This window comes from Actinoplanes sp. HUAS TT8 (assembly GCF_051380535.1).
Lineage (GTDB): Bacteria > Actinomycetota > Actinomycetes > Mycobacteriales > Micromonosporaceae > Actinoplanes.
Window position 1 is genome coordinate 11,192,545 of sequence record NZ_CP195646.1, and the last position, 57,505, is coordinate 11,250,049.

At 70.4% G+C, this 57,505-nt stretch carries 49 protein-coding genes and 1 pseudogene (2 of these 50 running past the window's edge); 25 read left to right on the plus strand and 25 right to left on the minus strand.

Annotated features, from left to right (window positions below):
• On the minus strand, positions 1–66 hold the 5' end (the start) of the coding sequence (locus tag ACSHV8_RS49955) for a DUF1540 domain-containing protein (protein WP_436527521.1). 222 nt of this gene lie to the left of the window's left edge; only the first 66 of its 288 coding nucleotides appear in the window; it begins with the start codon at positions 64–66; its stop codon lies beyond the left edge, outside the window.
• Positions 67–439: 373 nt separating this feature from the next.
• Here ACSHV8_RS49955 and ACSHV8_RS49960 point away from each other — a divergent pair, with 373 nt between their 5' ends.
• Both ACSHV8_RS49960 and ACSHV8_RS49965 read left to right on the plus strand, forming a co-directional pair.
• Entirely contained in the window at positions 440–2,131 is a 1,692-nt protein-coding gene (locus ACSHV8_RS49960; RefSeq protein WP_436527522.1) for an IPT/TIG domain-containing protein, read from the plus strand.
• A gap of 281 nt (positions 2,132–2,412) precedes the next feature.
• A complete protein-coding gene (locus ACSHV8_RS49965) occupies positions 2,413–3,612 on the plus strand; it encodes a hypothetical protein (protein WP_436527523.1) in 1,200 nt (399 codons plus the stop codon).
• A 69-nt stretch (positions 3,613–3,681) separates the two neighbouring features.
• Here ACSHV8_RS49965 and ACSHV8_RS49970 read toward each other — a convergent pair whose 3' ends face one another.
• Both ACSHV8_RS49970 and ACSHV8_RS49975 read right to left on the minus strand, forming a co-directional pair.
• On the minus strand, positions 3,682–4,326 hold the full coding sequence (locus ACSHV8_RS49970; RefSeq protein WP_436527524.1) for a hypothetical protein: 645 nt from the start codon (positions 4,324–4,326) through the stop codon (positions 3,682–3,684).
• 18 nt (positions 4,327–4,344) lie between these two features.
• On the minus strand, positions 4,345–5,016 hold the full coding sequence (locus ACSHV8_RS49975) for a hypothetical protein (RefSeq protein ID WP_436527525.1): 672 nt from the start codon (positions 5,014–5,016) through the stop codon (positions 4,345–4,347).
• Between the two features lie 145 nt (positions 5,017–5,161).
• Here ACSHV8_RS49975 and ACSHV8_RS49980 point away from each other — a divergent pair, with 145 nt between their 5' ends.
• From ACSHV8_RS49980 to ACSHV8_RS49995, 4 genes are all read left to right on the plus strand, one after another.
• The gene (locus ACSHV8_RS49980) at positions 5,162–6,385 is read left to right on the plus strand and encodes an IPT/TIG domain-containing protein (RefSeq protein WP_436527526.1); all 1,224 of its coding nucleotides are present in this window, start codon (positions 5,162–5,164) and stop codon (positions 6,383–6,385) included.
• A gap of 16 nt (positions 6,386–6,401) precedes the next feature.
• A complete protein-coding gene (locus ACSHV8_RS49985; RefSeq protein WP_436527527.1) occupies positions 6,402–7,646 on the plus strand; it encodes an IPT/TIG domain-containing protein in 1,245 nt (414 codons plus the stop codon).
• Between the two features lie 16 nt (positions 7,647–7,662).
• A complete protein-coding gene (locus tag ACSHV8_RS49990) occupies positions 7,663–8,874 on the plus strand; it encodes an IPT/TIG domain-containing protein (protein ID WP_436527528.1) in 1,212 nt (403 codons plus the stop codon).
• Between the two features lie 130 nt (positions 8,875–9,004).
• Positions 9,005–10,885 (plus strand): S8 family peptidase, encoded by a 1,881-nt coding sequence (locus ACSHV8_RS49995; RefSeq protein WP_436527529.1) that lies wholly within the window; start codon positions 9,005–9,007, stop codon positions 10,883–10,885.
• Between the two features lie 31 nt (positions 10,886–10,916).
• Here the strand turns inward: ACSHV8_RS49995 and ACSHV8_RS50000 are convergent, their stop codons facing one another.
• Positions 10,917–11,615 carry a hypothetical protein gene (locus ACSHV8_RS50000; RefSeq protein ID WP_436527530.1) on the minus strand — a complete coding sequence of 233 codons (699 nt, stop codon included), beginning with the start codon at positions 11,613–11,615 and terminating at the stop codon, positions 10,917–10,919.
• A gap of 276 nt (positions 11,616–11,891) precedes the next feature.
• Between ACSHV8_RS50000 and ACSHV8_RS50005 the strand changes: the two genes are divergently transcribed.
• Together ACSHV8_RS50005 and ACSHV8_RS50010 are read left to right on the plus strand one after the other, a co-directional pair.
• The gene (locus ACSHV8_RS50005; protein ID WP_436527531.1) at positions 11,892–12,113 is read left to right on the plus strand and encodes a hypothetical protein; all 222 of its coding nucleotides are present in this window, start codon (positions 11,892–11,894) and stop codon (positions 12,111–12,113) included.
• Between the two features lie 80 nt (positions 12,114–12,193).
• Positions 12,194–12,883 (plus strand): DUF4142 domain-containing protein, encoded by a 690-nt coding sequence (locus tag ACSHV8_RS50010; protein ID WP_436527532.1) that lies wholly within the window; start codon positions 12,194–12,196, stop codon positions 12,881–12,883.
• A gap of 169 nt (positions 12,884–13,052) precedes the next feature.
• On the opposite strand, the gene ACSHV8_RS50015 is transcribed toward ACSHV8_RS50010, so the two are convergent.
• Complete coding sequence (locus ACSHV8_RS50015) at positions 13,053–13,811, minus strand: class I SAM-dependent methyltransferase (protein ID WP_436527533.1); 759 nt, start codon at positions 13,809–13,811, stop codon at positions 13,053–13,055.
• Positions 13,812–14,038: 227 nt separating this feature from the next.
• On the opposite strand from ACSHV8_RS50015, the gene ACSHV8_RS50020 reads away from it, so the two are divergent.
• Complete coding sequence (locus tag ACSHV8_RS50020; protein WP_436527534.1) at positions 14,039–14,269, plus strand: TM2 domain-containing protein; 231 nt, start codon at positions 14,039–14,041, stop codon at positions 14,267–14,269.
• A gap of 144 nt (positions 14,270–14,413) precedes the next feature.
• Here ACSHV8_RS50020 and ACSHV8_RS50025 read toward each other — a convergent pair whose 3' ends face one another.
• The 4 genes from ACSHV8_RS50025 to ACSHV8_RS50040 all read right to left on the minus strand — a co-directional run bounded on the left by ACSHV8_RS50025 (position 14,414) and on the right by ACSHV8_RS50040 (position 22,454).
• The gene (locus ACSHV8_RS50025; RefSeq protein WP_436527535.1) at positions 14,414–15,733 is read right to left on the minus strand and encodes a VWA domain-containing protein; all 1,320 of its coding nucleotides are present in this window, start codon (positions 15,731–15,733) and stop codon (positions 14,414–14,416) included.
• Positions 15,734–16,063: 330 nt separating this feature from the next.
• Positions 16,064–18,424, minus strand: a complete 2,361-nt coding sequence (locus ACSHV8_RS50030; protein ID WP_436527536.1) for a DUF5682 family protein — start codon at positions 18,422–18,424, stop codon at positions 16,064–16,066.
• The gene (locus ACSHV8_RS50035) at positions 18,417–19,478 is read right to left on the minus strand and encodes an ATP-binding protein (RefSeq protein WP_436527537.1); all 1,062 of its coding nucleotides are present in this window, start codon (positions 19,476–19,478) and stop codon (positions 18,417–18,419) included. Before ACSHV8_RS50035 ends, ACSHV8_RS50030 begins: the two co-directional genes overlap by 8 nt.
• Positions 19,479–19,565: 87 nt before the next feature.
• Positions 19,566–22,454 (minus strand): DUF5691 domain-containing protein, encoded by a 2,889-nt coding sequence (locus ACSHV8_RS50040; RefSeq protein ID WP_436527538.1) that lies wholly within the window; start codon positions 22,452–22,454, stop codon positions 19,566–19,568.
• 128 nt (positions 22,455–22,582) lie between these two features.
• Between ACSHV8_RS50040 and ACSHV8_RS50045 the strand changes: the two genes are divergently transcribed.
• Positions 22,583–23,227 carry an NAD-dependent epimerase/dehydratase family protein gene (locus tag ACSHV8_RS50045; RefSeq protein WP_436527539.1) on the plus strand — a complete coding sequence of 215 codons (645 nt, stop codon included), beginning with the start codon at positions 22,583–22,585 and terminating at the stop codon, positions 23,225–23,227.
• Between the two features lie 222 nt (positions 23,228–23,449).
• On the opposite strand, the pseudogene ACSHV8_RS50050 reads toward ACSHV8_RS50045, so the two are convergent.
• A pseudogene (locus ACSHV8_RS50050) lies at positions 23,450–24,208 on the minus strand (EamA family transporter); the annotation flags it as partial.
• A gap of 92 nt (positions 24,209–24,300) precedes the next feature.
• Here ACSHV8_RS50050 and ACSHV8_RS50055 point away from each other — a divergent pair.
• From ACSHV8_RS50055 to ACSHV8_RS50065, 3 genes are all read left to right on the plus strand, one after another.
• Complete coding sequence (locus ACSHV8_RS50055) at positions 24,301–24,789, plus strand: MarR family winged helix-turn-helix transcriptional regulator (RefSeq protein ID WP_436527540.1); 489 nt, start codon at positions 24,301–24,303, stop codon at positions 24,787–24,789.
• A 62-nt stretch (positions 24,790–24,851) separates the two neighbouring features.
• On the plus strand, positions 24,852–26,174 hold the full coding sequence (locus ACSHV8_RS50060) for an AAA family ATPase (protein ID WP_436527541.1): 1,323 nt from the start codon (positions 24,852–24,854) through the stop codon (positions 26,172–26,174).
• 26 nt (positions 26,175–26,200) lie between these two features.
• Entirely contained in the window at positions 26,201–26,782 is a 582-nt protein-coding gene (locus tag ACSHV8_RS50065; protein WP_436527542.1) for an RloB family protein, read from the plus strand.
• Between the two features lie 9 nt (positions 26,783–26,791).
• Here the strand turns inward: ACSHV8_RS50065 and ACSHV8_RS50070 are convergent, their stop codons facing one another.
• Positions 26,792–27,739 carry a glutathione S-transferase family protein gene (locus tag ACSHV8_RS50070; protein WP_436527543.1) on the minus strand — a complete coding sequence of 316 codons (948 nt, stop codon included), beginning with the start codon at positions 27,737–27,739 and terminating at the stop codon, positions 26,792–26,794.
• 39 nt (positions 27,740–27,778) lie between these two features.
• Between ACSHV8_RS50070 and ACSHV8_RS50075 the strand changes: the two genes are divergently transcribed.
• From ACSHV8_RS50075 to ACSHV8_RS50095, 5 genes are all read left to right on the plus strand, one after another.
• Positions 27,779–28,411, plus strand: a complete 633-nt coding sequence (locus ACSHV8_RS50075) for a TMEM175 family protein (RefSeq protein WP_436527544.1) — start codon at positions 27,779–27,781, stop codon at positions 28,409–28,411.
• Positions 28,412–28,422: 11 nt separating this feature from the next.
• Complete coding sequence (locus ACSHV8_RS50080; RefSeq protein ID WP_436527545.1) at positions 28,423–29,628, plus strand: exonuclease domain-containing protein; 1,206 nt, start codon at positions 28,423–28,425, stop codon at positions 29,626–29,628.
• Between the two features lie 821 nt (positions 29,629–30,449).
• On the plus strand, positions 30,450–31,145 hold the full coding sequence (locus ACSHV8_RS50085; RefSeq protein WP_436527546.1) for a response regulator transcription factor: 696 nt from the start codon (positions 30,450–30,452) through the stop codon (positions 31,143–31,145).
• Positions 31,138–32,493, plus strand: coding sequence for a sensor histidine kinase (locus ACSHV8_RS50090; protein ID WP_436527547.1), 1,356 nt, complete (start codon positions 31,138–31,140; stop codon positions 32,491–32,493). Before ACSHV8_RS50085 ends, ACSHV8_RS50090 begins: the two co-directional genes overlap by 8 nt.
• Before the next feature lie 35 nt (positions 32,494–32,528).
• Entirely contained in the window at positions 32,529–33,017 is a 489-nt protein-coding gene (locus tag ACSHV8_RS50095; RefSeq protein ID WP_436527548.1) for a hypothetical protein, read from the plus strand.
• 9 nt (positions 33,018–33,026) lie between these two features.
• On the opposite strand, the gene ACSHV8_RS50100 is transcribed toward ACSHV8_RS50095, so the two are convergent.
• Positions 33,027–33,797, minus strand: coding sequence for a DUF5995 family protein (locus tag ACSHV8_RS50100; protein ID WP_436527549.1), 771 nt, complete (start codon positions 33,795–33,797; stop codon positions 33,027–33,029).
• A 173-nt stretch (positions 33,798–33,970) separates the two neighbouring features.
• A complete protein-coding gene (locus ACSHV8_RS50105; protein WP_436527550.1) occupies positions 33,971–36,778 on the minus strand; it encodes a helix-turn-helix transcriptional regulator in 2,808 nt (935 codons plus the stop codon).
• Between the two features lie 176 nt (positions 36,779–36,954).
• On the opposite strand from ACSHV8_RS50105, the gene ACSHV8_RS50110 reads away from it, so the two are divergent.
• The 3 genes from ACSHV8_RS50110 (at position 36,955) to ACSHV8_RS50120 (ending at position 42,300) form a co-directional block, all read left to right on the plus strand.
• Entirely contained in the window at positions 36,955–37,575 is a 621-nt protein-coding gene (locus tag ACSHV8_RS50110; protein ID WP_436527551.1) for an adenylate/guanylate cyclase domain-containing protein, read from the plus strand.
• Between the two features lie 136 nt (positions 37,576–37,711).
• The gene (locus tag ACSHV8_RS50115; RefSeq protein WP_436527552.1) at positions 37,712–39,766 is read left to right on the plus strand and encodes a DNA gyrase/topoisomerase IV subunit B; all 2,055 of its coding nucleotides are present in this window, start codon (positions 37,712–37,714) and stop codon (positions 39,764–39,766) included.
• A gap of 14 nt (positions 39,767–39,780) precedes the next feature.
• Positions 39,781–42,300 carry a DNA gyrase/topoisomerase IV subunit A gene (locus ACSHV8_RS50120; RefSeq protein ID WP_436527553.1) on the plus strand — a complete coding sequence of 840 codons (2,520 nt, stop codon included), beginning with the start codon at positions 39,781–39,783 and terminating at the stop codon, positions 42,298–42,300.
• A gap of 343 nt (positions 42,301–42,643) precedes the next feature.
• On the opposite strand, the gene ACSHV8_RS50125 is transcribed toward ACSHV8_RS50120, so the two are convergent.
• On the minus strand, positions 42,644–43,087 hold the full coding sequence (locus ACSHV8_RS50125; protein WP_436527554.1) for a MarR family winged helix-turn-helix transcriptional regulator: 444 nt from the start codon (positions 43,085–43,087) through the stop codon (positions 42,644–42,646).
• Between the two features lie 140 nt (positions 43,088–43,227).
• Between ACSHV8_RS50125 and ACSHV8_RS50130 the strand changes: the two genes are divergently transcribed.
• Positions 43,228–43,530, plus strand: a complete 303-nt coding sequence (locus tag ACSHV8_RS50130; protein WP_436527555.1) for a cupin domain-containing protein — start codon at positions 43,228–43,230, stop codon at positions 43,528–43,530.
• Here the strand turns inward: ACSHV8_RS50130 and ACSHV8_RS50135 are convergent.
• A complete protein-coding gene (locus ACSHV8_RS50135) occupies positions 43,508–44,485 on the minus strand; it encodes an aldo/keto reductase (protein WP_436527556.1) in 978 nt (325 codons plus the stop codon). The two genes, ACSHV8_RS50130 and ACSHV8_RS50135, sit on opposite strands and share 23 nt — an antisense overlap.
• Positions 44,486–44,570: 85 nt before the next feature.
• Positions 44,571–44,771, minus strand: coding sequence for a hypothetical protein (locus tag ACSHV8_RS50140; protein WP_436527557.1), 201 nt, complete (start codon positions 44,769–44,771; stop codon positions 44,571–44,573).
• 87 nt (positions 44,772–44,858) lie between these two features.
• On the opposite strand from ACSHV8_RS50140, the gene ACSHV8_RS50145 reads away from it, so the two are divergent.
• The gene (locus ACSHV8_RS50145) at positions 44,859–46,376 is read left to right on the plus strand and encodes a diguanylate cyclase (RefSeq protein ID WP_436537332.1); all 1,518 of its coding nucleotides are present in this window, start codon (positions 44,859–44,861) and stop codon (positions 46,374–46,376) included.
• A 48-nt stretch (positions 46,377–46,424) separates the two neighbouring features.
• On the opposite strand, the gene ACSHV8_RS50150 is transcribed toward ACSHV8_RS50145, so the two are convergent.
• The 9 genes from ACSHV8_RS50150 to ACSHV8_RS50190 form a co-directional block, all read right to left on the minus strand.
• Positions 46,425–47,249 (minus strand): class I SAM-dependent methyltransferase, encoded by an 825-nt coding sequence (locus ACSHV8_RS50150; protein ID WP_436527558.1) that lies wholly within the window; start codon positions 47,247–47,249, stop codon positions 46,425–46,427.
• Positions 47,246–48,562 (minus strand): GH1 family beta-glucosidase, encoded by a 1,317-nt coding sequence (locus ACSHV8_RS50155; protein WP_436527559.1) that lies wholly within the window; start codon positions 48,560–48,562, stop codon positions 47,246–47,248. The genes ACSHV8_RS50150 and ACSHV8_RS50155 overlap by 4 nt, the downstream gene beginning before the upstream one ends.
• Positions 48,563–48,629: 67 nt before the next feature.
• Positions 48,630–49,637 (minus strand): ABC transporter ATP-binding protein, encoded by a 1,008-nt coding sequence (locus tag ACSHV8_RS50160; protein ID WP_436527560.1) that lies wholly within the window; start codon positions 49,635–49,637, stop codon positions 48,630–48,632.
• Complete coding sequence (locus ACSHV8_RS50165) at positions 49,634–50,692, minus strand: ABC transporter permease (RefSeq protein ID WP_436527561.1); 1,059 nt, start codon at positions 50,690–50,692, stop codon at positions 49,634–49,636. Before ACSHV8_RS50165 ends, ACSHV8_RS50160 begins: the two co-directional genes overlap by 4 nt.
• 4 nt (positions 50,693–50,696) lie before the next feature.
• The gene (locus tag ACSHV8_RS50170) at positions 50,697–51,677 is read right to left on the minus strand and encodes an ABC transporter permease (protein ID WP_436527562.1); all 981 of its coding nucleotides are present in this window, start codon (positions 51,675–51,677) and stop codon (positions 50,697–50,699) included.
• Entirely contained in the window at positions 51,674–52,723 is a 1,050-nt protein-coding gene (locus ACSHV8_RS50175) for an ABC transporter ATP-binding protein (RefSeq protein ID WP_436527563.1), read from the minus strand. The genes ACSHV8_RS50170 and ACSHV8_RS50175 overlap by 4 nt, the downstream gene beginning before the upstream one ends.
• Positions 52,724–52,799: 76 nt before the next feature.
• Complete coding sequence (locus ACSHV8_RS50180; protein WP_436527564.1) at positions 52,800–54,485, minus strand: ABC transporter substrate-binding protein; 1,686 nt, start codon at positions 54,483–54,485, stop codon at positions 52,800–52,802.
• Positions 54,486–54,629: 144 nt separating this feature from the next.
• On the minus strand, positions 54,630–55,634 hold the full coding sequence (locus ACSHV8_RS50185) for a LacI family DNA-binding transcriptional regulator (protein ID WP_436527565.1): 1,005 nt from the start codon (positions 55,632–55,634) through the stop codon (positions 54,630–54,632).
• Between the two features lie 157 nt (positions 55,635–55,791).
• Complete coding sequence (locus ACSHV8_RS50190; protein WP_436527566.1) at positions 55,792–56,646, minus strand: NAD-dependent protein deacetylase; 855 nt, start codon at positions 56,644–56,646, stop codon at positions 55,792–55,794.
• Positions 56,647–56,751: 105 nt separating this feature from the next.
• Between ACSHV8_RS50190 and ACSHV8_RS50195 the strand changes: the two genes are divergently transcribed.
• A complete protein-coding gene (locus ACSHV8_RS50195) occupies positions 56,752–57,078 on the plus strand; it encodes a hypothetical protein (RefSeq protein WP_436527567.1) in 327 nt (108 codons plus the stop codon).
• A 57-nt stretch (positions 57,079–57,135) separates the two neighbouring features.
• Positions 57,136–57,505, plus strand: the 5' portion of a protein-coding gene (locus ACSHV8_RS50200) for a hypothetical protein (protein ID WP_436527568.1). Its footprint extends 326 nt past the window's final position; only the first 370 of its 696 coding nucleotides appear in the window; it begins with the start codon at positions 57,136–57,138; its stop codon lies off the right edge, out of view.

Consider the following 57,505-nt stretch of genomic DNA (forward strand, 5'->3'; position numbering starts at 1 on the left):
GTGGTTGTAGCCACAGTCCGTGACCGTGCAGGTCTGGACCATGGGCATGTTCATCATCTGAGTCATCGCGCGTCCCTCCCTCGAATCCCGGTTTGCTCGCCCCCGAATGTAACCATTGTTTGCCGTCATACACGTTTTTCGCGGTTAATTTTCGAAAAGCAGGAATTGTTAGGCGACCCTATTTAGGTAAGGCGTGCCTAAGTAATTCTTGCGCAGCATTGATCGCCGCAATGTATGTCGCTGATCGCATGTTTGAGGCGCCGAATCCTAGCCCCTGGGGCACCTGATGTCTGATCTATGCGGATGTTTCTGACTTTGTGGTACCAGGCCGTCACGAATAGTTACGCTTCCGGCGAGACGGCCCGCGACGGTTCTCCGGACGCAGGGCCCCATCCACATCCAGCGACGCGGTCCGACAGGACCCGTAGGAGGACCTCGCATGAGCAAGACCAAGTCCAGCACCATCCGGCGCCGGCTCCGCCGCGCCGGCCTTGCGACGGGAGCGAGCACCGCACTCCTCGCCGCGATGAGCGCGGCTCCGGCCTACGCGGCAGCCGGCACGCTCGCCCTGAGCTCGTCCGGTGGCCCGACCGCCGGTGGCAACACCATCGTGGCGACCATCGCGACCGCTCCGACCTCGCCGAACCCGACGTCGTTCACCTCGACGACCGCCGTGTACTTCGTTGCCGCGGCGGCCTCGACCGCCACTTCGGCGACTTGCCCGGCTACCTATCCGTCGACCGCCCCGGCCACCAACCTGGTGGCGACGGGTTCGCCGGCGGTGAAGGTGCTGGCGACCAACAAGATCGCTGTCACGGTGCCGGCCGGCGTCATCGTGACCGCCGGTGGCGTCTACCGGTACGCCGTCTGTGCCTTCGGTTCGAACACCTCGGGTGCGAACCTGATCGCCAGCGCTCAGTACACCGTCGGCGCCAAGCCCACGATCGCTTCCGTGAACGGCATCGCTCCTCTGAGCGGTCCGGCCCTGGGTAACACCAGCGTCACCGTCACCGGCACCGGTTTCGTCGCCAACACGGCGACCGCGACCAACACGATGGCGAGCATCGACGGCGTTCCCCTGGACAACATCACCGTCGCGGGCAACGGCAACAGCTTCACCGCCACCACGCCGGCGCACACCGCCGGTGGTCCATTCCTGCTGGCCGTCACTACGCCCGGCGGCACGGTGAACACGCTCGGCGCCACCACGACCAAGGCCAGCCTGTTCAACTACACGAACGGCATCGTGGCCTCGCCGAACACCGCGCCGAACTACAAGGGCAGCGTGGACCTGGACGTCCTGGGTGTCGGTTTCGCGAACTACACCTTCGACGCGACCACCGGTAACACCCCGAACGGCAGCACGGCTCACGTCTACCTGAGTCCGTCGACCGGTTACAACCCGTACGGCACCACCGGTAGCGGTCTCACCGGTAACAAGACCACGCCGCAGCTGAGTGAGTGCGTCAACGTCCTGGTGATCACCAACACCGAGCTGCTCTGCTCGCTGCCGCTCAACCACACCTACACCGGTGTGGCGGCAGCGGCGCTGACCACCTCGGCGGCTCGGGGCACGCTTCACGTCACCACCACCAACAATTCCACGACCATCACGTCGACCGACGCGGCCTTCACGCAGAACGACGTGGGGCTGCCGGTCAGCGGTACCGGTATCGGCGCCAGCGCGGTGGTCGCGTCGGTGCAGAGCGCCACGCAGGCAACCGTGTCCGTGGCCTCGACGGCTGACGGCACCGTCGCCGACTTCTCCGTCGGCGGTCCGAAGACGGCCCTCACCGGCACGCTGGCCTCGGACAAGAAGAGCCTGACCGGTCTGACCGGCTGGACGCAGGCCGACGTCGGCCGGGCGGTCAGCAGCGCGACCGCGACGTTCCCGAGCAACGCCACGATCGTCGCCGTCGGAGCTGACGGGACGACCGCGACGGTGAGCGACGCCGGCACGGGCTCCGCCGGTACTCTGAGTGACATCGTCGTCACCCCGTCGACCCCGGTGTCGAACGGAACCTACACGATCACCGTGGTCAACAACGGCGCCGTCGCCGCGCAGGCTGTCGCCGGCTACCAGCAGTCGATCATCTCCAGTGGCTCGGCCTTCACCGTCGCCGACTACTGATCGGTAAATGGAATGGTGGACCCGGAGTCGATTCCGGGTCCACCGCCATTTCCGGGCGATACTTCCGACCTTTATTCGGCCTGGCGAATCGTCTGATGCCCGGGGCTGTCCCTGAAAGAATTCTGATCGGCCCCGGTGGCAGCGGAATCATTCGCAGTCCCATCACGCCGGCGCGAAATCGGAGACGCCGATCTTCTGCGCACCCAATTCGGTCACTAAGTCGGGGCTGTGTGCCCTGCCTCAACGTGGAGGACTCAATGAAAGAAGGACGTAGGGCAGCCGTGCGTCGTCACGGCACCCGGGCGCTGGTCGTGGCCGCGGTCGCCACCTGCGGGACGGCTGCGCTGGCCAGTCCCGCCTACGCGGCGGTACCGACGATCACCAGCGTCTCCGTGGCTGGTTCGGCCACGAACAAGGTGGTCACCGCCGGATCCACCGTCGTGATCACCGGCACCGGCTTCAGCGGGATGGTCGACAACAAGGACACGGCCGGATCGTGCAGCACCACGGCGCCCGCCGTCTGGCCGGCTTCCCCGTCGAGCTGCTCCCAGGTGCGGTTCAACGGTGTGGGTGCGACCACGACCGCCGGTTTCACCCTTGCGACGCGATACAGCGTCATCAACGACACGACGATCTACGCCACGGTGCCGACGGTGACGCCGGTCGACGGGACCACCGGCTCGCCGGCCGCTGGTACCGGCTCGATGAAGGTCCAGGTGGTGAACACCACAGCCAACGGGACGTCCAGTGGTATCAGCGCGTCGGCAGCGAGTGAGGTCTTCTACCGTGGACCGCTGACCGCGGCCATCAGCCCGGCCGCCGTCAACGCCAACCCGAACGGTGGCGGCGCGATCACCGTCGGCGTTTCCGGTGTGGCGGCCCTGACCGCGACCACCTTCCCGCAAGAGAAGATCACCGCGTACGTCAGCAGTGTGGTCAGTGGTCAGACCTCGCCGCAGGTTTCCCAGGCCACGGTGGCCTTCAAGGATGCCACCAATGTCACCGTGACCGTGCCGCCCAGCGGCGCCTCCGGCGACTACGCCGGTGTGATGCTCGTCCACGACGGGATCACCGGCACTGCGGACGTCGATTCGCTGAAGTACCCGGCCGTGATCACTCAGATCAACAGCTGCTCCGCCGACATCAGCTCGTACATCTCCAGCCCGACCACGACGTTCCCCACCTGCACCGGCTCGGCCACCGCTCCGAGTGCGGCCGCCAGCACCGCTGATTACAAGATCACCGGTAAGGGTCTGTCCGGCGCCACCGCGTGGAGCTTCGACGGGGCTGGCGGTAACGTCGCCGAGACATGCGTGACCATCTCGGACACCACCGCCTACTGCCACATCGTTGTCACCGCCCCGCCCACGTCGGGTGTCGCACCGGTGACGTTCACGCCGGCGGCCGTGGGGTCGACCAGTAGCGCTCCGGCCCTGGTGCCGACGCCGGGTGGCATCGTGCTTTACACGACGCTCGTCTGATGTAAACAGCCTCTGTTCGCGTAGATGCCCGGTCCACGAGGACCGGGCATCTACCGTTTCCGGGCGAGGCTATGAGCCCATCCTTTTCCATTCCCTGTCCAGGGCGGTCACGCTCGCCTTCGCTGTCGGGTTCGTCCGTAGGTCGACGGCGACCGTGTAGACGCTCTTCTTCGGAGTGAGGCGCCAGCAGATCAACAGGGTCGGCTTCGCCTTCGGCGGTGAGTCACTGACCTGGATCATCCGTGAACAGTTCGCGTCCCCGTGCGGCTCGCCGTTGTCGGCGACCCAGGCCAGTTCGGCGTAGCCGGAGAGGTCCTGTTTGCTGGAGACGATCCGCATCAGGTGTTTGTCCTTCTGGACGCTCCCGATCTCGACGCGCCGGACCTTGGACGGGTCGACCGCGGTCGGAGCCTTCTCGCGGGGACGGCGGACGGTCGTGCCCAGGCGTTCGTTGGCGCCGCGGGCGTCGCTCAGCCGTTCGGACGTGCTCTTGGGCGCGACCGGGCCCATCGGCCGTTCGGGCGCCGACATGCCTTGCACACTGCCGACCACCTGCTGCTCGGCGGGCGGAGATGAGGTGGCGGCGACCGGGGCTTTCCCCGCGGCCGGTTCGGGAGTGGAACCCGGCGACTGACAGGCGGTGGCGCCGAGAACGGTGGCGAGGCCGGCGAGGCCCAGGACCGCCCGCTTGGGGAGGAGATCAGCGTGTCGCATCTGGTCCTTCTTTCAGGGTCAGCCGAGCTTTTTCCACTCGCTGTCGACAGTGGCGGTGCTGTCCGCGATCGAGGGCTTGCCGTTCGGGGTGACGGAGAGGACGGCGACGCTGCGCTTGTCCGAGGTGCGCCAGCAGAGCAGCATCGTCGGGCGCAGGCCGCCCGGGTCGCCCTGGCTGAAGTGGAACTTCTGGGTGCACTTGGATCCGTCGACATCGGTGCCCTGGTCGGCGGCCCAGTTCAACGGCCGGCGGCCGCTGAGGTCGTACGCGGCAGTAGTGATCTTCATGGTTCCGCCGCCCGGCAGGGACCGGGTGGTCTCGGAGGACGCGCCGACGGCATGGCCGACCTGCTCCTCGATCGGGCGTTCGACCGGGAACCCGTCCTTCTCGGCGGCCTTGCGCGCGGCCATGATCTCCTGGCGCACCCGGGCCTGATCGGTGGTGGTCGATGCCGAGGGCGTGCCGGCCGACGTGGCCGCGGCCGCCGCGGGTGAGGAAACCGCAGGTGAGGACGACGGTGGTGTGGTGGCCGGGGTTACGACGCGGTATTCCTGGGCGGTGTCCGTGTCGTCGTCGACGAGCAGGGACGTGGTGACATAAGCGCCGGCGCCCAGGACGGCGGCGAGGCCGATCATCCCGGCGGCGGTGCGGGACCGACGGCCGTACGGCTGATCGATTCTCCTGGTCATGATCGGTTCTTTCGTCAGGATTCGCGGTTGTCGGAAACCCCATGTTTTCAACCAAGCGGAAAAACCGTGCTAGATCCGGCAATCGCGACCTGAGAGTTTCCTGATCTCCGCGAATGCGGAGCAATCGGATCGTTAGGCTGCCGTCATGCTCCGACGATCCGGCCGGGCCGTTCTGGCCTCCGCCGCCGCGACCGCGCTGGTGACGGTGGTTCTGAGCGCGCCGGCCGAGGCCACGCCCCCGGCGATGACGCTGAGTTCGACGACCGGCGCGAGTGGCGGGGGCGCCACGGTCACCGGCACGATCCCGGCCGGCTCGGGGGTCAGTTTCCCGGCGGGCACCACGCCGACGATCCAGTTCCAGTTCACGACGTGCAGCGCGTCGGCCCAGGACGTGGATCAGATCGCGGTCAGCGGCACGACCCTGACCGCGGGTGTGCTGACCGTCCGGCCCTCGACCGTGAAGCGGTTCTCGACCACGAAGGTCGCCTTCCAGGTCCCGAACAGCGCCTATCCGGACAACGACGGCAACGGCAACCCGAGCACGATCAACCCGACCGGGCTGGTCCTGACCGGCGCGCAGACGTCGGCCCGGTGGAACGTCTGCGTCTACGACACGCCCTCGACGGTGGGCAGCACGCTGCTGGCCACGGCGGCGTACACGGTGGCACCCCGCCCGACCATCACCTCGGTCGTCCCGGCCAGCAGCCCGGCGGTCGGCGGCCAGTCGATCACCGTGAACGGCACCGGTTTCAGCACGTCCGGGCCCGGGGTGAGCGGCACGATCGGTGGGTCGGCGCTGACCGACGTCACCGTCGCCCCGAACGGTCTGAGCTTCACGGCGACCACCGGGCCGCACGCCGCCGGGACCGGGCTGGCCCTGGTCGTGACCGCGATCGGCGGCTCGGTGAGCAGCCTCGACCCGGACAACAACGGCAACAACAGCGACGCCATCCCGTTCGGCTACAGCAACGGCATCACGGTCACCCCGGGCAACGCGGTCAGCGGGACCTCGGTCGATCTCGACGTCATCGGCGCCGGGTTCTCGGCCCTCACCTTCAGCGCCGGGACCACACCGACCGACAGCGACGCGCACGTGTTCCTGGTCAAGGACGCCTACAACGCGGCCAGCAACCGGGGTGTGGCCGAGTGCGTGGTCGCCTCGGTGGTCGACGACGGCGAGCTGATCTGCACGCTCGACCTGTCGGCCGACCAACTGGACCCGACCGACAGTTCGGTGGTGGCGAACACGCCGATCACCGACGGCGCGTACATCGTGACGGTCGTGGCCAACGGTGATCCCGCGGCCGGGAACGCGGCCCACCCGACGATCATCAGCAGCGGCGCCACGTTCACCGTCGCACCCTACTGACCAGGAGTTTTCCGCGATGAGAAAAGCGTGCCTGGCCGTGGCCGCCACGACGGTCCTGGTCGTGGCCCTCGCAACGGCCCCGGCCGACGCCGCGGTGGCGGTCATGACGCTGAGCAGCGCCAGCGGGCCGAGCGGCGGCGGGAACACGATCATCGGCAAGGTCACCGCGACCGCCGCGAACCCGAGCCCGTTCGTCGCCGGCGGCACACCGACCGTGCAGTTCCAGTACACGACCTGCGCGGCCAAGGCGAGGACGGTCACCCAGATCGCGGCCAGTGGCGACAAGCTGTCGGCCGGGGTGCTGACCGTGAACCCGGACGACGTGAAGCGGGTGTCCGGGACACAGATCGCGTTCGAGGTGCCGTCGTCGTCGTACCCGGAGGTGGTCGCGGCCAACCCGAGCACGATCAACACCGGCGGGCTGGTACTGGCCGGGACGCAGACCAGCGCCAAGTGGTTCATCTGCGTCTACGACAGCGAGTCGACCACTACGAGCACGCTGATCACCCAGGCCCCCTACACGCTGGGGATCCGGCCCAAGATCACGGCGATCATCCCGAGCAGCGGGTCGGTGCTCGGCGGGCAGGTGATCACCGTGACCGGGGCCGGGTTCTCCACGGCGAGCAACGCGACCACGGCCAGCATCGGGGGAGTGGCGCTGACCGGGATCAAGGTGGCGAGCAACGGCAACAGCTTCGTCGCCACCACCGGGTCACGGGCCGCCGGGACCGGGCTGACCCTGAGCGTGAACACCCCGGGCGGGCCGGTGGCCAGCACCGATCCGGACAACAACGGGCTGCCGCAGGACGAGGACGACACGACCGCGGACGCGCCGATCACCTTCACGTACAGCAACGGCATTCAGGTCACCCCCAACACCGCGGCCATCGGTACGAAGGTCGACCTGCTGATCAAGGGGGTCGGCTTCACCCAGCTGACCTTCGACAAGAGCGACACCGCCACGGCCACGTCCACCACCGCGCACATCTTCCTGGTCAAGGACGGATACAACGCGGCCAGCAACCGCGGGGTCCAGGAGTGCACGAAGGTCCTGGTGGCCAAGGACACCGACCTGGTCTGCACGCTCGACCTCAGCGGGAACCGCCTGGACCCGACGACCAGCGCGGCGGTGCCGGACAGCCCGGTGCTCGAGGGCACGTACACCATCACCCTCGTCGCCAACGGATCGACCAGCGCGGGGGACGCGGCCGCGCCCAGCGTCGTCAACAGCGGCGCCACCTTCACCGTCGCGCCGTACTGACCAGGGGGTTTTGTTGATGAGAAGCGTCCGCCGGGCCTGCGGGATCTCGGTCGCCACCACCGCGCTGGTCCTCGCCGGGACCGGCGTCCCGGCGCACGCCGCCGTGACCATGACGCTGAGCAACCCGGCCGGGCCGAGCGGGGGCGGCAACACGGTCATCGGCACGGTGGTCAACAGCGCCGTCAACCCGTCGGTCTTCCCGGCCGGGGCCACGCCGACCGTCCAGTTCCAGTACGCGGCCTGCAGCACCATGGCCAAGACGATCACCCAGATCGCGGTGACCGGCACGGCCACCACGGCCGGGGCGGTCACCGTCGACCCGGCCGACGTCACCCGGATCACCAGCACGAAGATCGCGTTCAAGGTGCCGTCCGGCGAGTTCCCGTCCGGCAACGGCCTGAACACGGGCGGGCTCGCGCTGACCGGCGGTCAGATCACCGCCAAGTGGTACGTCTGCGTCTACGACAGCGACTCCACCACCTCCAGCACCCTGCTGGCCTCGTCGTCGTACACCATCGTGCCGCGCCCCACGATCACGTCGATCACCCCCGACAGCAGCCCGGCCGGCGGCGGCCAGACGATCACGGTCAACGGCGTCGGGTTCGGCTCGGGCTCGGTCACGGCGATCACCGCCTCGATCGGCGGGACGGCACTGACCAACGTCAAGGTCGCGGCCAACGGCAACAGCTTCACCGCGACCACCGCGCCGCGCGGCGGGGCGACCGGCCTGCCTCTGAGCGTGACCACGCCCGGCGGCACGGTGAGCAGCCTCGACCCGAACAACGACGGCAGCGGCGTCGACGCGATCCCGTTCAGCTACAGCAACGGCATCACGATCGCGCCGAACACCGCGGCGGCCGGGTCCACGGTCACCGTCGACGTCACCGGGGCCGGCTTCTCCCAACTGCTGTTCGACACCACGCCCGGCACGCCGACCAACAGCCACGCGCACGTGTTCCTGGTCCGGGGGGCCTACAACTCGGCGACCAACCGGGGGGTGGCCGAATGCGGCAAGGTCACCGCGGTCAGCGACACCGAACTGGTCTGCACGCTCGACCTGTCGGCCGACGCGCTCAGCCCGACGACCAGCGCGCCGCTGGTGGGCACGCCGATCCCGGAGGACGCGTACATCCTGACCGTGGTCGCCGACGGGAGCACGGGCGCGGGGTCGACGGCCAATCCGACGATCGTCAGCAGTGGCTCGGCTTTCGTCGTGGGCCCGTACTGAAGAAGTCGTGGGCCCGTACCGAAGAATTTGATGTAGGTCTCTGCTCCTAGGCCGCAACCGGGCGAATCCTCAAGTCACAACTCCAGCCGGAGAACGTAGTACACGTCTTCGAGCTGGAGGTTTGTGGTCGATGAAGGTTGTTCTGCGCCGGTACGCCGTCGGAGCCGTTGCCACCGCTGCCCTGGCCGCGGTCGCCGCGGTCGCCCTGCCCACCGGCACCGCGGACTGGACCCCGGTCACCTACGGCCTCACCGAGAGCGCCGACCAGCTGCTCCCGGCCACGGTCACGCCCGAGGAGCCGGCCCGGGTCGTCTCCACCACGATCGACAAAAGCGGTAAGCCGGTCGTCACGGTCAAGACCGCGACCGACCGGAAGAGCGCCACCGAGCTGGTCGAGAAGGCGCAGAAGGCGGCGAACGCGGTCGGCGTCGAGATCGACGCGAAGGCCGTCGCACTGGACGCGCCGAACGGCACCGACCTCTACCGCGGTCAGCAGTGGGACCTCGCGACGATGCGCGCCGCCGACGCCTGGAAGAAGTCGACCGGGTCGGGCGTCACCGTCGCGGTGATCGACACCGGCGTGGACGCGAGCAACGTCGACCTGGCCGGCAAGGTGCTCACCGGCTGGGACGCGACCACCGACAAGGCCGGCGGCAACACCGACCCGAACGGGCACGGCACCCACGTGGCGGGCACGATCGGCGCGGTCACCGGGAACACGATCGGCATCTCCTCGGTCGCTCCGGACACCAAGATCCTTCCCGTACGTGTTCTCGGCCAGGACGGCAGCGGTTACATGTCCGACGCCGCCGAGGGGATCGTCTGGGCCGCCGACAACGGCGCGAAGGTGATCAACATGTCCCTCGGGTCGTCCTCGCAGGTCACAGCCGTGAGCAACGCCGTCGCGTACGCCCGCAGCAAGGGTGTCACGGTGATCGCGGCGGCCGGCAACGAGCGCGGCAGCGGCAGCCCGGTCAGCTACCCGGCGGCCGACCCCGGCGTGATCGCGGTCGCGGCGACCGACTCGTCCGATCACGTGGCGTCCTACTCGAACGCGGGCAGCTACGTGGACGTGGCGGCGCCCGGGTCGAGCATCCTGAGCACGTACCCGGCCGCGCTCGGGCGCAGCTACGCGACGATGAGCGGCACGTCGATGGCGTCGCCGCACGTGGCCGGGCTGGCCGCGCTGCTCAAGGCCGCGCAGCCGAGCCTGACGCCGGACCAGATCGAGCAGGCGATCGAGAAGTCGGCGGTGGACCTCGGGACCGCCGGCCGGGACAACGACTACGGGTATGGGCGGGTGGACGCGGTCGCCGCACTCGCGGCCGTGACCAGCAGCGCCCCGACCACCGCGCCGACCACCGCCCCGACCTCGAAGGCCCCGTCGGCCGCGCCGTCGACCAGCACGCCCACGACCGCCCCGACGACCGCTCCCACCTCGGGCTCGCCGTCGGTCTCGACCAGCCCGTCGACCAAGGCCAAGCTGGTCATCACCCCGAACGTCACCACCGCCGACCTGGCCTACAACAGCACCACGATCACCAGCTTCACCGTCACCGCGGCCGGGCAGCCCTGGGTCCGCAAGAACGCCCAGCTCTGCGTCGCCGAGACCGGCAAGCCGTTCCAGTGCGTCGACGTGATCACCTCGGCCACCGGCGTGGTCAGCGCGAACCGGGTCGCCACCGGCGGCTACCAGCTGCAGCTGCGGATCGCCGAGACCGACGCCAACGAGGCGGCGACCGGCACCGCGACCTACAGCGTGCGCAGCACGGCCAAGGCGACCCGGACCGGCAGCCGCGTCATGACGGTGAGCCTCGCGTCGCCGGCCGGGCTGACCGTCGAAGTGCAGCAGAACTTGGCCGGCACCTGGACGAAGGCGCTGCAGTTCACCGCGAGCGGCACGACGACCAACGTGACGATCAACGGGCTGAGCACCGGTCAGCAGTACCGCGTGGTGGTTCCGGCGACCGCGACGGTCGCGGGCGCGACCAGCGAGACCGTGGTCGGCTGACCGTCTCCTGGACAGGGTGGATGGGCGGCGCTCAGTCGAGCGTCGCCCATTCCTGGTCGATGATCAGGATGCTGTCCTGGGGATCCGGTGCGCCCTGGGCGGCGACGGCCATCGTGACCACGCTGCGGTCGTCCGACGTGCGCCAGCACAGCAGCAGCCCGTCACGATCGGTGACCGGTTCGCTCGCGGCGAACCGCACCCGGCTCGTGCACCGGACACCGTCGCCCTCGTCGTGACCGGCGTCGGCGGCGAGCAGCAGGTCACTCTGACCGGTGAGGTCGAAACGGGCGCTGGACACCCGTACCGTCCCGTTCCTGACCGTCTCGACGCGGCGGGTGACCATGGCCTGCGGAAATGCCGCCGCCGTCGCCGACGGCGCCGAGGCGAGAACCGACGGCGTCGGCGACGGGGCACGCTTCGCTGCCTGCGCCGGGTGCGTCGTGCGAGAGGCCCGCAAATTTCCCGGTACGGCGGAAAGCCCCGTCCCGTCGATGCCGGGCGTGGTCGCGGCCGTGGTCAGCGGTGCCAGCGCGGCCGGCTCGGGCAGGGTGTCCTGGTCGGCCTCCATCACCTGGGTCGTGAGCAGATAGGCCCCGGCCAGCAGGGCGAGCGCGCCGGTCACGCCGATGACGACCTGCCTGCGGTGGTGGCTGCGCCGGGGCGCGACGGCCGCGGCGGAGGCGTAGACGCTGCCGGTGTGCGTACGGTCGTGCTGATCCTGATCGGTCATCTCCCCCTCCTCCGAGTCACGTCTCGATCTCATGTTTCCAAAGATCGGGATATACCGGGCTTTCTTCCGCCTCTTTCCACCGGGCTCCGCGGGGGCTCTGTCGGCTATCGGTCGGTCGCGTCACCCGCAGAGGGGGCGTGGGTCTCCGGCGGTTGACCGTGGTGGGTGGCGCGCGCATCGTGTGGGTCACGGGTGCGATGGCGGACGGATCCGGGGCCGTCCCGTCGCGTCCGGATCCGATTCGATCCGATCGGATCCGTTCGGAGGGAGGCCACGGTGGCCGAGGAAGCGGAGCATCTCCCCGCGCGGCCGTCGTGGGACTGCCGGGTGTGCGGCCGGGCGTGGCCGTGCGGGCCGGCTCAGGAAGACCTGACCCGCAAGCACAGCCGGATGGATCTGGCCGTGCTCATGTGGAACTACCTCGAGGAAGCGGCCCGGGACATGCCGCAGGCGGCGGCGCCGGAGTTGTTCAATCGCTTTCTGCGCTGGACGCAGTGACGTGGCCGTTCTGGGCTGAAAGCGAATAATCTCCGTATCTTCTTGACTAGGGTGTAGATGACCTATTCGAGGAGATGAGTATGCTTTTCCGGCGAATTCCCGTGGCGTTCGGTGTGGCCGGGCTCTTGGCTCTCCCCGCGGCGCAGACCTTCCTCACCGCGGCCCCGGCCTGGGCCGACACCCCTACCGTGCCCGCTGTCGCGCCCGCTGCTGTTGCGCCTGTTGCTGTTGCGCCCGCTGCCGTCGCGCCGGCTGCTGATCCGGCTGCTGTTTCGGCTCTTGCCGAGCCCGCCGCGGTGGCGTCCGGGCCGGACGCCGAGTTCCTGCAGGCTGCCCACCAGGCGAACCTCGCGGAGATCGCCGCCGGCCGCATCGCCTGGACGAAATCGAGCAACCCCGGGATCAAGAGCCTGGCCGCGTCCTTCATGCGCGACCACATCCGGATGGACGCCGAGCTCTACCAGACGGCCCGCAAGCTGCGGGTATTCCTGCCCGGCACGCCGACGGTCGAGCAGCAGGCGCTGGCCGAGCGCTACACGATCGCCGGCCCGGACACCTTCGACGAGTACTTCATCTCGACCCAGCTGGCCGCCCACCGCGCGGCCCTCAAGCTGACAGGTGAGGAGTCCGACAAGGGGTCGGCGGCGCCGGTCAAGGCCCTCGCCGAGAACGCCACGCCGATCATCGCGCGCCACCGCCAGATGTTGCGCGACGCCGCCGAGGCCCTGGGCATGGCCGGCTACGTCGACGCGGGTGGCCGACGCGGCTGAGCCACCTTTTGTCTTCTCCGCGGGTGGCGCGCCGCCCGGTCAACGGCGGCGCGCTGCCCGGTCAGGAGCGGCGCGTCAACCGTCTGACCGGGAGCGGCGCCAACCGCCTGATCGGGAGCGGCGCGCCGATCGGCCGGCCGGGAGTTGCGCGCCGCCGTGGCCGGTGAGGTCAGTTCACGCCGATGACCGCGGCGTCGGTCCCGCCGCGCCAGAGCACGCCGCTCTCCCCGAACCCGGCCGCCCGCAGCGCGTCAAGATGCCAGGCCGCCGGCGGATTCCACTCCTGGGCATGCCCACCCGGGTAGATCCGCTGCCGCTCCACCACCTTGGGCGCCAACTGCTCGTCGGCCGCCGCCCGCGCCCACCACTCCGGCCACGAGGTCGCCGCGCCCGTCTGGTACCGCGCGTTCCGCTTGGCCCGCGCGTGATCCCGCAGCCGCGCGGAGAACCCGGTCAGCCCCTCGTCCGGCATGTGATCGGCGTTGACGAAGATCCCGCCCGGCCGCAGCACGTCGCGCACCTCCGCGTAGAGCGCCCCGATCCGATCGGCCGGCAGCCAGTGCAGCGCGGTGGCGGTCAGCACGGCGTCGAACTCCTCATACGGCAGCTTGGCCCGCCATCCCGGATCACCCAGGTCGGCGTCGACCACGTCGCCCCGCCCGTCCAGCGACGCCGCGGCGATCGTGAGCAGCACCGGATCCTGATCGAGAACGGTCACCCGCGCCCCGGGGAATCGGGCCAGCGCCCGCAGCGAGATCGACCCGGTGCCACCGGCCAGGTCGAGCACCTTCGGCGCCGCGCCGTCGGTCACCGCCGCGACCGCGGTGAGCATCGCGTCGAACCGATGCTCCCGGTCGGGCAGGAACCCCTCCTGCTGCCGATCCCATGACTCCTGCCAGGTATCGGCGTTGTTCAGGTAAGCAGTCATAGGCATCACGCTAGTTACATCCGGCCCGCCGCGCCACCGCTCGCGGGCATCGATTCGCGGTCCGCTCAGGGATCGCCGGTGGACGTACCCGGATGGCGGCCGGCCCGTCATCGGCCGGCCATCCGGTCGATGTTCCGCACCATCGACCGTTCCCGTATCCTCAGTCCCCGCGTCGATGATCAACTTCGACGTATTCCCTGGATATAACGCTTCTGAGGAGATAACCCATGACCCAGGCGGTCGCGACCCGGAACCCGAAGCAGGTGGGCATCGCCTACGTGCTCTGGTTCTTCTTCGGCGTCCTCGGCGTCCACCAGTTCTACCTGGGCAAGACCGGCCGTGGCCTGCTCTACCTGTTCACCCTGGGCTGCCTCGGCATCGGCAGCCTGATCGACCTGTTCACCCTGCCCAGCCAGGTGCGCGCGGTCAACGCCAAGAACGGCGTCGTCACCGTCTGAACCCCAGCGGCATGACCGGGCGCGGAACCGACGAGTTCCGCGCCCGTTCCCGTTCCCGATCGCGCGGGGCTCCCTGATCGTGCGCCGTTCCCAGGTTGCGCGGCGCTCCCTGGTCGTGCGGCGCGTTCCTCGGTCGGGTGGCGCTCAGCCGGCCGCCCGCTGGCCGGCGAACCGCTCCGCGAACGCCTGGAGATCTCGCCGCTCGATCGCCGCGGCCATGAGCTCGGGAAACGCGTCCGGCGTACACGCGAACGCCGGCACCCCGAGCGCGGCCAGCGCCGCCGCGTTCTCGTGGTCGTAGGCGGGCGCCCCTTCGTCGGACAGCGCCAGCAACGCCACCACCTGCACCCCGGCCGCGGTCATCTCGGCCACCCGGCGCAGCATCTCGTCCCGCACGCCACCCTCGTACAGATCGCTGATCAGCACGAAAATGCTGTCCCGCGGCCGCGTGATCAGCTGCTGGCTGTAGGCGATCGCCCGGTTGATGTCCGTCCCGCCGCCCAGCTGCGTGCCGAACAGCACCTCGACCGGGTCGCTGAGCTGCTCGGTCAGGTCCACCACGGCGGTGTCGAAGACGACCAGCGACGTCCGCAGCGATCGCATCGACGCCAGCACCGCCGCGAACACCCCGGAGAACACCACCGACGCCGCCATCGAGCCGGACTGATCCACACAAAGAATCACATCCCGCTGTACGGCGGTGGTCCGCCGCCCGTACCCCACCAGGCGCTCCGGGATCACCGTCCGGTGCGCGACCTGATAGTGCTTGAGATTCGCCCGGATCGTCTTGTCCCAGTCGATGTCGGCGTGCCGGGGCCGGTTGATCCGGGCGGCCCGGTTCAGCGCCCCGGACACCGCGGCCCGGGTCTGCTGCGCGATCCGGCGTTCGAGCTGCTCGACCACGGTCCGGACGACCTGCCGCGCGGCGTCCTTGGTGGCCTCCGGCATCACCCGGTTCAGCGAGAGCAGCGTGCCGACCAGGTGGACGTCGGGTTCGACCGCGGCCAGCATCTCGGGTTCCAGCAGCAGCCGGGTCAGGTCGAGCCGCTCGATCGCGTCGGCCTGCATCACCTGCACGACGGTGCTCGGAAAGTACTCCCGGATGTCGCCGAGCCACCGCGCCACCTTCGGCGCCGAACCGCCCAGCCCGGCCGACCGCTTCACCGCCGTCCCGTCACCGTCCCCGGCCGCGTCGTACAGCGCCGCGAGCGCCCCGTCCATCGCCCCGTCGCGCCCCTCGGCCTTACCCAGCGACTCCTCGGCCGCCCCGCCGAGCACAAGCCGCCACCGCCGAAGCCGTTCCCGAGCCACCCCGTCCGCCCCCGGCGTCTCCCACGCCGGCTCGGTCGCGCCTGCCCCCGGCGTCTCCCGCCCGGCCGCGTCCTCGTCAGCCATCGGCTCTTCCCGAGCGGCCGCGTCCACCCGCGTCCCGGCGGCGACCTTCCCGACCCTGAGCAGCGTCATCCGCCCGGCCACCCCGGCCACCTCCTCTCATCCGATCGCCTCGCCCGGCCCCGCCGGAACCGGCCCCACCGCGCCCGTCACCGGAGGCCGCCGGCCTGCGCGCACCACCGGGTGATGCGGCCCGCCGCGAAGGCTCCGGCCCGTCGTCGTACTCCGCCGCGGCACCGCTCTTCGGGTGCGAGAAGATCCGCCCGGCCGGCACTGCCGGGCCGGGCCGGGCACCGTCGGCCGCCTCCTGGGTCGGATGCGAGAAGGTCAGCGCGGCCGGCTGGGCCGCGTTCTCACCCGACGGCGTCGGATCCGCGAAGTGCGAGAAAAGCTCGGAATCACTCATGCGTCCTCCCGGACCTGGATCTTGCGCCCTAGCAGAGCGCTCAGCACGGGCAGCACCGAAGCCGCCCGTTCCTCGTCGATGACGGTGACCCCGGCGCGTGTCACTCCCGCCCGCGGTCCGGCCACTCGCTCACCGATGGCCCGTCGTTCCCCGGCCTCGAAGGTCCCGAACGTACGCCGCAACAACGGCAGAACATCCTCGAACGCCTCCGCCGGCACGTCCGCCAGCCACTCGTCCACCAGTATGAGCAGCGCCTCGTCGTGCACGAGCAGCAGCCCGCCCCCGGCCAGGAATCCCTCCACCCAGGCGGCCGCGTGCGCCGGCGGGGTACCCACGGTCAGCGGCAGCCGCAACCGGCGCCGCACCTCCACTCCGTCGAGCCGCCCGGCGTCCATCAGGAGCCGGGTCAGCCGCCCGGCCGGCAGCCCGTGCAGATCCGGCCGGCGGGCCAGCGACTCCACGGTGGCCAGCCACAACTCCCGCAGCTCGTCGTCGGCGAGCAGGCTGACCGCCTGATGCACGCCGTCCAGCCCGTCGCGCAACTGTTTCGCGGCGTCGTCGGAGAGCGACCCGGCCGCCGACGGCAGCCCGGCGCAGATGCGTTTCAGCAGGCTGGCCGTCACCGTGGCCAGGCCGGCCACATCCGTACGCCGAACGTCGCCGTACCGCAAGGTCCGCGCCAACGCCGGCAGCGCCGCCATCAGGTGGTGAATGTCGGCGTCCAGCGCCGCCCGGGTGTCCAGCGCGGCCAGAACCTCCGGATACGCCTCGGCCAGCTCGGCCAGCAGGCACGTCTCCAGCAGCGTGGTCACCTCGGCGAGCGTCGTGGCCGCCCGCGCCCGCCGGATCACCCGCGCGGTCGACGCGGCGGCCACCGTCGTGCCCCACATGCTGCCCTCGACCAGCCGCACCGCGAACTCCGGCTGCCATCGCAGCACCCATTCCTCGCGGAAGGTCCCGGTGCCGCGCCGCCCGGCGGCCGGCTCGCCCCACGGGACGTCAAGCGTCCGCAGCCGGTGCAGCAGCCGGCTGCGTCGCAGGTCGATGTCCTTACGCAGGTCGAGTTTCAGCTCGCGCTCGGTGGCCTCCGGCTTGAGCCGCAGTGTCCGCTGCTGGGCGGTCAGATCCTTGGCCAGCGGCACGGCCGGCATCTCGTCCGGCACCGCGCCGAGCCGCTCACCGACCACCAGCCGCCGGTTGATCAGCTCGGTGCGCAGCGGCTCCCCGTCGCACATCACCGCCTCGGCGGCCTCGGTCACCTCGGCCAGCCCGGCCAGCGGCCGCCCCCGCAGCGTGGCCAGCGCCTCGGCCAGCCGCGTCGCCTCGATCACGTGCGCCGACGAGGTCGGCACCCCCTCGGCCCGCAGCACCCCGGCCGCGTCCACCAGCCACCGCGGCACCACCGAATCGGCACTGGCGAACAGATGGTGATACCACCCCGGCGAGCTCACCCCGGCCCCGTACCCGGACCGCGACGCCAGCCGCCCATACGTCCACGGCACCCAGGTGAACGCCACCTTGCCCTTGCGCCGCCCCTTGAGCAGGGCGGTGTCGTCCTTGACGGGAATCTTCCGGGTCAGCGCCGGCACGTGCCAGGCCCCGCAGACCACCGCGATGTTCTCGTGCTTGCGCCGGACCTCCCGCAGCACGCCCCGCATGTAGGCCTCCCGCAGAAGATCATCCGGATCCTCGGCGGCACCCTCCCGGATCGCCGCCATCGCCTCCGCGATCGCCTCGAAGACCGGCACCCCACGATGCTCGACGACGTCCTCCCACCAGCGCTCCGGATCGTCATACCCGGCCGCCGCGGCCAGCTCCCCGATCGGATCCACCGGCCGCCGAGCCGCCACCTCCTCGTCGCCCGAAACCGCCGCCTCGCCGTCCGCACCGTTTCTCGCGCCGCCGGGTCCGTTGCCGTCGGATCCGGCCGGCTGCGCCTGGGCACGCCCCGCCGCCTCGTCGCCGGGAGGTGCCGCCGCCTCGGTGTCGACAGGTCCCACGGGGGCGTCGGCCGGTGTCCCCGGTGCGGCCCCGTCGCTCGCCCCGACCCGATACGCATACGGCAGGTCGAAGAAGCGGACCGGAACCCCGCTCTCCACCGCCCACCGGATCGCCTGCCACTCGGGCGAGAAGACCGCGAACGGCCAGAACGCCGCCCGCCCCGGATCATCGGCCGCGTAGCCGAGCAGCGCGACCGGCGGCTCCAGCCCGCCGTCGGCCACCCAGCGGACCAGCTCGTCAGCCTCCGGCGGCCCCTCCACCAGCAGGATCTCCGGCTGCTGGGCGACCAGCTCCCGCACCACCGCCCGGGCCGACCCGGGCCCGTGATGCCGGATCCCGTAGAACCTCTCAGGCATCACGCGCCGCCCGGTAGAAGTCCAGCCAGTCGGGCCGCTCGCGGACGACCGTCTCCAGGTATTCCCGCCAGACGACGGCGTCGGACACCGGATCCTTGATCACCGCACCGGTGATCCCGGCGGCCACGTCACCGGCGTGCAGCGTCCCATCACCGAAGTGTGCGGCCAGCGCCATCCCGTTGGTGATCACCGAGATCGCCTCGGCCGTGGAGAGGGTCCCGGTCGGCGATTTCAGCTTGGTGCGCCCGTCCTCGGTCAGCCCGCTGCGCAGCTCCCGGAAGACGGTGACGACCCGGCGGATCTCCTCCAGGGCGGCCGGCACCTCGGGCAGCTCCAGCGACCTGCCGAGCTGGGCGACCCGCCGGGCCACGATCTCGACCTCGTCGTCCGCGCTGGCCGGCATCGGCAGCACGACCGTGTTGAAACGCCGCCGGAGCGCGCTGGACAGCTCGTTCACCCCGCGGTCGCGGTCGTTGGCGGTGGCGATCAGGTTGAAGCCGCGCTGGGCCTGGACCTCGGTGTTGAGCTCGGGGACGGGCAGCGTCTTCTCGGACAGGATGGTGATCAGCGCGTCCTGCACGTCGGACGGGACCCGGGTGAGCTCCTCCAGCCGGGCGATCGCCCCGGTCTGCATGGCCCGCATGATCGGGCCGGCCACCAGGGCGGCGTCGGTCGGGCCCTCGGCGAGCAGGCGGGCATAGTTCCACCCGTACCGAATAGCCTCCTCGGCCGTGCCCGCGGTGCCCTGGACCAGCAGTTTCGAGTCGCCCGAGATGGCCGCCGCCAGGTGCTCGGAGACCCAGGTCTTGGCCGTGCCGGGCACGCCGAGCAGCAGCAGCGCCCGGTCGGTGGCCAGCGTGGAGACGGCCACCTCGATCAGGCGGCGCGGCCCCACGTACTTCGGGGTGATCTTGGCGCCGTCGCCCAGCAGGTAGGTCACCACGGCCTGCGGCGACAGGCGCCACCCGGGCGGCCGGGGACGGTCGTCGGCGGCGGCGAGGAGAGCCAGCTCGTCGGCGTACTGATCCTCGGCGTGCGGTCGCAGTGCGGTCAACTCGAACTCCTGAATCGTCTAGGACCTGACCGGCGTGGTTCGCCGGGCCGGCCCTCGGGCCTGACCGGTTGGTGACTCGAAAGCAAGCTACCGCCGAGGTGTGACATTTTCGGACGCCACCGGATCTCGTAACTCGCGCACCATTTCCTCACGGAACGTGAGCGTGCGGGCCAGATCCGCGACCGGGCGGACCCGGCTGGGGTCGACCGCCGGCTCCAGCTGGGCGGCCAGGCGGCCGGTGAGATCCGCATACTCCGGTGGCATGGCCAGCGCGGCCGTCCGGCACAGCTCGCCGAGCTGCCAGGTGTGCCGATCGGTCCGTGCCCGGTGCGCGATCGTCTCCAGAACCGTCACGCTGAGCGGCTCCGGCCACGGCCCCGGGTGCAGCGCGAGCAGCCGGTGCGCCGACCCGTCCTCGGCCCGCAGCGCCTCGGCGGCCAGCCGGGCCAGTGCGTCCGGCGGCAGGACCAGGTGCAGGTCCCAGCGCACCGCCTCGCGCAGCACCCCGGCGTCGGTCGCGAGCAGCGTCGCCGCCCAGCGCGCGTCGCCCTGGGTGATGGCCGCCTTGGCCCAGCCGTGCAGCAACGGCCCGGCCCAGTCGTTTCCCCTGGCCAGGGCCAGATAGCCGCTCGGCTCCAGCTCGGTCCAGGAGTTCAGCGGCGCGCCCGCGATCACCTCCTCCAGCAGCCACGCGCCGGTGCCGGCGCCGTGCGCGGGAGTGGCACCGACCCCGTCACGCCGCAGCGCCGCGTCCAGCTCCGCGGGAGGCTGGACGGCCAGCCGGACCGGGTCGCTGAGCACCAGCCGCACGGCGGCGTGGGCCCGCTGCCGCATCCGCTGCCCGAGTGCCGCCCCGGGCAACTGCCGCAGCAGCTCGACCGCGATCTGGCGGACCTCCTTGCGCCGGTCGTCCAGGGCTCGTTCCAGCAGGTCCTCGTCGCCGGGGGAGAGCCCGTCGGTGAACGTGCCCAGGAACCGGGCCCGGTTCTCCGAGGACTCGGTGGTCCATGTGCTCTCGACCAGCTCGCGGGCCCGCGCCGGGTCGGCCCGCCGCAGCGTGATCAGGTGACCGAGGCGTTCCGCGGTGGTCGCGGTCGCCCAGTCGACGACGGTGACCGGGGCGGCCTCGTCGAGCAGCCAGCGCCAGTCCGCCCGCTGCCGGGCCAGCCACCCGCCGCGCCGCCCGGCGATCCGGGCGACGGCGCCGCGGACCGTGGTGTTGCGCCGGGCCGCGTCCAGCAGCGCCGGCAGCATCACCGGTGGGATCACCCCGCCCCGGGCCACCGCCGCGGACAACCACTGGGCCAGCAGCTCCTGCTCCAGGTGGGCGCCACCGGGCGCGCCACCCCGCAGGATCCGCCCCAGTCGCACCCCGGCCGCGACGGGCAGCGGCGGCGCAGTCTCCTCAGGCGCGGCCATCACCGGCGTCCGGCTCCGGTCCGGCTCGACCCCGGCCCGCCGCGCGGCCAGCGCCACAGCCGCCGCATCCAACAGAGCCGTGGCCGGCGACGAATGCCCACCCGAATCCCGGTCGAGCCCAGCCCCCAACGGAATCGGGGGATCGGCCGTGACCAGGTCGAACTGACTCGCGCCGACCCGGACGGACTGCCCCGACCACGGCCGCCGAGCCGTACCCACCAGCGCCGCCGCCAACATCTCGGCCGGCAGCTCGGCCTCCCGCGGTGCCCCGGGATCGGGCACGGCCGCCCCGGCCGGCACGAACTCCCCGTCCACCCAGGCGGCCAGCGGCCGCAACCCGCCCGGTGACCACTCGCCGGCCACCGCGGCCGGCCGCCCACCCGCGGCGGCGAGCAGCCACCACGGCTCCCGATGGCCCGCCGCCAGGGGAAGAGCGTCACCCGAGGAGTCGACGAGCCAGCCGTCCGGCGTGGGGGTGACGGCGGCCAGGAGCATCGGTCCGTCGTACCGGAAAGGCTCAGCGGCCAGGAGCACGGACCAGCGGGAGAGGGCCGCCCGCACCGACCCGCCGCCGTCCGGTGAGCCGAAGGGCTCGGCGGCGCTGTCGCGGGACGCGACAATCGCCCGCAGCGGCGCCGAACCCGGATAGAAGCAGAGGTCACCGCGGAACTCGGTGCCGGGCACCAGGTCGGCGGCGAGTGACTGGCCGGGCGCGGCGAACGACAGCACCAGCGCGAACCGCGAGGTCGCCGACCCGTGCAGCCAGGTGCGCCGGGTGGTCAGCGCGCCGTCGTCGGTGTCGTGCTGCCCGAGCACCTGCCAGCGGTCGGTCACCCGGGGCCCGGCCAGCACGTCGTCGGCCGAGGTGGGGAACCCGATGCGGGAGCGGACGGTCGCGGCTGTGGCCGGGTCGAGCGTGTCGAGCCGCTCGTGCCCGGCGACCAGCAGATGCAGCATGGCCAGCTCGCCGAGCAGGCGGTCGGCCCACTGCGGGCCGATGCCGGCGATCTCGCCGAGCCGCCGGACCGAGCCCGCCACGCCCGGCGCCTGCGCGTCGACCAGCCGGGCGGCCACCGGCTCGAACGTCTGATGACCGCGTTTGCCGAGCCCGGCCAGACCCTGCCCGACCTGGTCGTCCAGCCATCGGCGCAGCTCGGTCAGGCCACTGCTGACCCGCTCGGCCCGCTCGCGGGCGCGTTTGGCGGCGGCCACCGGATCGGGCGTGGACGGCTCTTTCGGCTTGGCCCGGGCGGCCCGCACGGCCTGCCATTTCGTCACCCATTCGGGGGCCGCCGCGTCGCCAGCGCCGGAGTCGGCCCAGTGCAGCAGGAGGCCGACCGCGTGTTTGCAGGGCGCCTGGAAACTCGGGCAGGAGCACTTGAACGCGGGCCCGGCCAGGTCGACGGCGACCTGATAGCCCCGGCACAGTCCCCATAGGATGTCGTCGAGCAGCCCGGTCGGGCCGAACTGCCCGGACACGCCGCGGGCACGCTTGAGCGCGGCGGCGTCGGGAGCTAGCGACTCCGCCTGGGCGAGGGACCATCGTTCTGCTGGCACGAGACGACCCTAGGCCGGGGGTACGACGTTTCGCCGCCGCCCCGGATCGGCTGTGGATAACCGCCCGCTGTGGATAACCGGCCTTCGGGCGAGCGGGCGGGGCAGACTGTGGGGCAGGAGGTGCGGGCATGCGGGTGATCATGTTCGGAGCGACCGGGATGGTCGGGCAGGGTGTGTTGCGGGAGTGCCTGCTCGCCCCCGACGTGACCGAGGTGCTGGTGGTGACCAGGTCACCGACCGGCGTGCGGCATCCGAGGCTGCGCGAGCTGACGATCGCCGACTTCGCCGACCTGGGCCCGGTCAAGAACGAGTTGGCCGGCTACGACGCCTGTTTCTACTGCCTGGGTGTTTCCGCGGTCGGGCTCGACGAGGCCGCCTACACGCGCGTCTCCTACGACTTCCCGATCGCCGCCGCCCGCACGCTGGCCGACCTCAGCCCGGAGATGACCTTCGTCTACGTCTCCGGTGCCGGCACCGGTGCGGGCAGCCGCCAGATGTGGGCCCGGGTCAAGGCCCGCACCGAGGATGAGGTGCTGTCGCTCTTCCACAACGGTTACGCGTTCCGTCCCGGCTTCATCCAGCCGACGCACGGCGCCCGTTCCAAGACCGGTTGGTACAACGCCGTCTACACCGTCACGGCTCCGCTGCTGCCGCTGCTCAGACGGGTCGCGCCCGGTCAGGTGACCGCCACCGACGCGATCGGCCGCGCGATGCTCCGCGCCGCCCGCACCGGTTTCCCCCGCCACATCGTGACGAGTGAGGAGATGCGCTGACACCCCGACCCGAGCCGCATCAGCGTGCGGACGCCCCGGCCCACCGATCTGAACTGCGTCAGCCTGCGGGCGCACCGGCGGGCCCATCCGAGCCGCGTCGGCGTGCGGGCGCGGCGATCGGCCGATCCGAGTCGCGCGGAGGCGGAGGTTCGGCGACTGGCCGAGGAGCACCGCGCCGAACGCCACCACCATCCCGCTGACCTGCACCGGGGTCAGGGACTGCCCGAGCGCCGCCCATCCGATCACCGTTGCCGTCACCGGCGAGAGGAGGCTCAGCAGCGACACCCGCGCGGCCGGCAACCGGTCCAGCCCGCGGAACCACAACGTGTAGGCGAGTGCCGTCCCGATCAGCGACAGATATCCGTACCCAATAAGGTTTTTGCTGGTCAATGACGCCGGAAAGCCCTCGCCGAGCCACATGATCGGGATCAGCACGATCCCGCCGGCGGTGAGCTGCCATCCGGTCGCGGTCAGGAGCGAGACTCCCGGCCGCCCCCACCGTTTGGTCAGCACGAGTCCGACGGCCATCGATCCGGCCCCGGCCAGCCCGGCGGCGATCCCGATCGGGTCGAGGCGGGCGGCCGCGGTCAGCACGGCCAGGGCGACGCCGACGGCGCCGATCAAACCCGCGATCACGGTACGGAGGGAGACCCGTTCCGCCAGCAGCAGCCCCGACAGCCCGGCCACCAGCAGTGGCTGCACCGCCCCGAGCACGGCCGCCATCCCGCCGGGCAGCCGGTACGCGCTGACGAACAGCAGCGCGAAGAAGAACCCGATGTTGAGCGCCCCGAGCACCGCGGACCGCCACCACCACGCGCCGCGCGGCAGTTTCCGCGTCATCGCGAGCAGCAGCAATCCGGCCGGCAGCGCCCGCAGCACCCCGCTGAGCAGGGGTCGCCCGGGCGGCAGGAGTTCGGTGGTGATCGCGTAGGTGGTGCCCCAGACGGCCGGGGTGAGCGCCGTGACCAGCAGGACTCGCATCGCAACTCCCTCGACGTAAAGTATCTCGACATCAAGATAACTCGCGTCGAGAAGTTCGTCATCAAGAAACTTGAGTGCGTGACAATGTCGGCATGATCGAACGTGACGGCGTCGACCGGATCCTGGCCCAGTGGGCCACCGAGCGCCCCGACCTGCAGACCACCGCGATGGGCGTCTTCGGCCGCATCCAGCGCATCGCCCGGATCGCCGGCGACACCCAGGAGCGGGCCTACGCGACGTACGGCATCGGCCGCCCCGAATTCGACGTCCTCGCCACCCTGCGCCGGTCCGGCCCGCCCTACCAACTCTCGCCGGGCGCCCTGGCCGCGTCGATGATGCTCAGCACCGGCGGCACCACCGCCCGCCTCGACCGCCTGGAGAAAGCCGGCCTGGTCGCCCGTTCACCCGACCCGTCCGACCGCCGCGCGATCCTGGTCCACCTCACCGACCAGGGCCGCACCGTCGCCGACCAGGCGGTGACGGCCGGCCTGGCCGAACAGCAACGCCTGCTGGCCCACCTCTCCCCAACCCAGCAGTCCCAACTCGACGACCTTTTGAGGGCACTTCTAAGAGGTATCTGAGACCTATTTGACTGGCAAATTTGTGGCGATGCTGCAAAAATTCGATTGTGACAGAGGGTTTGGTGAGTTCTGGCGCGTCGGTGCTGTTAGCGTTCCGTGCTGAGAACGTCCGCTCCTTCCCCGATCGGTTCGAGCTGAGCCTGCTCGCCACGGCTCTGGCGAAAAAAGAAGACGTGCGCCAGGTGGCGTGGCGACAGGGCGGCCAAGCGATCGGGGTCCTGCCCGCAGCCGGCATCTTCGGGACGAACGCGTCGGGCAAGAGCAACGTCCTGCGGGCGATGAACGACATGCGGGCACATGTGCTGCATTCGTTCCGGTCCGGCAATCCGACCGGTGGCATCGCCCGGCGCCCCTACCTGTTGGACTCGGCCCACCGCGCGTCGCCCACCCGGTTCGAGATCGATCTCGTCCTGCACGGGGTCCGCCATGAGTACGGGTTCGTGCTCGACGATTCTCGGATCATCGAGGAATGGGCCTATCGCTCGCCGCACGGTCGTCCTGCAATGCTCTTCCACCGGCGGCTGGACGATGTCGAGCTGGGAGCCGTCGAGCGTGCGAAGGGACGTGCCGTCCTCGAACTGCTCCGACCCAACGCACTGTTCCTCTCCACCGCGGCCGCGGCGAACCATGGCACGCTGCTGCCGCTTTACGCGTGGTTCGAGCGGAATCTGTTGCTGGCTGAGGCCGGCAGCCGTCTGTTCCGTCAGTCGCTCACCACACAGCTGATGGAGGATGCGTCGACGCGTGAGCGCGTGCTCGACCTGCTCCGGGCCGCTGACCTGGGGATCACCGGCGTGCGGCGGGTCGAGCCGGACCCGGCGACCAAGGAACGGATGCAGCGTGCCCTGCACATCATCCTCGGCCGGGAAGAGGAGCCGGGCAGCCCGCCGGATACGGACATCTCCTCATTCGGCCTCGCGATGACGCACAGCGGCGCCGATACCGAGGCCGAGCTGGATGTGAACGACGAGTCGCTCGGCACCATGGTGTGGTTCGGGCTGGTCGGGCCGGTCATCACCGCGCTGTCCACTGGCGCGGTACTTCTGGCCGACGAGTTGGACTCCAGCCTGCACCCCGCGCTGGTCGCCCAACTGGTCCGTTTGTTTCATGATCAGCGGAGCAACCCACGCCGAGCCCAGCTCATCTTCAACTCCCATGACGCCGCGCTGCTCGGCGACGCCGGCGCCGAATCGGTGCTCGGCCGTGACCAGATCTGGTTCACCGAGAAGTCCGAGGGCGCCTCGCGCCTCTACCCGCTGTCGGACCTGGCGCCCCGGAAAGACGAGGCGATCGGCAAACGATACCTGGCCGGCCGTTATGGAGCTGTTCCGATCCTGTCCCACGGCCAGTTCGTCGCGGCTGTGGGCAACTCGGTCGACGAATGAGCCGCGGAGGTGCGCCGTCTCGTCGGGTGACGTCGGCGGCGCAACGACCTGAGATCCTGGTCTTCGTCGAGGGGCTGGAGACCGAGGAGCGGTATCTGACGTATTGGGCCCGACTCCATCGTCATCGTGTGCTGGTGCGGATCGATCCGTTCCGCCGCACCCCACTCTCCCTCGTCGAGCACGCGGTCACCGCCGTCCAACGCAGCACTCGCGAGGCCAAGCGAGGAAAGGGAAAAGGGTACGACGAGGTCTGGTGCGTCTTCGACGTCGACGAGCACCCTCATCTGGAGACAGCGAAGACGCTGGCCGGTCAGCACGGCATTCGACTGGCGATCTCGAATCCCTGTCTGGAACTGTGGTTTCTGCTGCACTTCACCGACCGATCGGCCTATCTGGATCGGCACGCCGCGCAAAGTCTCGCGCAGGGGCATCTGAAGTGCGGAAAGACGCTTTCGGAAACGGCGTTGGAGCTCATGGCGGCCCGCCACGAGGACGCCGTCCGGCGTGCTGTGCGTCTGGACGAGAAGCACGCGGGTGACGGGTCGCCGGCGGGCGCCAATCCCAGTTCGGGCATCTGGCCGCTGGTGAATCGGATACGCGGCGTTTGACGGTGGCGGCTACTCCGGGGGAGTGCCGTCGCCGAAGGGGTGGCCGCCCAGGGACTCGCGGCCGTGGGGCGTGAGCCAGCCGGTCGGGTCCGGGCCGACCGGGACGATGCCGGTCGGGTTGATCGTGCGGTGGACCACGTAGTAGTGCTCCTTGATCTGACCGAAGTCGATGGTGTCCCCGAACCCCGGCGTCTGGAACAGGTCGCGGGCGTAGGCCCAGAGCACCGGCATCTCGCTCAGCTTGGACCGGTTGCATTTGAAGTGCCCGTGATACACCGCGTCGAAGCGGGCCAGAGTGGTGAAAAGACGTACGTCGGCCTCGGTTATGGAATCACCGACGAGATAGCGCCGGTCGGCCAATCGGGCCGACAGCCAGTCCAGGCGGTCGAACAGGCGTTGATAGGCCTTCTCGTAGGCGTCCTGCGACGACGCGAATCCGGCGCGGTAGACGCCGTTGTTGACGTCCTTGAAGACGACCTCGTTGACCTCGTCGATCTCCGCGCGCAGCGACTCCGGGTACAGCTGCGGGGCGCCCGGACGATGGAAGGCGGCCCATTCCAGCGACAGATCGATGGTGATCTGCGCGAAATCGTTGGTCACCACCGCCCCGCTGGACACGTCCACGATCGCGGGCACGGTGATTCCCTTCTCGTACGTCGGAAATCGTTTGAAGAATGCCTCCTGCAAACGCTCGATGCCGAGGACGGGGTCGCGCCCGCCCGGGTCGAGGTCGAAGGTCCAGCTCCGCTCGTCGTGGGTCGGCCCGGCGACGCCCATCGACAGCACGTCCTCGAGGCCGAGCAGCCGGCGCACGATGATCGCCCGGTTGGCCCAGGGGCAGGCCCGGCTCACGACCAGGCGATAGCGACCGGGTTCGACCGGGTAGCCGTCGCGGCCGTCCGCGGTGATGCGCGTGGCGATGTAACGCTGGTCACGGGTGTACTCGCCGGAGCTCATACCGACAATCGTGCATCGGGAAACTTGATAATGTCGCGCATGACCGAACCGGAAGAACCGGCCACTTCCCCGGAACGCCTCGTGCTGTTCACGGACGCGGTGGCCGCGATCGCGATCACCCTGCTCATCCTGCCGCTGCTGGAAACGCTGGCGGACATCGAGCCGGACGTGACGCTGCCCGAGCTGATCCACGAGAACCTGCCCGGGCTGGCCGCGTTCCTGCTGGGATTCGCCGTGATCTTCCGATTCTGGTGGGGGCACCACCGTGTGTTCGGGCACGTCTCGCGGCTGCGGCCGACGATCGTCTACTGGAGCGGGTTGTGGACGCTGGCGATCGTGATGCTGCCGATCCAGACCGCGCTGATCACCCACTTCGACACGTCCAGCGGCACCGTGGCGCTGTACTGCGGAAACCTTGTGCTGGCCAGCGGTTCCCTGGCCGTCCTGTCGATCTACGTCTACCGCCATCCGGAGCTGTGTGCCGGGCGCACGCCGCTCCCGCGGGACGAGGTGATCAGCAATCTGGCGGTCGTCGTGGCACTGCTGCTCGCCCTGGTGATCGGCACGGTGTTCCCGCGGGTCAACTTCTGGGCGTTGTTCCTGATGTTCCTCAGCGGGCCGGTGCACCGTCTGATCCGGACCCGCTGGCGCGGCAAGCAGCCCGTCGCCTAGTTTTCTTTTTCATGTACGCCGTTGTCGACCTGCAGACCACCGGCACCAAGACCAGCTGGCACGACCGGATCGTGGAGATCGCGATCGTGCGCCTGGACGAGTCCGGCCGCGTGCTGGACGAGTGGTGCACGCTGGTCAACCCGGACCGTGACCTGGGCCCGCAGGAGCTGCACGGCATCACCGGGGCCGAGGCCCGCCGCGCGCCGGTCTTCGCCGAGCTGGCCGGTCAGGTCGCCGAGCGCCTGTCCGGGCATCTTCTGGTGGCGCACAATCTGCTGTTCGACGCCGGCTTCCTGACCGCCGAGTTCGGCAAGGTGGGCGTCTCGGTGCCGGTCGACGACGACCTCGGTTTGTGCACCATGCGCCTGGCCGGGCATTTCCTGCCGACCGCGTCGCGCAGCCTGAAGGCGTGCCGCTCGGCCGCCGGCCTGGGCCCGCACCGTGAGTACTCGGCGTTGCACGGCGCCCGGGCCGCGGCCGAACTGCTCGCCTACTACCTGGAGCGCGCCGGCGATCCACCGCCCTGGGCCGCCCTGCTCGACGAGGCCCAGCACGCCAAATGGCCGGCGCTGCCGGTGACCGCCGTCGCCCCGGTGCCGCGCCGCCGCCCCGAGGAACGCGAGCCGCACTTCCTGACCCGCCTGGTGGACCGCCTGCCCCGCCAGCTGAACCCGAAGGCCGACGCGTACCTGGCGCTGCTCGACGGCGTCATGCTGGACCGGCACATCTCGGCCAGCGAAGCCGATCAGCTGGTCACCATCGCCGGCAAGCTCGGACTGTCGCGCGCCGACGCCGAACTCCTGCACCACCGCTACCTGTCCGGCCTGGCCGCGGTCGCCCTGGCCGACCAGATCCTCACCCCGGCCGAACGCCTCGACCTCGACGGCGTCGCCGAACTCCTGGGCCTGACCAGCGCCGACGTCGACCGCGCCCTGGCCGGGCCGTCCGCCCAGCCCGCGCAGTGGCAGCTCACCCCCGGCGACCAGATCGTCTTCACCGGCCCGCTGAACCCGCCGCGCGAACACCTCGAGGTCGATGCGCTGACCCACGGCCTGCGCACGGCCCGCAAGGTCACCAAGCAGACCCGGCTGCTCGTCGCCGCCGACCCCGACTCGCTGTCCGGCGTCGCCAAGCTGGCCCGCCAATACGGCATCCCGATCGTCACCACGACGGCCTACAAAACCATGCTCGAAGCCCTCCTGGCCGGCCCCCGCTAAACCCCCGAATTCAATTTCAAATTCCGCTTCCCGTACGGCCCCCGAGCCGCCCGCCCAGCCCTTCGCCCCACCCCTAGCTGGTGCTGACGGCTGCTGCGTGCCCGTTTGACGACCGTGACCACCAGCCGCCCGCCCCCAGCTGGTGCTGACGGCTGCTGCGCGCGCGTTTGACGACCGTGAGCACCAGCTGCTTGGTCTGGGCTGGTGCTGGCGGCTGTTTCGCGCGTGTTTGGTGACCGTGAGTGCCAGCTGGTTGGTCTCGGCTGGTGCTGGCGGCTGTTTCGCGCTCGCTTGACGACCGTGAGTGCCAGCCGGCCTCCCGCGCGCCGGCCCCGGCCGCCAGCTGGGCGTGAAGGGTGTGTCGACAAGGGCGAGGCACTCCAGAAAGCCGGCTGAGGTGTCTCGGCTGGTGATGGAGGGTGTGTGGGGGGTCCTGCGATCGGGAGAAGCCCACGCCGCGCGGCCGGGGAGTCGGGCGGTGGGGGAGGGGGCCGCCCGCGGGGCGGGCGGCCGTGGTGGGGCTTGGTGGGCGAGGCATCCCCCCGTGTGCGACGCCTCGCCCGGCTCGGGGGCCGGGCATTCCGGGCACGCCGCAGCGAACCGGGTGGAATCCACGGCGCGGCCCGCTGCTGGACCTGCGCCTTTATAGCACGTCAGGAGAGCGCTTTCCGATACCAGCCGGGCGACCTGGGAGCGCACCCAGGCTGGTGAGCGTTACCCGCACCGACCGAGAGTGATCAAGTCGCTCGATCAGGGGTTCACCCGACCCGGCGACATCCCTTACGTTGCCCGAACATTCGAGCCCGCCGGCCGGCGGCATGATGTGTGCCGTGACTGACGCGTCGAAGGGGCTCGTGCTGGTCGTCGAGGACGAGCGGCCGATCGCCGACCTGGTCCGGCTCTATCTGACCCGGGAGGGCTTCGGCGTGCACGTCGAGCACGACGGCGCGGCCGGCCTGAGCGCGGCGCGGCGGATGCGCCCGGTCGCCTGCATCCTGGACATCGCCCTGCCCGGTCTGGACGGCACGGAGATCTGCCGCCGGATGCGGGCCGACGGCGACTGGACCCCGGTGATCTTCCTGACCGCCCGGGACGACGAGGTCGACCGCATCCTCGGCCTGGAGCTGGGCGGCGACGACTACGTGACGAAACCGTTCAGTCCGCGTGAGCTGGTCACCCGGGTCAAGGCCCTGCTGCGCCGGGCCGCGGGTCCGCCCGAGACCGATCGCGTACGGACGCTGGGCCCTCTCACCCTCGACCAGAGCCGCCGCGCGGCCTCCGTCCGGGACCAGCCGCTGATTCTCACCGCGACCGAGTTCGACCTGCTGGCGCACCTGCTCGGACGCCCCGGCCGGGTCTTCACCCGGGAGGAGCTGCTCGCCGCGGTCTGGGGCTACGCGTCGCACGCCGGGACCCGTACCGTCGATGTGCATGTCGCCCAGGTCCGCGCGAAGCTGGGTGACGCGGCCGGCCTGATCCGCACGGTCCGCGGCGTCGGGTACACCGCCGATGCGTGACTTCTTCCGCACCCTGACCGGTCGCGCCGTGCTGGTCACGGCCGCCACCGCGGTCGTCTCGGTGATCGTCACCGCGCTGGTCGCCATCCCGGTCGCCGTCCGTTCGGTGAACACGCAGGTCCGCGCCGAGCTGGTGGAGAAGTCGGCGATCACCGTGGAGCTGCTGACCGACGAGCGCCCGGCGGCCCGGGAGAAGATCGCCCAGCGGCTGCGCGCCGACCAGATCGAGATCTATCTGATCCGCCGCGGCGTCCCCGATCACCAGGGCCTGCCGCCGAAGGTGATCGCCCAGGTGACCGGGGGTGGTCTGGTCGACGTGCGGGGGCGGGTCGGCGGCCGGGCCTCGTTCATCGCCGGTCGTCCGCTGCCGGGGGTCGACGCCGGCGTGGTGCTGACCCGTCCGGCCGCGTCCGGCCTGGGCCTGCGGGTGGTCGGCAGTGTCTGGTGGGCGTTGCTGGCCGGTCTGCTCGGCGGGATCCTGGCCGGCGCGTTGCTGGCCCGGTTCGTGACCAAGCCGATCGAGCTGGCCGCCGCGGCGGCCGGGCGACTGGCCGCCGGTGATCGTTCGGTGCGGATCGCCCGTCGTGGTCCGGCCGAGGCGGTCCGTCTCGCCGAGTCGGTGAATCAGCTGGCCGCGGCGTTGCAGACGAGTGAGGGCCGGGAGCGCGACTTCCTCCTGTCGGTTTCCCACGAATTGCGTACGCCGTTGGCCACGATCCGTGGCTACGCCGAAGCGCTGGCCGACGGTGTGGTCGGCGCGGACGGCGCGGAGCAGGCCGGGGCGACCATGCTGGCCGAGGCCGACCGCCTCGACCGGCTCATCTCGGATCTGCTCGTCCTGTCCCGCCTGGAGGCCGCCGACCTGCCGCTGGACGTGGTCACGGTCGACCTGACCGCGTTGGTCCGGGACGCCTGTGTCGCCTGGTCGGCGCGCTGCGCTCCGGACGGCCCGAACCTGACCGTGGAGTTGCCGGACGCCCCGGTCACGGTGGAGACCGACCCGGGCCGGATCCGGCAGGTGCTCGACGGGTTGTGCGAGAACGCGCTGCGCGTCGTCCCGGCCGGTGCGCCGCTGGTCCTGGCCGTGCGGGCCGGGGAGTCGGGCGGGGTGGTCGAGGTCCGTGACGGCGGGCCGGGTTTCACCGACGACGATCTGGCCGTGGCGTTCGAGCGGGGCGCGCTGAACCGTCGTTACCGGGGCATCCGCAAGGTCGGCAGCGGGCTCGGGCTGGCGCTGGCGGCGCGCCTGGTCGGACGGCTGGGCGGCCGGATCGAGGCCGGGCACGCCCCAGAGGGCGGGGCGATGTTCAGCGTCGAGCTTCCTTACCGAACTCGAACAATCGGCTGACGTTCGCCGATCGGGCCGGGCTCACCCTCGTACCCATGAATCGAAGCGGGAAAGCCCTCATCGCCGCCGCGACCTTGACCCTCGCCCTGGCCGGATGCGGCGCAGCCGCGCCGGAATCCCCGGCCCTGGGGGACGTCGCCTCCGAAGCCGTCGCCCTGCAGACCGTGGGATTCACCACCGACGAGTCACCCAGCGCGACGACGCCGGACGGCGTCCGCCCCCGGGTGGTCCGCAAGGTGCTGCGGAGGAACGCGCTTCACGGTGAGATCACGGTGCAGGTCAAGGACGGTACGAAGGTCATCGTGGTGCAGCGCGGGAAGATCACCGCGGTGGACGACAAGAGCCTGACGATCGAGTCGACCGACGGCTTCAAGCTCACCTGGAGTTACGGTGACCCGCTGCGGATCGTGCAGCAGCGCAAGGCGGTCGACCGCACCGCGCTCACCACCGGCGCCGAGGTCGGCGTCGGTGGTGTAAAGAACGGCGACGCGACCGCGGCCCGGCTGATCGTCGTCAAGAAGTAGTCGAAGTAGTCACTGCAGGAAGTCGGCGAACGGCGACAGCAGCAGTTTCCCCAGGCCGGTGGCGGTCCGGTCGAGCCGGCGGCGCTCCGAGTCGAGCGCGATCAGGTCGTGCCGGATCGCCCAGATCTTCTGGGCGTTGCGCCAGGCGACATTCCGCGTGTACTCCACCATCTCGCCCTGCCACCAGTCGTCCAGGTCGCCGTTCATCGTGTCGATGAGCAGCTGCCAGCGGTCCAGGTAGCCCCGGCGCAGGCCGGGGATCTCCTCGGCGAAGATGTCGTTGACCTGCAGGTAGTCGTGGTGCTGGTCGCTGCCGTCGATCGGGTCCGAGCCCAGGTGGTCGAACGTGGTGACCAGCGCGAACGGCAGATCGAAGTTGATGTGCGCGTTGACGCCGGCGACCGCGGACGGCAGCGGGCGCGGATCCGGCCCGGGAATGCGGTGGAACAGGCCGGCCCAGACGCCGGGACAGGCCGGGCTGCCCTCGGTCCAGTAGCGCAGGGCGTCGAAATACCGCGCGGCGAACTCTACGTCCAGCCGGGACAGGAACGCCGGGTCCTTGAACTTGCCCGCATAGAGCCGGTCCAGCACGTTCTCGGTGATGGTCAGGTACAGCTTGTTGAAATCGGCGAGCGGGTTGCCGTTCAACAGCGGGGGTACCTGGCAGAGAACGTCCTGCAGCTGACTGAGCTGGGCGACGACGGCGGGCACGTCGTCCGGGTGCTCCTGCAGGATCGCGGACATCTCGGATTGCACTGGTCCCCAGATCGGCTGGGTCATCGGATCCTCCACGGACTTGCTGATGTGCGGAGGGCCCCCAGCACCGCCCGGCGGCAGATGACCACCGGGCGGTGCTCCCCCGTGCCCACAGCCTTTCACCGCGGTCGCGCGAGGGGATCGGTAGAACTACGTATTCCGCGTACGTATGTCACGGCGAGATAACGATCTCCTGGTCACGCCGCTGTCAGATAAACCCGACTGGCCTGTACGCGGGTACGTACCTGAAGTTTGTCGAAGATGTGCCCGAGGTGCACGCCGACCGTCCGCTCACTGATGAACAGCAGCTCGCCGATCTCCCGGTTGGTCAGGCCCTCGGCGACCGCGGCCAGCACCTCGCGCTCGCGCCCGGTGAGAACGGCCAGCTCATCGCCGGGATCGGGCTCGGGCGCGGCCATCAGCACGGTGGCCGCGTCCACGGCCAGGGAGACCCGGAAACGCTGGGCGACGCCCTTGATCTCGTTGGCCAGCGGGCGGGCGCCCATCGCGACCGCCGTCGCGTACGCCTGGCGGAGCCCGGTCACCGCGGCGGTGCGCCGGGCCCGGCGGCCGAGCGCGACCTCGGCGTGCCGCAGCCGTGAATATGCCGCCGGGTAGGGCTGCTCGCGCCGGTCCCAGATCGCCGCGGCGCGGGCCCACTGCTCCGGGTCCTGCCGGTCCTCGACCCGGCTCAGCTCGGCCGTGCACAGCGCCAGATAGCCGTCGAGCACGGCCCGGACCTCGGGCGCGGCGTTCGCCCCGGCCTCGATCCGGCCGACCACGGTCCGCAGCCGGCGCAGCGCGCCCGGGTCGACCGGGGCGCCGTCGGCGTGCGCCTCGGCCTCGACCCGCAGGCCGTGCCAGGCCAGCACCCCGAGCAGGACCAGGTCGTCCGAACGGGTCTCGGTCAGGCCACGCTGCACCGCGGCCCGCCCGTCGGCGTGCTCCTTCTGCCACATGGCCAGGCCCGACCGCAGGGTGAGCATCGGCAGCACGTGCCGCGCCCCGCCGCCGGCCAGCAGCGTCGCCGCCGCGTCCAGGTCACGGCGGGCGTTGTCGATCTCGCCGAAGCCGACCCAGAGGCGGCTGCGGGCGAGCAGCACCTCCACCGCGTCGGCGCCGGACGGGCGGTGCCGCATGGCCTGCTCCAGCACCGAGTCGGCCTCGGCCCACTGACCGATTCGGAACAGGCCGTTGCCGGCGATGGCCAGGAGCCGGGTCTGATACGTACGGCCGACGCCGCGCGAGGCCAGCCGATCGGCGCCCCGGCGGGCCACCAGCACGCCCTCCTCGATGCTGTTCAGCGGGCCGGTGAGCAGCTCGGCCAGGTGCAGGTAGGCCACGCCCAGGTCGTCCGGGTGGCCGGAGCGCTCGGCGATCTCCACGGCGTGCCGGATGACGGCCAGGCCGGCGTCCGGATCCTCCCGGAAGGCGGCGCTGAAACCCAGCGCGGCACTGGCCCGGACCAGGTCGGCGGTCGAACCGTTGATCGCGGCCAGCTCCAGAGCGTCCCGCGCGTGCTGGTTGGCGTCCGCATACCGCCCCAGGTGCAGGAGCAGCTCGGCCAGGAAGGCGGCGGCGGTGGCGCGCAGCTGGGGCGTGCAGTCGGGGGAGCGCAGGGCCAGCTCGTACTCCTGCTCGGCGATCTCCGACCGGCCGGCCGCGGCCAGGTACCGCGCGCGGCGCAGGTGCAGCTCGCACTCGCTGGGCGCGTCCTTGCGGCCGGCCAGCTCCTCCAGACGGGCCAGGGCGAGCAGATGCTCACCGCAGTGGTGGGCCGACTCGGCCGCGTGCGCCAGCAACTCGGTCCGGTCGGCGGAGTCCTCGCCGGTCAGCCGCAGGGCGAGCGTCCAGTGACGGTGGGCCTCGGCGAAGCCGTACATCCCCTCGGCCGAGCGGGCCGCGGCGACCACCGACGGCAACGCCCGGGCCGGCAGCCCGGCCCGCTGCCAGTGGTGGGCCAGCCGGGCGTGGTCGGCCTCCTCCGGGCAGGCCTCCAGGGCCTCCGCGTACCGCCGGTGCAGGGCGATCGCCTCGGCCGGCAGCACCTCCTGCTCCAGCACCTCGGCGACCAGGCGGTGCCGCAACCGGTAACCCTCGCCGTCGCCGACCACGAACCGGTAGGCCACGGCGGCGCGGATCGCCTCCAGCAGCTCGTCCTCGGGCAGGCGGACCACCCGGGCCAGGACCGCGTGCTCGACCGGCTCGACGCCGGCGGCCAGCGCGTTGACCACGGAGTGCGCGTTCGGCGGGAGCTCGTCGATGCGGGCCAGGAAGATCTCCCGCAGCGTGTCCGAGAGCTCGACCCGGCCGTCGCGCAGATCCCGGGCCAGCTCCTCGACCACGAACGGGTTGCCGCCGCTGCGCTTGTAGACGCGCTCGGCGTCCTCCCCGGCCACGTCGCCGTCGACGATCGCGCCGACCAGCTCGCGGGTCTGCTCCTGGTTCAGCGGCGCCAGGTCGACCACGCGCACCGACCGCAGGCGGCGCAGCTCGGCCAGCACCCGGCGCAGCGGGTGGGTGCCGTGCAGCGCCTCGGCCCGGATCGCCGCGAGCACCGACACGCGCACGTCACCCAGGCCGGCGAGCAGGTAGAGCAGCAGCTGGCGGGTGCTGCGGTCGGCCCACTGCAGATCGTCCAGGACGAGCAGCAGCCGCTGGTCACCGGCGATCGCGCGCAGGTCCCGGGAGACGCGGTCGAGCAGGGCGCCGGCGTCGTCGGCGGGCGTGGCCGAAGCGCTGTCGTGCCGGCGCAGCGCCTGCAGCACCGGGTGCAGCGGGGAGGCGTCGCCGATGTCCAGACAGGTGCCGAAGAGCACGGCGAATCCCGTCCCGCGCAACGCGTCGGCGGTCTCCCGCAGCAGCCGGCTCTTGCCGACCCCGCTCTCTCCGGTCAGGAACACCGCGGCTGTCCCACCGGGACCGACGTTGCGCAGGTTCGACTGAATGTCGGCCAGCGTGCCGGTGCGCCCGACAAGCGGCCCATCGTCCCCCTGGCTGGCCATGTCCGGCAGCCTAATGCGAAAGGACGTACCACGTTGTCGTCGGTTCGGACTGTTCTGCGTCACAAAAATGACGAGTGTTGATGCTGTCAGAGATACGTCGTTCTGCGGATCCGCACGTACGGCCCGGCTGGCACCGTTCTCCCGGTCAACGCAGTGCTCTGGGGGGAGCGTGAGACATGACCACCATCACGATCGACACCATTCAGGAGCGACGCCAGACCGTGACCGTGCTGTTCATCGACATCGTGGGCTTCACCGCCCTGGTGGACCGGCTGGACTGCGCGGAGGTGCGGGCGTTGCAGCGGGACTACTTCTCGGCGGTCGCCGGGGTGGTCCGCGGGTGTGGCGGCATCGTCGAGAAGTACGTCGGTGACGCGGTGATGGCGGTCTTCGGCGCGGGCGAGGACGGCTTCGAGCCGGAGGCAGCCGCCTCGGCCGTGCGCGCGGGCCTGTCGGTCCAGGAGGCGTTGAGGGGGCGTCTCCTGGCCGGCAGGCACCGTGTCCGTACCCGGGTCGGCCTGGCCACCGGCGAGGTGATCGTGGATCCGCTGATGACCTTCGACGGGGGTTACGGGATGATCAGCGGCAGTGTGGTGGCGACCGCGTCCCGGTTGCAGGCCTACGCGCCGCACGACACGGTGGTGGTCTGCTCGGCGACCCGGGAGGTCACCGACGAGCTGATCGCCTATCAGGAGATGCCCCCGGTGTCGGTGCCGGGCAAGTCGTACCCGCTCGACCTGTGGCGTGCGCTACATTCCCAGTCTGCGCGTCCGGCTGGCCTGGTCGGGGCTCGCTAGCTGTTTTTTGTAACCTTTTACCCGAATTTTCGGGCTGACGGGCCATGACCTGGCTCGCCTGGGGCAGAAGTGTCGGAGGGGCCGGGTAGGCTCGCGCCGTTCTGACCACTGATGGGCGACCGGGAGAGCCACACTCGTGACCGCACAGCCAGAGACCTTGTACGGGGCTGACGACCTCACGCACCTGGAAGGGCTGGACGCTGTCCGGAAACGCCCAGGCATGTACATCGGGTCCACCGACAGCCGGGGCATCAACCACCTGGCCAACGAGATCATCGACAACTGCACCGACGAGGGTGTCGGCGGCCACGCCACCCGCATCGCGGTGACCCTGCACAGCGACGGATCGGTGCAGGTCGACGACGACGGCCGGGGCATCCCGACCGACGTGCACGCCAAGTCCGGCCTGAGCGGCGTCGAACTGGTGCTGACCCGGCTGCACGCCGGCGGCAAGTTCGGCGGCTCGGGCTACAAGGCGTCCGGCGGCCTGCACGGCGTCGGCGCCTCGGCCGTGAACGCGCTCTCGCTGCGCTACGACGTCACCGTCAAGCGGGACGGCAAGGTGCACGAGATCTCCTTCCAGCGCGGCGTGCCCGGCGTGTTCGACGGCCCCGGGCCGTCGGCGCCGTTCACCCCGCAGGCCGGCCTGCGGATCGCCCGCCGGATGAAGCGCGGCGAGCCCACCGGCACCTCGACCCGGTACTGGTACGACACGCGGTACTTCGAGACCGGCGCCCGGCTCGACGTCGAGGCGGTGCGGACCAAGCTGCGCAACACCGCGTTCCTCGTCGCCGGCGTGCAGTTCACGCTCTTCGACGCGACCGCCGAGGAGCCGGCCACCGAGACGTTCCACTACCCCAACGGGCTCACCGACATGGTGGAGTTCATGACCCCGGCCTCGGACAAGCCGGTCTCGGGGATCCTGCTGGTCACCGGCGAGGGGACGTACAAGGAGAACGCGGCCGACGCCAACGGCGTCATGCAGTCCAACGTGATCCGCGAGGCCCAGGTGGAGATCGCCTTCCGCTGGGGCACCGGCTACGAGCGGACGGTCGAGTGCTTCACCAACACCATTCGCAACGTGCACGGCGGCACCCACCGCAAGGGCTTCGAGCGGGCCCTGGTCCGGTCCCTGACCGAGGCCATCCGTAACGCCCGCGGCCTGCTCAAACCCAAGGAGGAGCCGCCCGTCCTGGACGATCTGCTGGAGGGCATGACCGCGGTTCTGCACGTACGGGTGCCGGAGCCGCAGTTCACCTCGCAGACCAAGGACGAGCTGTCCACGGCCGGCATCACCCGGGTGATCCAGAGCCTCGTCGAGACGTACGTCAAAGCCTGGATCGACGATCGTCGCACCAAGACCGAGGCTCGCACGGTCCTGCAGAAGGTCGTCGACGCGGCCCGCGTCCGGCTCACCCAGAAGCAGCAGAAGGACGCAGCCCGCCGCAAGACCGCTCTCGAGGGCGCGTCGATGCCGCCCAAGCTGGTCGACTGCCGCACCACCGGGATCGCCCGCAGCGAGCTCTACATCGTCGAGGGTGACAGCGCGCTCGGCACCGCCCGGATGGCCCGCTCGTCGGAGTACCAGGCGCTCCTGCCGATCCGCGGCAAGATCCTCAACGTGCAGAAGGCCAGCATGCAGCAGGTGCTGGACAACGTGGAGTGCTCGGCCATCGTCCAGGTGCTCGGCGCCGGCTCCGGCCGGACCTTCGACATCGGCTCGATGCGGTACGGCCGGGTCATGCTGATGGCCGACGCCGACGTCGACGGCTCCCACATCCGTACGCTGCTGATCACCCTGTTCGCCAAGTACATGCGCCCGGTGATCGAGGACGGCCGGCTCTACGCCGCGATGCCCCCGCTGCACAAGCTGACCACCAAGGGCCGCAACTCGGAGACCTTCTTCACCTACACCCAGCAGGAGATGGAGGCCACCCTCGGCCGGCTGCAGCGGGAGGGCAAGTCGCTGGCCCCGGTGAGCCGGTTCAAGGGTCTCGGCGAGATGGACGCCGACGAGCTGTGGGACACCACGATGAACCCCGCCACCCGGACCGTCCGGCGGATCACGCTGGACGACGCCGAGCGCGCCGAGGCCACCCTCGAGCTGCTGATGGGTGAGCGGGTCGAGCCCCGGAAGAACTGGTTGATCGAGGCTGCCGGCCGGATCGACCAGGAGACGATCGACGCCTGAGAGGTCCGCTACCAATGGCACGCCGCAAAACCGAGAACCGCGTCGACCTTTCCGCGTTCGACCAGGCCGGCGCCAACGTCATCGACAACCCGCTGACCACCGAGGTCGAGGACTCCTACCTGGAGTACGCGTATTCGGTGATCCACTCGCGGGCCCTGCCGGACGCCCGGGACGGCCTCAAGCCGGTCCACCGGCGCATCCTCTGGTCGATGTCCGAGCAGGGGCACCGGCCCGACCGGGCCTACGTGAAGTCGGCCCGCGTCGTCGGCGACGTGATGGGTAAATACCACCCGCACGGCGACGTCGCGATCTACGACGCCCTGGTCCGCCTCGCGCAGGACTTCTCGCTGAACACGCCGCTGATCGACGGCCACGGCAACTTCGGTTCGCCGGACGACGGCCCGGCCGCCGCGCGGTACACCGAGGCCCGGATGTCCCGCGAGGCGATGCTGCTCGTCGGCGAGCTGGGCGAGGGCACGGTCGACTTCAAGCCCACCTACGACGGCTCCGACCTCGAACCCAAGGTGCTGCCCGCCGCCTTCCCGAACCTGCTGGTCAACGGCACGTCCGGGATCGCCGTGGGCATGGCCACCAACATGATCCCGCACAACCTGGGCGAGGTCGTCGCGGCCGCCCGGCACCTGATCACCAACCCCGAGGCCGACCTCGACGAGCTGATGCGCTTCGTTCCCGGGCCGGACCTGCCCACCGGTGGGCAGCTGCTCGGCCTCGACGAGGTCCGGCGGGCGTACGAGACCGGCCGTGGCGTCGTGCGCATCCGTGCCCGCGCGCAGACCGGGCTCCTCGAAGGTGGACGCGGGCGGCAGGCGATCACGGTGACCGAATTGCCGTACGGGATCGGCACCGAAAAAATCATCGAAGCGATCACCGACGAGGTCAAGGGCAAGCTGATCACGTCGGGTCCGAAGCGTGGGCAGCGGCAGGCGGCGCGACTGACCGGCATCGCCGACGTCAAGGACCTCACCGACCGTGAGCACGGCACCCGCCTGGTCATCGAGTGCAAGGTCGGCGTCAACCCGCAGGCCCTGCTGGCCGACCTCTACCGGCTGACCCCGCTGGAGAGCTCGTTCGGCATCAACAACCTGGTCCTGGTCGACGGACACCCGCGCACGCTGGGCCTCAAGGCGCTGCTCGAAGTCTTCGTCCAGCATCGGTACGACGTCGTCACCCGCCGTACCGAATACCGGCGGACCAAGCGTCAGGACCGCCTGCACCTCGTCGACGGCCTGCTCATCGCCCTGATCGACATCGACCGGGTGGTCGCCATCATCCGGGCCAGCGACGACGCCGGGGCGGCCAAGGCCTCCCTGATGAGCGAGTTCGGGCTCAGCGACATCCAGGCGACCTACATCCTGGACACGCCGCTGCGCCGGCTCACCCGCTTCGACCGGATCGAGCTGGAGACCGAACAGGAACGGCTGCGCAACGAGATCGCCGAGCTGAGCCGCATCCTCGACAACGAGGACGTGCTCAAGCAGGTCGTCTCCGACGAACTGGCCGAGGTGACCAGCGAGTTCTCCCGGCGCCGGCAGACCACGCTGATCGACGGCGACCTCAAGGAGGTGCTGGCCGCGTCCGCGCCGGCCGGCCCGCTCGAGGTGGCCGACGACCCGTGCCAGATCATCCTGTCCGCCACCGGGCTGATCGCCCGCACCGCGGCCGAGAGCGAGGAGTCGGCCGAGGCGCGCAAACGCAGCGGACGGGTCAAGCACGACGCGGTCCGCGCGATCATCCACGCCACCGCCCGCGGGCGGATCCTGCTGGTCACCAACCGTGGCCGGGCGTTCAAGACCGACGTGCTGCCGCTGCCGGTGCTGCCCGAGTCGTCCGGCACGGTGTCACTGCGCGGCGGGATGTCGGCGTCCGAACTGGTCCCCCTGGAGAAGGGGGAAAAGGTTGTCGGGCTCGCGCCCCTCACCGCCGGTGACTCCCCGGGCCTCGCGCTCGGCACCCGGCAGGGCGTGGTCAAGGTCTGCGCGCCCGAGTGGCCGGTCCGGTCCGACGAATTCGAGGTGATCACCCTCAAGGAGGGTGACGAGGTCCTGCAGGCGACGTGGCTCGTCGACGGCGCCGAATCGCTGGTGTTCGTCACGTCCGACGCGAGCCTGCTGCGGTTCCCGGCCAAACTGGTCCGGCCGCAAGGACTCAAGGGTGGCGGCATGGCCGGGGTGAACCTCACGGCCGAGGCCTCGGTCATCTCGTTCAACGTGGTGAACACGGCCGACGCGTCCCACGGCGAGCCGATGGTGGTCACATCGACCGGCACCCAGGTGAAGGTGTCACCGTTCGCGTCGTACCCGGCCAAGGGCCGGGCGACCGGAGGGGTACGGGTGCAGCGGTTCCTCAAGGGCGAAACCGAACTGGTCGTGGCCTGGGTCGGGCCGCGGCCGGTCGGCGCCAGTTCCACCGGTGACCCGGTGGAACTGCCCGAGCCGGACGCGCGCCGTGACGGTTCCGGCGCTGCGGTGATCATGGGCCCGCAGCTGATCGGCCACCACATCGAACGCGACTGACCGCCCTGCACCGTTACCGCCCGTCGGGGGATCCTCCCGGCGGGCGGTTCGCATTCCACCCCAGCTGGTGCTGAGTGCTGTCCCCACCCCCGAAAGCAGCCCTCAGCACCAGCCGAAGCCGCCCAGCTGGCGCTGAGTGCTGTGTCCGGCCGCGGGAAGAGCCCTGAGTGCCAGCTGAAGCCGGTCAGCTGGTGCTGGGGGCTGTGTCCGGCCGCGGGAAGAGCCCTCAGTGCCAGCTGAAGCCGGTCAGCTGGTGCTGGGGGCTGGGTTTGGCCTTGGGAAGAGCCCTGAGCGCCAGCTGGCGGCGGTTGGCTGGTGCTGGGGGCTGTGGCGGGCTGGTGGGTTACCAGGTTGGGCGGATTCGGCCGGGGACTGTGAGGTGGGCGAGGGCGGAGCGGACGGTGGCGAGGTGGGCCGGGCCGAGCGCATCGGCCCAGGGGAGAAGTACCTCGGTGGCGGCCTCGTCGGCGGCTCGGGTGCAGGCCCTGCCGCGGTCGGTCAGGGTGAGGAGGCGGGCCCGGGCGTCCGTGGGGTGGGGGCGGCGTTCGACGTAGCCCTTGCGGACCAGTTCGTCGGCCATCTGGCTGGCCGCCTGCTTGGTGACGCCCAGGTGTTCGGCCAGTTCGATGACGGTGGCGCCGTCCGGGGCCAGGCGGACGAAGGCGAAGCCGTGGGCCGGGCGCATGTCGGGGAAACCGCGGGCGCGGACCCGTTCGTTGATGCCCTCGACCAGGGCGGATGCGGCGCCCAGGAGGAGTACCGGCAGGTCCAGGAGATCACGTCGCACAGAAGGAGTTTGACATGGCGGTCAAGTTGCTTGACTATTTGGTCAATCTGCTTGACCAAAGTGAGGGAGGAAAGATGTCGGTTCTTCGGTCAGGGGATGCGGTTTCGCATCGTCTGCACGGTTCGGTCTTTCATTCGTATGTGGCGCCGTCCAGCGGCAGCCAGGAGCTCTGTGCCTGGCGGTTGGAGATCGCCGGCGGGACCGCGGGAGTGCGGCACCGGGTGGGCCGGGAGGAGGTCTTCCTGCTGCTCAGCGGCCGGATCCAGGTCTACCTGGACGGGGTCGTCGAGGAGATGGGGCCGGGGGACGTGCTGCGGGTGCCGGTGGGTGCGGAGTTCGGGATCGAGAGCGACGAGGACGCCGAGGCCTGGGTGACCACCAGCGTCGGGCTGGAGGCCACCCTCCCGGACGGCTCGGTGATCAGTCCGCCCTGGGTTCGCTGAGAAGGGGCGCCAGGGCGGTCCGCAGGGCCCAGATCGCGTCCATCTCGGACGGAGAGAGCGGACCGGCGGCCTCGGCGGCCAGGCATTCGGCCAGTTCGGTGCGGTTCTTCACGCCGAGGACCACGGTGGCGACGCCGGGTACGGACAGGGCCCATCGGTGGGCCAGCGCCGCCGGGGAGGTGCCCCACTCCGAGGCCAGCTTCCGGAACGGTTCGGCGCGGGTGAAGTCGGCGGCGATCGGCGCGGACGGGTCCGTCGTGCGATCGATGCCGCCGGTCAGGGCTCCGGCCGCGACCGCGCGGATGCCCATGACCCGGACGTCGTGGTCGTTCGCGGCGCGGACGATGTCGTCGCTCTGCGGCCGGACGCCCGGGAAGTACCAGTCGGCCTGCAGATCGAGCGCGTTGACGACGACCTGGGCGGCATCCGGGCGGGGGGTGTCGCCGAGGGCGGCGATGACCCGGTCCGGGTGGCCGACCGCGGTGATGCCCCAGGCGCGGATCAGGCCTTCGTCGCGCAGCCGTTCGAATTCGGCCGCGGCTTCGTGATATTCGTCCCAGCCGATGGTCTCGCGGGCCGGGACGGCGGTACGGATCTGGGTGTGCAGCAGGAAGAGGTCGAGGTGGTCGCGGCCGATCCGGTTCAGGCTGGCGGTGAGGCTGCGCCGGATGCGGGTCGCAAAGTTGCGCTCGTCGTCGTCCGGCAGGCCGACCTTCGAGGTGATCATGACGTCCGGTCCGGACGTGCGAAGAGCGTCGCCGGCCACCCGTTCGGCCTCGAAGTCGGTGCCGTAGGCCGGTGCCAGGTCCAGCATCGTGATGCCGGCGTCGAGGGCGGCGTGCACGGTGGCCACCGCCTCGCGCCGGTCGGTCGTGCCCCAGACACCGCCGATGCCGCCGCCGCCCAGGGTGAGTGCGCTGATCTGCCCGAGTCGTCCGAAGTTACGAAGCTCCATGACCAGGACGCTAGGACCTGGAGCGCGCTCCAGCTCAACCCCGAAAATGAAGCCCGAGCCGAAAAGGCCCGGGCTCAAATCCGGATCACTTCGACGGCGGCGGCACCTCGCACTTGATCTTCGGGTTGACCCCGAGCCAGTTCAGCGGGCCGGCCACCGTAGTAACGATCACCGTGCCGGCCTCCGCGCAACTCGTGTCGCCGGTGTCCTTGAAGTAGCCGCGCTGGTAAGACGCGACAAGTCCGAGCAAGAGCCAGATGACGATGATGACAGCGCCTGCGCGCATCGAGAGCCTCCTAAGCCGGGGGGAACCGGGGATGCGCGGCAGATACCCGAACGGGTCAGTTCCCTAAACTGCGAACCCGCCGTGGCGATGGGACGCGACGTGCCGTCACCGCCGCAATCAAGCCTGCTCGCCGAGGTCGAGCGCCTGGTCGTGGACACGTACAGGTCGCACGACGGGCTGGCCGGCCGGGCCGAGGCGTTGATCGTGGCGGCCGAGGCGGCCGGGGATTCGCGCAGCGCCGATCTGACCCGTCTGGTCCGGGCCGAGTTGGACAACCGGAACGGCCGGGTGCCGGAGGCGGTCGCGACGGCCCGGACCCTGCTCGACGCCAGCGACGATCACCTGGTCCGGGCGCATGCGCAGGCGGTCATCGCGGGCGGTCTGTGGCGGATCGGGGACAGCGCGACCGCGGTCCGGCATTCGTTGCGGTCGATGCTCATGTTGCGCCCGGAGGATCCGCCGGCCATCCGCGCCGATCACGCGATCATTCTGGCCGTGCTGGTGAACGACGAGCGGCTGGGTTCGTTCCTGTCCGACGAGTTCGCGGCCGCGCAGGTCGAGGCCGAGGCGTCGGGCGAGGCCACGCTGGAGATCGCAAATCTGAACAACTGGGCGTGGTGCGCCTACGTGGGTGGCGATCTGGTGACGGCCGGGGCGATGGTCGACCGGATGCGGGTTCTGGCGGCGTCGGCGGGTCAGTCGCTGAACTGTTCGTGCGCGGACACGGTGGCCCGGGTGCTGCTGGAGATCGGCCGCCCGGAGGAGGCCGAGCAGGTGATCGTCGACGCGATCGAGAACGCGCCGGCCACGGACTCGGACGCGACTCCGGCCGCGATGTTGACGCTGGCCGAGATCGAGCGCCGGCAGGGCGATTTCGCGGGCGCGGTGCGGACGTTGCAGCGGGTGCGGGAGTTGGCGTCCGAGCGGGACCGGTTGGAGACCGACGCCGAGGCGCTGCGTGCGCTGGCCGCGTGTCACGCCGACGCCGGGGACTTCGAGGCCGCGTACCGGACGATGTGCGAGTTCCACGAGGCGTGGGAGGCGCGGCGCACGCGGCAGAGCGCGGTCGCGGCCCGGTTCGCGCACGCCCAGTTCGCCCTGGAGCAGGCCTGGGACGTGGCCGAGCGCGATCCGCTGACCGGTCTGGGCAACCGCCGCCGCTGTGACGTGGAGTTGACCGACGCGCTGGCCACGGGTGGTCCGGTGGCGGTGGCGCTGCTCGACCTGGACCATTTCAAGCGGGTCAACGACTCGTTCTCGCACGCGGTCGGCGACGAGGTTCTGCGGCAGGTCGCGGTGCTGCTGGGCGCGGTGCCGGGGTTCGCCGGCCGGCACGGTGGCGAGGAGTTCCTGCTGGTCTTCCCGGCCGCCGGTGCGGAGGCGAGCGCCCACTGCGAGGCCCTGCGCGCCGCGATCGCCGGTCACGCCTGGGACGCGATCGCGGCCGGGCTCACGGTCACCACCAGCATCGGCGTGACCGAGATCCGGCCGGGCGAGGATCGCAAGGACGCCCTGCTGCGCGCCGACGACCTGCTCTACCAGGCCAAGCGCTCCGGTCGCGATCAGGTCAAAACCGATCAAGAGCATGTGCGCGTACGGCCATGAGCCACCCCCTTCCACGAGGGCGTGGGGGCGGCCGCTGACGCCGTACGTCTAAATCGGTTTTCGGGCTTGAAGGGTGTAGGTGTGCGGCAGGCGCTCGGGGCGCTCGGCCAGCTGCCATTCCCCGTTGTCGATCTGGCGCATGCGGCCGGGCAGCGCGTTCCACGGCACGCTCCGGTGTTCGACGAGCCCGGTCAGGGTCAGTCCGGAGTTCAGGACGGCGGTGACGATCTCGCTGAGCGCGTGGTTCCATTCGAGCGTGGCCGTGTGCTTGAACTCGTGGTCGGTCGCCACGTAGGTGCCGGGCTCGTCGTAGCGTTGCGGTTCGGCGTGCTCGAAGTACGGCTCGGAGAGCGCGATCACGTCGTCGGTGCGCTCGTATTCGAGGGACCAGAGGATCGGGTGACCCTCGCGGATGAACAGCCGCCCGCCGGGCGCCAGCAGCGACGCCACGGTCGAGGCCCAGCGCGCGATGTCGGGCAGCCAGCCGAGCGCTCCGATGCCGGTGTAGACCAGGTCGAACTCGCCGTCGAGGGCGGCCCGGGCGTCGTAGACGTCGCTCTGCACGAACGGGATGTCGGCGCCGGCGTTCTCCGCGACGATCCGGGCCTGCTTGAGGGATTCGCCGGAGAAGTCCAGTCCGGTCAGTTTCGCGCCGAGCCGGGACAGCGAGACGGTGTCGGTGCCGATGTGGCACTGCAGGTGCACGGCCCGCTGCCCGGCGATGTCGCCGAGCAGCGGGAGGTCGAATCGGACCACGTCGCTGAGGAACTCGGGGTCCTCGGCGAAGCGGGCCACGCGGTAGTCCGGCGATGCGGCGTGGGCGGGCGCGCGCTCGTCCCAGTTGGCGCGGTTGACGGTCAGATATTCGCTCACGCGCCGGAGCGTATGCGGTCCCGGAACCACAGCGCACTCTGTTTAGGCGTGCGCCGCTGGGTCTCGTAATCGACCGCGACCAGGCCGAACCGCCGCCGATAACCTTCCGCCCATTCAAAGTTGTCCATCAAGGACCAGGCAAAATATCCGCGTACGTCGGCACCCCGGGCCCGGGCCGCGAGGGTCGCCTCGACGTGATCGCGAAGGTACGCCGTCCGCTCCTCGTCGGCCACGAACCCGTCCGCGTTGGGCACGTCGTCGTAGACCGCGCCGTTCTCGGTCACGGCCAGCGGCACCCCGTAGTCGTGGTGCAGGCGCAGCAGCAGCGTGGTGAACCGGTCCGGGGTGATCGGCCAGTCCATCGCGGTCTTGGGCACGTCGGGCTGGATCTCCCGGACGATCGGGCGGCCGTGCTCGTCGTGGGTGTTGCCGTGCTCGTCGCGCCCGGCGAAGTCCTGTCCGAAGTAGAAGTTGACGCCGAGGACGTCGGGCCGCTGGTTGATGATCACCAGGTCGCCGTCCTGGATCGGCAGGGTGTGGCCCTGAGCGGCGAGATCGGCCAGGACGTCCTCGGGGTAGTGGCCGTGCACCAGGGGATCGAGGAAGATCCGGGTCACGTTGCCGTCCGCGCGCCGGGCCGCGGCGATGTCCAGCGGGTCGTCGGTGTGGGGCGTTGCCGTGCCGATGTTCAGCGCGATGCCGACCGAGTTGTCCGGCTTCTTCACGACCGAGGCGGCCAGCCCGTGCGCCAGCAGCAGGTGGTGGGTCGTGTCCAGGGCGGCCTGGAGGTCGCGGCGCCCGGGTGCGTGTACCCCGTGCTGATAGCCCAGGTAGGCGGCACACCACGGCTCGTTCAGGGTCTGCCAGTTCTTGACGCGATCCCGCAGACGGTCGGCCACGATGCCGGAGAAGTCGGCGAACCGGTAGGCGGTGTCCCGGTTCGGCCAGCCGCCGGCGTCCTCCAGCTCCTGCGGCAGATCCCAGTGGTAGAGAGTCAGCCACGGCGTGATCCCGTTGCCGAGCAGCTCGTCCACGAGCCGGTCGTAGAAGTCCAGACCGGCCTCGTTGGCCGGCCCGCGCCCGCCCGGCTGTACCCGCGGCCAGGAGACCGAGAACCGGTACGCGTCCACGCCCAGGCTCTTGATCAGGCGCACGTCGTCCGGCATCCGGTGGTAGTGGTCGCAGGCCACGTCGCCGTGCTCGCCGACGACGTCGTGCGCGAACGTGTCCCAGATGGACGGTGTGCGCCCGTCCTCGGCGGCGGCGCCCTCGATCTGGTAGGCCGAGGTGGCGACGCCCCAGGTGAATGTCACGAGATGTCCCCCATGGTGAAAAGAAGAATGGCGGCCGGCCCCGACGGCAGGGGGCCGGCCGCCTGTCTCATCCGACGGGCTGTTCGGTCGGGTGCAGCCAGCAGGCCACCGACCGGGTCGGCCCGTCCGGCGTCCCCGGGCGGCCGAGCACCGGGATGTGCCCGGAGCAGGGCTCGAACGCCTTCGCGCAGCGCGGGTGGAACGAGCATCCGCTCGGCATCCCCTTGAGGTCGGGCGGGGAGCCCGGGATGCCGGTCAGTTCACGACGAGGTCCGCGAAGAGCCGGGAAGGACCCCAGCAGACCTTTCGAGTACGGGTGCAGCGAGTCCTTGTAGATCGCCGCCGCCGGTGCCTCCTCGACGATCCGGCCGCCGTACATGATGGCGATCCGGTTCGAGAACTCGACCAGCAGCGACAGGTCGTGCGTGATGAAGATGACCGAGAAGCCCAGTCGCTCGCGCAGCTCGATCAGCTGGCCGAGGATCTGCCGCTGCATGACCACGTCGAGCGCGGTCGTCGGCTCGTCCATGATCACGACCTGCGGCTGCAGGATCAGCGCCATGCCGATCATCACGCGCTGGCGCATGCCGCCGGAGAGCTGGTGCGGGTACGCCTCCATCCGGTCGGCGGCGATCCCGACCAGCTTGAGCATCTCCCGGGCCCGGGCGTTGCGGGCGGCCTCCGACATCTCCGGCTTGTGGGCCTTGAGAACGTCGGTGAGCTGGGTGGAGATCTTGTGCACGGGGTTGAGCGAGTTCATCGCGCCCTGGAACACGATCGCCGTCTCGGCCCAGCGGAACGCCTGCAGCTCCCGGTCGGAGAGGCTGAGGATGTCGTACGGGTCGCCGTTCTCCGGGTGGTACGTGACCTGCCCGCCGGTGATCACGCCGGGCGGCGGGAGCAGCCGGGTCAGCCCGTAGGCCAGCGTCGACTTGCCCGAGCCGCTCTCGCCGGCCAGGCCCAGCACCTCACCGCGGTGCAGGGTCAGGTTCACGTCGCGGACGGCGCGGACCGCCTGGTCGCCCAGACCGTACTCGACGTTGAGGTTCTTGATCTCCAGAACCGGCTCGTTCACTGGGCCACCTCCTTCTTGATCACAGGGGTCGGCACGGTCGTGGCGCGGGTGTGTGGTTCCGGGGAATTGCTCAGCACGGGCGTGAAGCCGATGCGCATCCGGACCGTACGTCCGTCAATTGTTTTGATCTTGGTTTTTCCGGCGCTGCGCAGACGCGGGCTGACGAACTCGTCGATGCCGAAGTTGATCAGCGAGAGGGCGGTGCCCAGCAGCGCGATGGCCAGGCCGGCCGGGATGAACCACCACCACGCCTCCTGAGCCAGTGCCTGCTGACCCTGGGCCCAGAACAGGATGGTGCCCCAGTTCCAGGTGTTGGCCGAGGTGACGCCGATGAAGGCCAGGGTGATCTCGGAGAGCACGGCGAAGATGACCGTGCCGACGAAGCCGGACGCGATGACCGCGGTCAGGTTCGGCATCAGCTCGAAGACGATGACCCGCCACGTCTTCTCACCGGTGGCCCGGGACGCGTCGACGAAGTCCCGGCGGCGCAGCGACAGGGTCTGCGCGCGCAGCACCCGGGCGTTCCAGGACCACGAGGTCAGGCCGATGACCAGGGCGATCAGCCAGTCCTCGGCGTTCTCCAGAGTGGACGTGATGATGATGATCAGCGGCAGCGCGGGGATGACCAGGAAGACGTTGGAGAGCGCGGACAGGCCCTCGTCGGTCTTGCCGCCCAGGTAGCCCGCGGTCACGCCGATCAGCACCGAGAGCACGGTGGCGATGGTGCCGGCGAAGAAGCCGACGAACATCACGCTGCGGGTGCCGATCAGCAGCTGGCTGAAGACGTCCTGGCCGAGGTGGGTGGTGCCGAGCCAGTGGTCGGCCGACGGACCCTGGACCAGGGCGTTGCTGCGCGCGTCGGGGTCGTACGGGGCGACCCACGGCCCGATGATCGCGAAGAGCAGGTAGATACCGAGCAGGACCAGGCCGGTGGCCGCCTTTTTGTTGCTGATGAAGCGGAACCGCTGGCGCTTGGCCTTCTTGGCGGTCTCCGGCTGTGCCATCGAGCCCTGGCCGGGGATGACCTGCTCGATGCTCGACGTGGGAATGGTCATCGGTTCAGCCCTCCTTGCGGGTACGCGGGTCGAGGAGCAGGTACGCCACGTCCGCGATCAGGTTCGCCACCAGCACCGAGATCGTGATGATCAGGAAGACGCCCTGCATCAGCGGGTAGTCCTGCGCGCCCAGCGCCTGGAAGAGCTGGAAGCCGATGCCCGGGTAGGAGAAGACGATCTCCACCAGCAGCGTGCCGCCGACGATGAAGCCGAGCGACAGCGCGAAGCCGGACACGTTCGGCAGCAGCGCGTTGCGGGCCGCGTAGCTCAGCGCCACCCGCCGATCCGAGAGCCCCTTGGCGTGCGCCACGGTGATGTAGTCCTCGCTGGCCACGGTCACCATCATGTTGCGCATGCTCAGGATCCAGCCGCTGACCGAGGAGATCAGGATGGTCAGGGCCGGGAGCAGGCTGTGCCGCAGCGCGCTCGGGAGGAAGTACTGGTCGAACGCCGGCACCAGGCCGTTGTCGAAGCCGCCGGACGACGGGAAGAAACTGTCCGGCCCGGTCAGCAGGTAGATCGCGATGATCCCGAGCCAGAAGTACGGCACCGAGGAGAGGAACGTGGTCACCGGCAGCAGGCCGTCGGCCCACGAGCCGCGCCGCCAACCGGCCAGCACACCCAGGCCGGTGCCGAGGAAGAAGCTGATGATCGTGGTGATACCGACCAGCAGCAGCGTCCACGGGAGGGCGCTGGAGATGATCTCGGAGACCGGGGTCGGGAAGAACGTGAAGGACAGGCCCAGGTCGCCGTGGAACAGCTGGTTCCAGTAGTCCAGGTACTCCTGCCAGACACTCTTGTTCTTGTCCAGGCCGAACAGGACGTACAGCGAGTCGATGGCCTGGCTGCTGAGCTGACCCTGGTACTTGGTGATCAGGGCCTGCACCGGGTCGCCCGGGATCAGACGCGGGATGAAGAAGTTCAGCGTGATCGCGGCCCAGGCGGTGAACAGGTAGAACGCGATGCGCTGCAGCAGGTACTTCACTTGGCCACCTCATTGCTGTCGTACAGCCAGCACGCCGCCCAGTGGCCGGGCGCGTCGCCGATCTCCAGGGGCACCGGCAGGTCGGTGCGGCAGCGGTCCATCGCGACCGGGCAGCGCGGGTGGAACCGGCAGCCGGACGGCGGGTTGATCAGGCTCGGCGGCTCACCATCACTTTTATGAACAGCGGCGGCGTCGCCGACCAGGCGGTCCGGGTCCGGCGCCGAGTCGATGAGCAATTTCGTGTACGGGTGAGCCGGCGACTGCGTCACGGTCTCACTGTCGCCGCCCTCGACCATCCGGCCGGCGTACATGACCATCGTCTCGTCGGCGAAGTAGCGGGCCGACGCGATGTCGTGGGTGATGTAGAGGATCGCCAGGTTGAGCCGGTCCCGCAGGTCGCGCAGCAGGTTCAGCACGCCCAGGCGGATCGAGACGTCCAGCATGGACACCGGCTCGTCGGCCAGCAGTGCCTCGGGCTGCGCGCCGAGCGCCCGGGCGATGGCCACGCGCTGGCGCTGGCCTCCGGAGAGCTCGTGCGGGAACTTGTCGAGGTAGCGCTCCGGCGGGGTCAGCTGCACCCGTTCGAGCAGTTCGTTCAGGGACCGCTCCAGGTCCTCGGCGGTCTTCCCGGCGTTGTCGTGGATCTTCAACGACCGGGTGAGGTGGTACCGGATGGTGTGCGTCGGGTTCAGCGACGCGAACGGGTCCTGGAAGATCATCTGGACCTGGGAGCAGTATCGGCGGAACGCCGCCCCTCCCTTGACCCTGGTCGTCTCGCCGTGCAGCCGGATGTCCCCGTCGGTGCGGGGATAGAGCTGGGCGAGCAGCCGGGCGATCGTGGACTTGCCCGAGCCGGACTCGCCGACCAGGGCCACCACCTTTCCGCGTCGAAGGGTCAGATGCACGTCATCGACGGCGTGCACCGCATCCTTCCGGTTGGAGAAGAGGTCGCGCAGCTTCCGGCGGACGGGGAAGTGCTTGGTCAGGCCGATCGCCTCAAGCACCACCTCGCCGGCCGGCGCTTTCGCGTCGGGGATCGACGTCATGCCGGGTTCCTTACAAAGCAGCGAACAGGGGAGCGCGGGCGCCCCGGGGAGAACCGGGGCGCCCGCTTTCAGGCGATCAGGAGTTGGCGGGCTTGAGGTGCATGATCACGTCGAGCGCGCCGGACTGGGTGGGCTGCATCGGGGCGTACTGGTCGGCCTCGGACGGCCAGCCGACCCAGTTCTTGGTGCTGTACGCGCCACCGACGTTGTCCGAGCCGACGGGCAGCATCGGGGCCTGCTCCACGAAGATCTTCTGGATCGTGGCCAGGGCGGCGGTACGGTCGGCGTCGCTCGTCGCGTTGGCGTAGGCCTTGAGCGCGGCGGTCGCCTCCGGGCTCTTGAAGCGGCCGAAGTTGCCCTGCTGGGCGGCGGTGCCGATCGGCTTGAGCAGGTCGCCGTCCATCACCGTCTGGTAGATGTCGAACGGCGTCGAGCCACCGTTGGTCCAGCGCATGACGGCGCCGAAGTCGCCCTTCTGCACGTTCTGGTCCCAGACGTTCTGGTTCGGCTTCTCGACCGTGGCCGCGATACCGATCTCGGCCAGGTTGCTCTTGATGATCTCGAGCGTGGTCTGGTAGTCCGACCACGGCGCCGGGTCGCTCAGCTTGATGGTGACCGGCTTGCCGGCCTTGTCCTTCAGCGTCGTGCCGTCCAGCTTGTAGCCGGCGTCGGTGAGGATCTTCTTGGCGCCCTCGACGTCGACCGCGAGCGTCTGTCCCTTGTAGGCGTCGGTGATGAACGCGTCACCGGCGCCCTCCGGCAGACCCGTGACGCTCTTCAGCTCCGGGTGGAAGTAACCGGCCTCGGCCTGGTTGAAGATGTCGGTCCGGTTGATGACCTTGTTCATCGCCTGGCGCAGCTTCGGGTCGTCGAACGGCGCCACGGTGGTGTTGATGTAGAGACCGTGGATGCCCAGCACGCCCGGCGCCCAGACCTTGAAGTGCTCCGGGTCCTTGGCGACGAAGGTCTGCTGGTAGTTCGGGATGAACACGAAGCTCCACTCGGCCTGGCCGGTGGCCAGCGCGGTGGTCTGCGCGTTGTTGTCGGTGTACGACGTGTACCGAAGTTCCTTGATGGCCGGCTTGTCCTGCCAGTAACCGCTCTCCCGACGCTCAAGGACGATGCCCTGCTGGCTGAACGTCTTGAGGGTGTACGGGCCCGAGCCGATCGGCGCCTTGATCGGGTCGGTGGCCGGGTCCGAGATCTTCTCCCAGAGGTGCTTGGGGACGATCGGGATCTGGCTGATGACCTTGTGCCACGTGGTGAACTGCGACGACTTGAAGGTGATGGTCACCTTGCTGCCGGCCGCGGTGACCTGGTCGATCGGGAGCGCGAAGATGTTCAGCGCGTCGTTCGACTTGATCAGGTTGAACGTGTACACGACGTCGTCGGCGGTCAGCTTCTGCCCGTCCGACCAGGTCGCGTTGTCGCGGATGGTCACGTCGAGCTGCTTGTAGTCCGTCGACCACTTGATGTCGCTGGCCAGCCACGGCTTGGCCGGGTCGGCCGGCTTGACGTTGTTCCACATGCCGAGGGGCTCGTAGATGGTCCAGCGGTAACCCAGCGAGGCACCGGCCGACGTACCGATGAACGGGTTGTTGTTCTCGCTGACCGTGCCGTTCGGCATGCCGATCGACAGGAAGTCGGTGCCCTTGCTGTTACTCGCGTCCTTGTTGGCGTTCGGCGAGTCACCGCACGCGGCCAGGCCGCCCGTGGCGAGCACGCCGGCCAGGGCGACCGCGAACAGCTTCCTTCTCTGCATCGGAGAATCTCCTCGATTGGGATTTCGGGTGAGAGGGGTGCCCAGAGGGCGTGCGGCATCGCGTGACCGGCGGCAGCCGGCCCCGAGGCGCGCGGGGTCGCACGACCGGCCCGGTGGCCGGTCGAGCTGTGGTGCTTGTGGGTGCTAAGGCTGAGTGGAGGCCCGCGCCGTGAACGTCGCCGGGATCACCGTCGGCCGGTTCGGGAGCGCGGTTCCCTCGAAGTGGGCGAGCAGGGTGCGGGCCGCGGCCTCGCCCATCTCGCGCATCGGCTGATGCACTGTGGACAGGGCCGGCTGGTGGTGCGCGGCCATCGGGATGTCGTCGAAGCCGACCACCGCGACGTCCTCCGGCACCCGCCGGCCGGCGTCCTGGATGGCCTGCACGGCGCCGAAGGCCGAGAGGTCGTTGTGGCAGAAGACGGCGTCGAAGTCGAGGCCGCCGGCGATCGCCTGCTTGACCCCGTCGGCGCCGCAGGCGACGGTGAAGTCGCCGGGAAGCACGTAGGTGTCCGGGATGGGGTGGCCGGCCTCGGCGAAGACCGAGGAGAAGCCGTCGGTGCGCTGCACGGTGCAGCCGAACCGGGACGGGCCGGTGATGACGAGCGGCTTGTGGCGCCCGATCCCCAGCAGGTGCCGGGCGGCGTCGGCCGCTCCGCTGTGGTTGGTGGTGCCGACGGTCGGGATCTGGCCGCCGGAGATCTGGTCCCGGTCGTCGATCAGCACCATCGGCAGGCCCCGGCTGTGCAGGGTCGCGAGGTAGCTGAGCGTGCCCTCCGGCTCGATCGCCAGCAGGCCGTCGAACGACTTGGCGGCGACCTGCGCGGCGAACTGGCGCATCGAGTCGTCGCCCCGGTTGAAGGTGAACAGCAGCAGGCCGTACTCCTCGGCCTCCAGCACGTCGACCGCGCCCTGCAGCACCTCGCCCATCCAGGGCCAGGTGAGTGAGGGCACCAGCATGCCGATCACCCGGGTGCGGCCGCGGGCCAGGTTGACCGCGCGGGCACTGGGGACGTAGCCGAGCTCGTCGATCACGGCCCGGACCCGGGCGGCGGTCGACTCGTCCAGCTCACCCTTGCCGTTGAGAACCCGGGACACGGTCGTCTTGCTGACCTTGGCCCGAGCCGCCACGTCGGCGATGGTGATCGGCACAGCTCCTCCGAGATTTTTGTTTCCGGCTGGTTGCGCCGGAGGTTCGGAACCGGTTTCGGGACCGGTTTCGGCAGTCAACCGCAGTGAGCGCAGTCACGTCAATGGGGCCGAGATCTATTTAGGTTTCATTCCGGTAACCAGGGGAAGCCGGGTTCGTTTACTGACGCAACAATCGGTACGTTTCGGTCTCACGGGCAAGATTCGGAAGAACGACCCCGAGCGGGGCATCGATCAACAGGTCCGCGTACGGCTCCCCGCGCGTCACGCCACGGTTCACGATCGCCACCCGGACGCCCTGCTTGACCGCCCGCAACACGAACCGGCGACCCGACATGACGGTCAGCGAGGAACCCAGGACGAGCAGCGTGCGCGCGCCCGCGACCAGCTCGAACGCGCGGGACACCCGGTCGGCCGGAACGGTCTCGCCGAAATACACCACGTCCGGCTTCAGCGTCCCGCCGCACGACAGGCAGTCCACCACCGCGAAGCCGTCCAGCTCGGCGTCGTCCAGCTCGACGTCACCGTCCGCGTTCACCGCCGACGCGACCGCGCTGAAGTCCGGGTTGGCCGCGGTCAGCCGGTGCTCCAGATCGGCCCGGCCGCTCAGCCCGCCACAGTCCAGGCAGGTGATCCGGGCCAGGTTGCCGTGCAGCTCGACCACGTCGCGGGCGCCCGCCGCCTGGTGCAGCCCGTCCACGTTCTGCGTGATCAGCCCGTGCAGCAGCCCCCGCTCCTGCCAGCGGGCCACGGCCCGGTGCCCGTCGTTCGGAGCGGCCCGGCCGATCGTGCGCCAGCCGAGGTGGCTGCGGGCCCAGTAACGCCGCCGGGCCACCGGGTCGCCGGTGAACGTCTGATACGTCATCGGAGTGTTGCGCCGGGCCGAACCGGACGGCCCCCGGTAATCGGGGATGCCGGAGTCGGTGGACAGGCCCGCGCCGCTCAGCACCACCACGCCGCCCTCGCCCAGCCACCCGTCCAGCCGGGCCACCTGCTCGACCACCTCGAAGTCCATGACACCCATGGTCCCTCGTCCGGGTGACCGCGTGTGACCTCCATCCGGTGGCCGTAACCGCGTCCACCGGTGCGCGTTGACCTGCGCCCCGGTAGGTTGACCGGTGTGACCGCTGTGGCGCATGGTGCGGACCGTCCGTGGGACGGTCGACGCCTGCTGCGGTTCCTGACCAGCCTGGCCCTTCTGGCCCTCGCGGTCACCCTGCGCCTGTCCGGTCCCGTGGCCGCCGCCGAGCCGGTCCCGCCGGCCGCCGCCGTCACCGTCGCCGTGACCGAGGTCACCAGCGTCGCCGAGACCGTCGAGGTCGCCGAGGTCACCCTCGAGCAGTGGCCGTCGCACACCGAGCCGGCGCCGCCGGTGGCCCTCCCGGCCCCGGTTCTGCACGGTGTCGTCCCGGCCGCCGGCGACTCCCGCGCACCCCCCACCCGCTGACCCCTCCTCTCCACCCGTCAGCTCGCTCTTCCCGTCTCGCTGCCCTGGGGGTGTTCCGTGGATTCCGCCTTCCTGAGTTCCATCCCGCAAGCCGTCGCGATCTGGCTGATCATCGTGCTGCTCCTCGCCGTCGCCGCCGCGACCGTCTCGATTCCCCGCGTGCTGACCGAGCCGACGCCCGACGCGGCCGAGCGGCAGCGGTACGCCGACGAGGTGGCCGTCGCCGCCGCGCAGGCCGCCGTCGCGGCCGAACGGCGCCGCACCGAGTGGGAATCGGCCCAGTCGGCCGTCGACGAGGCCTGGATCTCGTACGAGAAAGCCGATCTGGCCTGTCGCCGCATCGCGTCGGCCGGTGCCTATCCACTGATGAGCCGGCGCCGCAAGCCCGGCGAGAACGTCGACCGCCAGCGGTACCTGCACCGCGCGG

Bases quoted from the DNA above. Each gene is read 5' to 3' on its own strand.
- ACSHV8_RS49960 (WP_436527522.1), top strand. From the start codon at position 440: ATGAGCAAGACCAAGTCCAGCACCATCCGGCGCCGGCTCCGCCGCGCC.
- ACSHV8_RS49970 (WP_436527524.1), bottom strand. From the start codon at position 4,326: ATGCGACACGCTGATCTCCTCCCCAAGCGGGCGGTCCTGGGCCTCGCC.
- ACSHV8_RS49975 (WP_436527525.1), bottom strand. From the start codon at position 5,016: ATGACCAGGAGAATCGATCAGCCGTACGGCCGTCGGTCCCGCACCGCC.
- ACSHV8_RS49980 (WP_436527526.1), top strand. From the start codon at position 5,162: ATGCTCCGACGATCCGGCCGGGCCGTTCTGGCCTCCGCCGCCGCGACC.
- ACSHV8_RS49985 (WP_436527527.1), top strand. From the start codon at position 6,402: ATGAGAAAAGCGTGCCTGGCCGTGGCCGCCACGACGGTCCTGGTCGTG.
- ACSHV8_RS49990 (WP_436527528.1), top strand. From the start codon at position 7,663: ATGAGAAGCGTCCGCCGGGCCTGCGGGATCTCGGTCGCCACCACCGCG.
- ACSHV8_RS49995 (WP_436527529.1), top strand. From the start codon at position 9,005: ATGAAGGTTGTTCTGCGCCGGTACGCCGTCGGAGCCGTTGCCACCGCT.
- ACSHV8_RS50000 (WP_436527530.1), bottom strand. From the start codon at position 11,615: ATGACCGATCAGGATCAGCACGACCGTACGCACACCGGCAGCGTCTAC.
- ACSHV8_RS50010 (WP_436527532.1), top strand. From the start codon at position 12,194: ATGCTTTTCCGGCGAATTCCCGTGGCGTTCGGTGTGGCCGGGCTCTTG.
- ACSHV8_RS50015 (WP_436527533.1), bottom strand. From the start codon at position 13,811: ATGACTGCTTACCTGAACAACGCCGATACCTGGCAGGAGTCATGGGAT.
- ACSHV8_RS50020 (WP_436527534.1), top strand. From the start codon at position 14,039: ATGACCCAGGCGGTCGCGACCCGGAACCCGAAGCAGGTGGGCATCGCC.
- ACSHV8_RS50025 (WP_436527535.1), bottom strand. From the start codon at position 15,733: ATGACGCTGCTCAGGGTCGGGAAGGTCGCCGCCGGGACGCGGGTGGAC.
- ACSHV8_RS50030 (WP_436527536.1), bottom strand. From the start codon at position 18,424: ATGCCTGAGAGGTTCTACGGGATCCGGCATCACGGGCCCGGGTCGGCC.
- ACSHV8_RS50045 (WP_436527539.1), top strand. From the start codon at position 22,583: ATGCGGGTGATCATGTTCGGAGCGACCGGGATGGTCGGGCAGGGTGTG.
- ACSHV8_RS50055 (WP_436527540.1), top strand. From the start codon at position 24,301: ATGATCGAACGTGACGGCGTCGACCGGATCCTGGCCCAGTGGGCCACC.
- ACSHV8_RS50070 (WP_436527543.1), bottom strand. From the start codon at position 27,739: ATGAGCTCCGGCGAGTACACCCGTGACCAGCGTTACATCGCCACGCGC.
- ACSHV8_RS50075 (WP_436527544.1), top strand. From the start codon at position 27,779: ATGACCGAACCGGAAGAACCGGCCACTTCCCCGGAACGCCTCGTGCTG.
- ACSHV8_RS50080 (WP_436527545.1), top strand. From the start codon at position 28,423: ATGTACGCCGTTGTCGACCTGCAGACCACCGGCACCAAGACCAGCTGG.
- ACSHV8_RS50085 (WP_436527546.1), top strand. From the start codon at position 30,450: ATGTGTGCCGTGACTGACGCGTCGAAGGGGCTCGTGCTGGTCGTCGAG.
- ACSHV8_RS50090 (WP_436527547.1), top strand. From the start codon at position 31,138: ATGCGTGACTTCTTCCGCACCCTGACCGGTCGCGCCGTGCTGGTCACG.
- ACSHV8_RS50095 (WP_436527548.1), top strand. From the start codon at position 32,529: ATGAATCGAAGCGGGAAAGCCCTCATCGCCGCCGCGACCTTGACCCTC.
- ACSHV8_RS50100 (WP_436527549.1), bottom strand. From the start codon at position 33,797: ATGACCCAGCCGATCTGGGGACCAGTGCAATCCGAGATGTCCGCGATC.
- ACSHV8_RS50105 (WP_436527550.1), bottom strand. From the start codon at position 36,778: ATGGCCAGCCAGGGGGACGATGGGCCGCTTGTCGGGCGCACCGGCACG.
- ACSHV8_RS50110 (WP_436527551.1), top strand. From the start codon at position 36,955: ATGACCACCATCACGATCGACACCATTCAGGAGCGACGCCAGACCGTG.
- ACSHV8_RS50120 (WP_436527553.1), top strand. From the start codon at position 39,781: ATGGCACGCCGCAAAACCGAGAACCGCGTCGACCTTTCCGCGTTCGAC.
- ACSHV8_RS50135 (WP_436527556.1), bottom strand. From the start codon at position 44,485: ATGGAGCTTCGTAACTTCGGACGACTCGGGCAGATCAGCGCACTCACC.
- ACSHV8_RS50140 (WP_436527557.1), bottom strand. From the start codon at position 44,771: ATGCGCGCAGGCGCTGTCATCATCGTCATCTGGCTCTTGCTCGGACTT.
- ACSHV8_RS50145 (WP_436537332.1), top strand. From the start codon at position 44,859: ATGGGACGCGACGTGCCGTCACCGCCGCAATCAAGCCTGCTCGCCGAG.
- ACSHV8_RS50165 (WP_436527561.1), bottom strand. From the start codon at position 50,692: ATGACCATTCCCACGTCGAGCATCGAGCAGGTCATCCCCGGCCAGGGC.
- ACSHV8_RS50175 (WP_436527563.1), bottom strand. From the start codon at position 52,723: ATGACGTCGATCCCCGACGCGAAAGCGCCGGCCGGCGAGGTGGTGCTT.
- ACSHV8_RS50180 (WP_436527564.1), bottom strand. From the start codon at position 54,485: ATGCAGAGAAGGAAGCTGTTCGCGGTCGCCCTGGCCGGCGTGCTCGCC.
- ACSHV8_RS50190 (WP_436527566.1), bottom strand. From the start codon at position 56,646: ATGGACTTCGAGGTGGTCGAGCAGGTGGCCCGGCTGGACGGGTGGCTG.